The sequence below is a fragment of the Hymenobacter qilianensis genome, from assembly GCF_014489555.1.
GTDB classification, from domain to species: Bacteria; Bacteroidota; Bacteroidia; order Cytophagales; family Hymenobacteraceae; genus Hymenobacter; species Hymenobacter qilianensis.
Map to the genome: position 1 here is coordinate 1,151,149 of NZ_CP060784.1, position 57,671 is coordinate 1,208,819.

52 protein-coding genes and 1 pseudogene (1 of these 53 running past the window's edge) are annotated in these 57,671 nt (G+C 54.2%); 25 read left to right on the plus strand and 28 right to left on the minus strand.

The features are described from left to right. The 3 genes from H9L05_RS05360 to H9L05_RS25870 all read left to right on the plus strand — a co-directional run. Window positions 1-722 carry the 3' end of a penicillin-binding protein 1A gene (locus H9L05_RS05360; protein WP_187733318.1) on the plus strand. The gene continues 1,612 nt to the left of window position 1, outside the view, so 722 of the gene's 2,334 nt are visible here — the last part of the coding sequence; its start codon lies beyond the left edge, outside the window; it ends in the stop codon at window positions 720-722. 183 nt (window positions 723-905) lie between these two features. Beyond that, window positions 906-1,814, plus strand: a complete 909-nt coding sequence (locus H9L05_RS25865) for a GIY-YIG nuclease family protein (protein WP_317175115.1) — start codon at window positions 906-908, stop codon at window positions 1,812-1,814. A gap of 2 nt (window positions 1,815-1,816) precedes the next feature. Next, the gene (locus H9L05_RS25870; RefSeq protein WP_317175116.1) at window positions 1,817-2,716 is read left to right on the plus strand and encodes a helix-hairpin-helix domain-containing protein; all 900 of its coding nucleotides are present in this window, start codon (window positions 1,817-1,819) and stop codon (window positions 2,714-2,716) included. A 99-nt stretch (window positions 2,717-2,815) separates the two neighbouring features. On the opposite strand, the gene porN is transcribed toward H9L05_RS25870, so the two are convergent. The 11 genes and pseudogenes from porN to lipB form a co-directional block, all read right to left on the minus strand. Further along, window positions 2,816-3,706: a type IX secretion system ring subunit PorN/GldN gene (porN, locus tag H9L05_RS05370; RefSeq protein ID WP_187733319.1), complete on the minus strand. Its 891-nt coding sequence runs from the start codon at window positions 3,704-3,706 to the stop codon at window positions 2,816-2,818. Between the two features lie 46 nt (window positions 3,707-3,752). Then, complete coding sequence (porM, locus tag H9L05_RS05375; RefSeq protein ID WP_187733320.1) at window positions 3,753-5,336, minus strand: type IX secretion system motor protein PorM/GldM; 1,584 nt, start codon at window positions 5,334-5,336, stop codon at window positions 3,753-3,755. 61 nt (window positions 5,337-5,397) lie between these two features. Further along, window positions 5,398-6,204: a type IX secretion system motor protein PorL/GldL gene (gene porL, locus H9L05_RS05380; RefSeq protein ID WP_223284744.1), complete on the minus strand. Its 807-nt coding sequence runs from the start codon at window positions 6,202-6,204 to the stop codon at window positions 5,398-5,400. Window positions 6,205-6,283: 79 nt separating this feature from the next. After that, window positions 6,284-7,303 (minus strand): T9SS ring complex lipoprotein PorK/GldK, encoded by a 1,020-nt coding sequence (gene porK, locus H9L05_RS05385; protein ID WP_133274290.1) that lies wholly within the window; start codon window positions 7,301-7,303, stop codon window positions 6,284-6,286. Window positions 7,304-7,528: 225 nt separating this feature from the next. Beyond that, on the minus strand, window positions 7,529-8,560 hold the full coding sequence (locus H9L05_RS05390) for a PorP/SprF family type IX secretion system membrane protein (RefSeq protein WP_223284745.1): 1,032 nt from the start codon (window positions 8,558-8,560) through the stop codon (window positions 7,529-7,531). Between the two features lie 101 nt (window positions 8,561-8,661). After that, window positions 8,662-9,492: a uroporphyrinogen-III synthase gene (locus H9L05_RS05395; RefSeq protein WP_187312109.1), complete on the minus strand. Its 831-nt coding sequence runs from the start codon at window positions 9,490-9,492 to the stop codon at window positions 8,662-8,664. A gap of 77 nt (window positions 9,493-9,569) precedes the next feature. Then, window positions 9,570-10,382: a DUF4271 domain-containing protein gene (locus H9L05_RS05400; protein ID WP_187733321.1), complete on the minus strand. Its 813-nt coding sequence runs from the start codon at window positions 10,380-10,382 to the stop codon at window positions 9,570-9,572. A gap of 388 nt (window positions 10,383-10,770) precedes the next feature. Continuing rightward, window positions 10,771-11,025 (minus strand): hypothetical protein, encoded by a 255-nt coding sequence (locus tag H9L05_RS23150; RefSeq protein WP_223285009.1) that lies wholly within the window; start codon window positions 11,023-11,025, stop codon window positions 10,771-10,773. Between the two features lie 272 nt (window positions 11,026-11,297). Further along, window positions 11,298-11,837 (minus strand): annotated as a pseudogene (locus tag H9L05_RS24820) (glycosyltransferase family 4 protein); the annotation flags it as partial. Between the two features lie 64 nt (window positions 11,838-11,901). Then, a complete protein-coding gene (locus tag H9L05_RS05410; protein WP_187733322.1) occupies window positions 11,902-12,318 on the minus strand; it encodes a hypothetical protein in 417 nt (138 codons plus the stop codon). A 7-nt stretch (window positions 12,319-12,325) separates the two neighbouring features. Continuing rightward, complete coding sequence (lipB, locus tag H9L05_RS05415) at window positions 12,326-13,105, minus strand: lipoyl(octanoyl) transferase LipB (RefSeq protein WP_187733323.1); 780 nt, start codon at window positions 13,103-13,105, stop codon at window positions 12,326-12,328. Between the two features lie 70 nt (window positions 13,106-13,175). Here lipB and H9L05_RS05420 point away from each other — a divergent pair, with 70 nt between their 5' ends. Further along, on the plus strand, window positions 13,176-13,535 hold the full coding sequence (locus H9L05_RS05420; RefSeq protein ID WP_187733324.1) for a YraN family protein: 360 nt from the start codon (window positions 13,176-13,178) through the stop codon (window positions 13,533-13,535). 44 nt (window positions 13,536-13,579) lie between these two features. On the opposite strand, the gene H9L05_RS05425 is transcribed toward H9L05_RS05420, so the two are convergent. Both H9L05_RS05425 and htpG read right to left on the minus strand, forming a co-directional pair. Then, window positions 13,580-14,527 carry a toxin-antitoxin system YwqK family antitoxin gene (locus H9L05_RS05425; RefSeq protein ID WP_187733325.1) on the minus strand — a complete coding sequence of 316 codons (948 nt, stop codon included), beginning with the start codon at window positions 14,525-14,527 and terminating at the stop codon, window positions 13,580-13,582. A 183-nt stretch (window positions 14,528-14,710) separates the two neighbouring features. Beyond that, window positions 14,711-16,543 (minus strand): molecular chaperone HtpG, encoded by a 1,833-nt coding sequence (gene htpG, locus H9L05_RS05430; protein ID WP_187733326.1) that lies wholly within the window; start codon window positions 16,541-16,543, stop codon window positions 14,711-14,713. Between the two features lie 463 nt (window positions 16,544-17,006). On the opposite strand from htpG, the gene H9L05_RS05435 reads away from it, so the two are divergent. The 3 genes from H9L05_RS05435 to H9L05_RS24830 are packed head-to-tail and all read left to right on the plus strand — an operon-like array spanning window position 17,007 to window position 19,641. Then, window positions 17,007-17,729: a hypothetical protein gene (locus H9L05_RS05435; protein WP_187733327.1), complete on the plus strand. Its 723-nt coding sequence runs from the start codon at window positions 17,007-17,009 to the stop codon at window positions 17,727-17,729. Then, window positions 17,702-17,977 carry an endo-1,4-beta-xylanase gene (locus H9L05_RS24825; RefSeq protein ID WP_262892685.1) on the plus strand — a complete coding sequence of 92 codons (276 nt, stop codon included), beginning with the start codon at window positions 17,702-17,704 and terminating at the stop codon, window positions 17,975-17,977. The genes H9L05_RS05435 and H9L05_RS24825 overlap by 28 nt, the downstream gene beginning before the upstream one ends. A gap of 17 nt (window positions 17,978-17,994) precedes the next feature. Continuing rightward, window positions 17,995-19,641 carry an endo-1,4-beta-xylanase gene (locus tag H9L05_RS24830; protein ID WP_262892629.1) on the plus strand — a complete coding sequence of 549 codons (1,647 nt, stop codon included), beginning with the start codon at window positions 17,995-17,997 and terminating at the stop codon, window positions 19,639-19,641. 317 nt (window positions 19,642-19,958) lie between these two features. On the opposite strand, the gene H9L05_RS05445 is transcribed toward H9L05_RS24830, so the two are convergent. Next, entirely contained in the window at window positions 19,959-20,402 is a 444-nt protein-coding gene (locus H9L05_RS05445) for a hypothetical protein (protein ID WP_187733328.1), read from the minus strand. 410 nt (window positions 20,403-20,812) lie between these two features. Between H9L05_RS05445 and H9L05_RS05450 the strand changes: the two genes are divergently transcribed. The 11 genes from H9L05_RS05450 (at window position 20,813) to H9L05_RS05500 (ending at window position 30,712) form a co-directional block, all read left to right on the plus strand. Next, on the plus strand, window positions 20,813-21,148 hold the full coding sequence (locus H9L05_RS05450; protein WP_187733329.1) for a hypothetical protein: 336 nt from the start codon (window positions 20,813-20,815) through the stop codon (window positions 21,146-21,148). A gap of 125 nt (window positions 21,149-21,273) precedes the next feature. Next, a complete protein-coding gene (locus H9L05_RS05455; RefSeq protein ID WP_187733330.1) occupies window positions 21,274-22,872 on the plus strand; it encodes a TonB-dependent receptor in 1,599 nt (532 codons plus the stop codon). 2 nt (window positions 22,873-22,874) lie between these two features. Beyond that, window positions 22,875-23,672, plus strand: coding sequence for a TonB-dependent receptor domain-containing protein (locus tag H9L05_RS05460; RefSeq protein WP_262892686.1), 798 nt, complete (start codon window positions 22,875-22,877; stop codon window positions 23,670-23,672). A gap of 39 nt (window positions 23,673-23,711) precedes the next feature. Next, window positions 23,712-24,278 (plus strand): hypothetical protein, encoded by a 567-nt coding sequence (locus tag H9L05_RS05465; protein WP_187733331.1) that lies wholly within the window; start codon window positions 23,712-23,714, stop codon window positions 24,276-24,278. 437 nt (window positions 24,279-24,715) lie between these two features. Beyond that, on the plus strand, window positions 24,716-26,596 hold the full coding sequence (locus tag H9L05_RS05470) for a TonB-dependent receptor (RefSeq protein ID WP_262892687.1): 1,881 nt from the start codon (window positions 24,716-24,718) through the stop codon (window positions 26,594-26,596). After that, on the plus strand, window positions 26,575-27,006 hold the full coding sequence (locus H9L05_RS05475; protein ID WP_187733332.1) for a TonB-dependent receptor: 432 nt from the start codon (window positions 26,575-26,577) through the stop codon (window positions 27,004-27,006). The genes H9L05_RS05470 and H9L05_RS05475 overlap by 22 nt, the downstream gene beginning before the upstream one ends. Before the next feature lie 18 nt (window positions 27,007-27,024). Continuing rightward, window positions 27,025-27,945: a cation diffusion facilitator family transporter gene (locus H9L05_RS05480; RefSeq protein ID WP_187733333.1), complete on the plus strand. Its 921-nt coding sequence runs from the start codon at window positions 27,025-27,027 to the stop codon at window positions 27,943-27,945. A 173-nt stretch (window positions 27,946-28,118) separates the two neighbouring features. Continuing rightward, window positions 28,119-29,327: an MFS transporter gene (locus tag H9L05_RS05485; protein ID WP_223284746.1), complete on the plus strand. Its 1,209-nt coding sequence runs from the start codon at window positions 28,119-28,121 to the stop codon at window positions 29,325-29,327. A gap of 64 nt (window positions 29,328-29,391) precedes the next feature. After that, the gene (locus H9L05_RS05490) at window positions 29,392-29,793 is read left to right on the plus strand and encodes a hypothetical protein (RefSeq protein ID WP_187733334.1); all 402 of its coding nucleotides are present in this window, start codon (window positions 29,392-29,394) and stop codon (window positions 29,791-29,793) included. 108 nt (window positions 29,794-29,901) lie between these two features. Next, on the plus strand, window positions 29,902-30,351 hold the full coding sequence (locus tag H9L05_RS05495) for a DUF6526 family protein (protein WP_187733335.1): 450 nt from the start codon (window positions 29,902-29,904) through the stop codon (window positions 30,349-30,351). A 58-nt stretch (window positions 30,352-30,409) separates the two neighbouring features. Further along, window positions 30,410-30,712, plus strand: a complete 303-nt coding sequence (locus tag H9L05_RS05500; protein ID WP_187733336.1) for a DUF4286 family protein — start codon at window positions 30,410-30,412, stop codon at window positions 30,710-30,712. A 107-nt stretch (window positions 30,713-30,819) separates the two neighbouring features. Here the strand turns inward: H9L05_RS05500 and H9L05_RS05505 are convergent, their stop codons facing one another. The 3 genes from H9L05_RS05505 to H9L05_RS05515 form a co-directional block, all read right to left on the minus strand. Further along, the gene (locus H9L05_RS05505) at window positions 30,820-31,326 is read right to left on the minus strand and encodes a GNAT family N-acetyltransferase (protein ID WP_187733337.1); all 507 of its coding nucleotides are present in this window, start codon (window positions 31,324-31,326) and stop codon (window positions 30,820-30,822) included. A gap of 125 nt (window positions 31,327-31,451) precedes the next feature. Continuing rightward, window positions 31,452-31,685, minus strand: coding sequence for a hypothetical protein (locus H9L05_RS05510; protein ID WP_187733338.1), 234 nt, complete (start codon window positions 31,683-31,685; stop codon window positions 31,452-31,454). 205 nt (window positions 31,686-31,890) lie between these two features. Then, complete coding sequence (locus H9L05_RS05515) at window positions 31,891-34,089, minus strand: prolyl oligopeptidase family serine peptidase (protein ID WP_187733339.1); 2,199 nt, start codon at window positions 34,087-34,089, stop codon at window positions 31,891-31,893. 307 nt (window positions 34,090-34,396) lie between these two features. Between H9L05_RS05515 and H9L05_RS05520 the strand changes: the two genes are divergently transcribed. After that, on the plus strand, window positions 34,397-36,850 hold the full coding sequence (locus tag H9L05_RS05520; protein ID WP_187733340.1) for a TonB-dependent receptor: 2,454 nt from the start codon (window positions 34,397-34,399) through the stop codon (window positions 36,848-36,850). Between the two features lie 21 nt (window positions 36,851-36,871). Further along, window positions 36,872-38,014, plus strand: coding sequence for a PepSY-associated TM helix domain-containing protein (locus H9L05_RS05525; protein ID WP_187733341.1), 1,143 nt, complete (start codon window positions 36,872-36,874; stop codon window positions 38,012-38,014). A 94-nt stretch (window positions 38,015-38,108) separates the two neighbouring features. Here H9L05_RS05525 and H9L05_RS05530 read toward each other — a convergent pair whose 3' ends face one another. Next, entirely contained in the window at window positions 38,109-38,792 is a 684-nt protein-coding gene (locus H9L05_RS05530; protein WP_187733342.1) for a hypothetical protein, read from the minus strand. Between the two features lie 52 nt (window positions 38,793-38,844). Between H9L05_RS05530 and H9L05_RS05535 the strand changes: the two genes are divergently transcribed. Beyond that, a complete protein-coding gene (locus H9L05_RS05535; RefSeq protein ID WP_187733343.1) occupies window positions 38,845-39,147 on the plus strand; it encodes a DUF2695 domain-containing protein in 303 nt (100 codons plus the stop codon). Here the strand turns inward: H9L05_RS05535 and H9L05_RS05540 are convergent, their stop codons facing one another. The 7 genes from H9L05_RS05540 to H9L05_RS05570 all read right to left on the minus strand — a co-directional run bounded on the left by H9L05_RS05540 (window position 39,148) and on the right by H9L05_RS05570 (window position 51,091). Beyond that, entirely contained in the window at window positions 39,148-40,608 is a 1,461-nt protein-coding gene (locus tag H9L05_RS05540) for a hypothetical protein (RefSeq protein ID WP_187733344.1), read from the minus strand. A gap of 111 nt (window positions 40,609-40,719) precedes the next feature. Next, entirely contained in the window at window positions 40,720-42,255 is a 1,536-nt protein-coding gene (locus H9L05_RS05545) for a hypothetical protein (protein WP_187733345.1), read from the minus strand. Between the two features lie 58 nt (window positions 42,256-42,313). Further along, window positions 42,314-45,787: a hypothetical protein gene (locus H9L05_RS05550; protein WP_187733346.1), complete on the minus strand. Its 3,474-nt coding sequence runs from the start codon at window positions 45,785-45,787 to the stop codon at window positions 42,314-42,316. 349 nt (window positions 45,788-46,136) lie between these two features. After that, complete coding sequence (locus tag H9L05_RS05555) at window positions 46,137-47,585, minus strand: hypothetical protein (protein WP_187733347.1); 1,449 nt, start codon at window positions 47,583-47,585, stop codon at window positions 46,137-46,139. A gap of 152 nt (window positions 47,586-47,737) precedes the next feature. Further along, on the minus strand, window positions 47,738-48,130 hold the full coding sequence (locus H9L05_RS05560; RefSeq protein WP_187733348.1) for a hypothetical protein: 393 nt from the start codon (window positions 48,128-48,130) through the stop codon (window positions 47,738-47,740). A gap of 105 nt (window positions 48,131-48,235) precedes the next feature. Beyond that, on the minus strand, window positions 48,236-49,633 hold the full coding sequence (locus H9L05_RS05565) for a hypothetical protein (RefSeq protein WP_187733349.1): 1,398 nt from the start codon (window positions 49,631-49,633) through the stop codon (window positions 48,236-48,238). A 456-nt stretch (window positions 49,634-50,089) separates the two neighbouring features. Continuing rightward, entirely contained in the window at window positions 50,090-51,091 is a 1,002-nt protein-coding gene (locus tag H9L05_RS05570) for a sugar phosphate nucleotidyltransferase (protein WP_187733350.1), read from the minus strand. Between the two features lie 154 nt (window positions 51,092-51,245). Between H9L05_RS05570 and H9L05_RS05575 the strand changes: the two genes are divergently transcribed. The 3 genes from H9L05_RS05575 (at window position 51,246) to H9L05_RS05585 (ending at window position 53,191) form a co-directional block, all read left to right on the plus strand. Beyond that, entirely contained in the window at window positions 51,246-51,824 is a 579-nt protein-coding gene (locus H9L05_RS05575) for a LemA family protein (protein WP_187733351.1), read from the plus strand. A gap of 79 nt (window positions 51,825-51,903) precedes the next feature. Next, a complete protein-coding gene (locus H9L05_RS05580; RefSeq protein ID WP_317175117.1) occupies window positions 51,904-52,521 on the plus strand; it encodes a TPM domain-containing protein in 618 nt (205 codons plus the stop codon). Next, the gene (locus tag H9L05_RS05585) at window positions 52,421-53,191 is read left to right on the plus strand and encodes a TPM domain-containing protein (RefSeq protein WP_223284747.1); all 771 of its coding nucleotides are present in this window, start codon (window positions 52,421-52,423) and stop codon (window positions 53,189-53,191) included. The genes H9L05_RS05580 and H9L05_RS05585 overlap by 101 nt, the downstream gene beginning before the upstream one ends. On the opposite strand, the gene H9L05_RS05590 is transcribed toward H9L05_RS05585, so the two are convergent. From H9L05_RS05590 to H9L05_RS05600, 3 genes are all read right to left on the minus strand, one after another. Further along, window positions 53,192-53,566, minus strand: coding sequence for a 3'-5' exonuclease family protein (locus tag H9L05_RS05590; RefSeq protein WP_187733353.1), 375 nt, complete (start codon window positions 53,564-53,566; stop codon window positions 53,192-53,194). Beyond that, on the minus strand, window positions 53,536-53,811 hold the full coding sequence (locus tag H9L05_RS05595) for a hypothetical protein (protein WP_187733354.1): 276 nt from the start codon (window positions 53,809-53,811) through the stop codon (window positions 53,536-53,538). The genes H9L05_RS05590 and H9L05_RS05595 overlap by 31 nt, the downstream gene beginning before the upstream one ends. Window positions 53,812-53,890: 79 nt before the next feature. After that, on the minus strand, window positions 53,891-54,463 hold the full coding sequence (locus H9L05_RS05600; protein ID WP_262892630.1) for a DUF1684 domain-containing protein: 573 nt from the start codon (window positions 54,461-54,463) through the stop codon (window positions 53,891-53,893). 144 nt (window positions 54,464-54,607) lie between these two features. Between H9L05_RS05600 and polA the strand changes: the two genes are divergently transcribed. Next, the gene (gene polA / locus H9L05_RS05605) at window positions 54,608-57,466 is read left to right on the plus strand and encodes a DNA polymerase I (protein WP_187733355.1); all 2,859 of its coding nucleotides are present in this window, start codon (window positions 54,608-54,610) and stop codon (window positions 57,464-57,466) included. Window positions 57,467-57,671: the final 205 nt, after the last annotated feature.

Here is a 57,671-nt window from a genome sequence, read left to right on the forward strand (position 1 = left end):
ACTCAATTACGGCCTTCCTGGTGCAGAAGCTAGGCCCCGAAACCGTTGTTGCCTACGCCAAGCGGTTGGGTATCACCTCCCCTATCGAAGCCGTGCCAGCCGTCGGCTTCGGCTCCAGCGACGTAAGCATCTATGAGTTGTGTGGCGCTTACGGTACCTTCGTTAACAAAGGAGTGTGGACTTCGCCTATGATGGTGACGCGGATTGAAGATAAAAACGGCAACGTATTGCGCGAATTTGTCCCCCAGACCCGTGAGGCCCTGAGTGAAGAAACTGCTTACCTAATGACGCACATGCTGCAAGCCTCTACCACGGAGCGCGGCGGTACATCTACCATTCTCAAAACGGGTTTTAAGTTTCCGTATGAGATGGGGGGCAAAACTGGTACTACTTCTAATTACTCTGATGCCTGGTTTATGGGTATCACGCCTGATCTGGTTTGTGGCATGTGGGTAGGTGGCGAGGATCGTAGCATTCACTTCCGTAATGGCTCCAATGGCCAGGGCGCTCGGGCGGCGCTTCCTATTTACGGCTTGTTTATGCGCAAAGTATACGGCGATAAGAGCCTGGATGTAAGCAAGGCGCCCTTCCCAAAACCTGCGCAACCGTTGAGCATTGAGATAGATTGCAGCCGTTATTACGGTGGCCAGCGCGATACTATTCCAGTAGATCAGAAGCTTAACCAGACTGATCTTGATATTCTTAATGGACAGGAGATTTAAGAAAGGCTATTACTTAGCTAATAGACTTTTAATAGAATAATAAATCGTGGCTGGTATGCCTTACCAGCCACGATTTTGTTTTTATGCCTTCTTTGTGGGTTTAGGAAATTCCTCTGTACACCTTCGCGTTCTTTATTTGCGTACCTCTATCAGGACCTTCATTCTGCGCCTAATTACCATCATATGGCCGCTAAAGCCCATTTACAAGAACAAATCCGTCAGCTACCCCATCGTCCGGGTGTATACAAATACTTTGATGATGAAGGCATTATCTACGTTGGCAAGGCTGTAGACCTGCGTAAGCGCGTAAGCAGCTACTTTACCAAGCAGGACCACAATAAGAAAACCCAACAACTGGTCAAGAATATCAAGCGCATCGAATTCACGTTAGTAGACAGTGAATCCGACGCCTTTTTGCTTGAGAACAATCTTATCAAACAGCACCAGCCGAAGTATAACATCCTGCTCAAAGATGGCAAGACGTATCCTTACTTATGCCTGACCAACGAGCGGTTTCCACGCCTCATCCCGACGCGTAAGAAGATCAACGATGGCTCGCGCTATTACGGCCCATACGCCAACTTAACGGCTATGAACGTCATCCTGGAGCTTATTCGGGCCTTGTATCCGTTGCGTACCTGTACGTACAATCTCACTCCCGAAAACGTAGCGGCCGGCAAGTTTAAGGTTTGCTTGGAGTATCACCTGGGCAACTGCAAAGGCCCCTGCGAAAACTTGCAGGACGAGGAAACCTATAATCAATACATTCAGCAGATCCGCAGCATGTTGAGTGGTAATCTTACCGTTCCCAAGGCTTATTTCCGGGAGCGCATGATGGCCGCCGCCCAGGAGCAACAATACGAACTGGCGCACACTCTCAAGAAAAAGCTGGACCGCCTCGACGACTTTCAAGCAAAATCGACGGTCGTTAATGCTTCACTTTCGAATATCGACGTCTTCTCGATTGCGTCCAACGAGAAGAGTTCGTTTATCAACTATCTAAAGGTGATGAATGGCTCTATCATCCTGACGCAGTCGCTGGAAGTGCAGAAGAAGCTCGATGAGACTGACGAGGAAATTTTGCCCCCCTGATCATGCAGATGCGGGAAGAGTTTGAGAGTGAATCGAAGGAGATCCTCACCAACGTTGCCTTACCTCCTTTGCCATTGCCGGGTGTCGTTGTTTCCACCCCACAAATCGGTGACAAGCGTAAGCTTCTCGAGTTGAGTATTAAGAATGTGCTTTATCTGCGCAAGGAAAAAGAGAGTATGAATGACCGCTCCAAGGACCTAAACGAGGTTCGTATTATGGAGACGATAAAGAAGGATTTGCGCCTGACAGAGCTTCCAAAGCATATAGAGTGCTTCGACAACTCCAACTTTCAGGGAGACAACCCCGTGGCAGCCATGGTCTGCTTCCGTAATGCCAAGCCAAGCAAGAAAGACTACCGTCATTACCACATCAAAACCGTTATTGGTCCCAACGACTTCGACTCTATGTACGAAGTTGTGACTCGCCGCTACCGCCGGCTCGTGGATGAGGGCGCTTCCTTACCTCAGCTAGTTATCGTAGATGGTGGCAAAGGGCAGCTTAGCATGGCTGTGAAAGCCCTGAAAGATCTTAATCTCTGGGGCCAGATCCCAGTAATAGGTATCGCCAAGCGCCTAGAGGAAATCTATGTTCCGAATGACCCTCTTCCGCTTTACATCGACAAGAAGAGTGAGTCGTTACGCCTGTTTCAGCGCATGCGCGATGAGGTGCACCGCTTCGGTATTACTTTCCACCGTAACCGTCGGGATGCGGCAACGCTTAAAACGGAATTAACGGATGTGAAAGGTCTTGGCCCCGCGACGGCCGAGAAGCTGCTTAGCAAGTTTAAATCAGTCAAGAAAATCCGTGAGCTGAGCGAAGCTGAGTTAGTCGCTGAAATAGGCAAAGCGAAAGCGCGTGTCTTACTCGCATATTTCGAGCAGCAAGAGCAAGCAGCTGATTAGATCGCTTGATACTTTCTTAGAGCAAAGCATGCACAGAACCAGCTAACAATAAAAAGCCCCCAGCAACATAGCTGGGGGCTTTTTATTGTTAGATAAAGCTTAGAAGCTCCACAAGTTATATTCGTACTCAATCAAATCAGCGGCGGCTTGTTGCGAGGCAAGGATACCTTGCTGTTGGCTACCATAGATTTCATCTAGGCGAGAATCGCTTGGGTTAGAAACCTGAACGATATACGAGTTGAACAACCATAGCTCAAACGCATCTGCCAGGTTTTTGTGTTGAGCGTCGTTTTGCGGATTGAACCAGATAGCCTTATCAGGGTTGTTCCGGAACATCTTCACTAGATCACTATACTTGAACGTACCGATCTCCTTTTCAATGCCCGAGGTGTTTGAGCTAAGAGTAGATGGTACTAGTAGAGTGATGGTTTTGATGTCATGATACATCCGCGACCGCTTCTTGTCGAAGATCATATCTTCCTTCAACTCCATTTGATACAAATCCTTGTAACGATACTCGTAGCTAGCAGGCGCACCAGCTGTAGCGGGAGCACTTGATCCAGCAGCTGGTTTAGCAGCAGGAGCACCCCAACCGTCGTCATTTGCACCAGCATCTGCTTCAGTGAAACCGGCTGCCTTTTCTTCGTCGCTTAGCTCATTAGCTGACTCAGCAAACGACATATTTGCCGTTACTTCAGCTGGAGTATATGTGCTGGTCAGCGAATCGTTACGGTAAGCCTGAATTTCACCGCGCTTTACTGCTTCAAGGATAACCTTACTGATTTCCTTGCCTTCAGAAAACATCGGCTTGTTTTGCTTTTCACGCAAATCAACAGCCCGGGTTATCGTCTTACTGAACATGATGTCCGAGTTCGGGATAGGCCGGTGCGAGCCATTGCTGCTCGCAGTAGTGGATTGCTCCTGGGCCGAAGCTGTCAATGACAGTGTAAGGCCGGCGGTCAGAGCAGCGAATGAAAGGAATTTATTCATACCGTGATAAGCAATTAAAAGCGACGGTTAGTTCAGGAAAGAGTAACTAGACGAGCGGGATGTTGAATTGCTTCGACACCTTCACTTCTTCCTGCTGATTTTGAAAGTTCAAACGGCGAACTTCCTTTACTTCGATGTAAAGACGGTCGCCTTCACGAGCCGAGTTTACAACATCATTCAGATTAGCATCCGGACCATTGATGGTACGAGCAGGCATCGCTGGACGCTTACCGCGGACCAAGGTGATCTCGTACTGCGTTACCCGATAGCGAGCATCCTCGGGCAGGAAAGTCTGGAAACCAGCATCCGGAATGGCCTTCAGGCTCATGTTGCGCACTGCAGTGATAGGCGTACCTTGCTTCTCATTGGCCTCACGACCACCTACAATACACTTGATGTCAGGCTTTGGAATCGGGCGTACCTCAAAGGTCTGTGAACCGATAGCGTTACCGTTGCTGCTTACATTCAGAGTTACCTGCTTAGCATTTGGCACCAGTGTGATATCACCGGTTTTAGAGCCAGGAATTGCCTGTGCACCTGAAGCTGAGAAGCTAGGCTTATACTGAGCACCCAAAGCAGGCACCTGTACATTAAGCTTGTTACCGCATTTGAAGTACAAAGCTTGTACTGAAGCAGATTGAATCTGCATTACAGGCTTGGTTACGGTATAAGAAACAGGAACTTTGAAAGTGGTGTCGCGGCCATTCTGCTTGAAACGCACCGTGCCAATCCACTGCTTCTTTGCGTTACCAGCAGCATCAAATCCGCCAGGAGTAGCAGTGAATTCAACTTTACCCTTTCCGTCTGAACCTACTGGAATGGGAGTGCCATTCATGGTCATGGTGGGGCGCAACGTGCTAGCAGAAGCAGTCAGAAACAACTCAGCTCTGTACTTGGTACCAGCAGCTACTGTATTCGACTCCGCACTAGCAAATGCACCAACTTTATCAAAAACGATAGTCTGGGCACCAACTTTTGCTCCTAAAGCGCTCAATGCATCGGCTTCCAGCTTCAACACTTCCGTTTCTTTTTGGGATAGCACTGCCAAAGCAGCTACCAACGGCGTATTTTCGAAGTTTAGCTCAGCGAAGTTCTTATTCTTTTGCTCTGGATCGATAACCATTGGATCCTCTTTCGCATCAAGGGCCAGCGGTGCAGCGTTAGGAACATACTGCTTGATATAAGCTGAGTACTTATTCAACTCATCCTTCATTGGATAAGCAGCGCCGTTACGGTTGCCACCTAGCATGGTGATGGCTACCTTGTCTTCGGCACTCATGTTCTTATACTCGTTCTTGCCTTTTGTATTGTCCGTAGACGTTACAAGCTTATCGCGAACGTCGCGCAGGTACGCCACCATTTTGGCCGTCTGCTGGCGTACTTCTTCGCTTTGCTTGAGCACAGCTAGGTCACGCGCTTGGTTCTGGTTTTTTTGAACAGTTGCAGCAATGCCTTTTACTGTATTGGCATTAGCGGTGGACGTCTTTTCATTGACACCCAGCAAGCTATCATCCAGAAATTTAAACTTCAGCAAAATTGCTGAGTTGACTTGTAGGGCCAGAAGAGCAGTCAGTACCAAGTACATCATGCCTATCATCTTCTGCCGTGGAGTCTCTTTTGCTCCCGCCATTTTATTTTGCTAATCTATAACTATGTGGACAGAACCCTTATTGGCTATCGTAGTATTAATACTAGCTGGTAGCACGCATCGCGTTCAGCATGTTGCCATAGACGCGGTTGAGGGAATGGAGATTAGTGGTTAGGCTGGTCACCTCTTGCTTGAACTGCTCGGTTTCCTTACCAGCTTCGGTGAGGTTCTCCATGGCCTGGCTCAATGTGCCATAGAACTTGTTCATAGACTTGAGGTGCGTATTAGCATCCTGAAGCTCCATTTCATAGACTGCATTCAGAGCGCCCAAGTTCTTGGTTACGTTCTGCACTTGCAGGTGGTACTCTTTTGCATCAGAAGTAGCATCCGACATAGCAGCCATAGCTTCGGCTGTATTTGCATAAGAAGCAGTGATGCGCTCAAGCGACTGAGTAGCAGTACGGACTTTCGTGGTGTACTCCTCTGTCACATTTGTAGCCTCGCCTAATGAAGACAATTGCTGTGTAGTGTTGCTCAAACGGTTCAAGCCTTCGCCTAATGAAGATATAGCCGCAGGAGTTACGTTAGCATCCTTCAACATATCGTCCAACTTGCGAGTCAGACCTGTGCTGTTGTTATTGGTAGAGAAGCTAGGATCACCAGTAGAAGGGTCGTAGCCTTCAGCCAACTGGGGATATACGAGGCCCCAATCAGGCTCTTTAGAGGTAGGTTGGAAAGCACTAAGAAAGAAAATCAAGGCTTCTGTACCCAGACCAACCATCAGCATTACATCAGCACCTTTCCAGTGCAGAATTTTAAACAATGCTCCAATGATTACGACCGCTGCCCCGATGCCATAAATCTTGGGCATGACCACATCAAAGAAGAAATTACCGCCTTTTGCTGCCATTTTAAATAAGAATTGAAAAAAGTTGGTTGGAAAGGATGAAGAATGTATGAAAATGTAAAATGAGATAGCGCTTACTGCTCTAGTTCAACTGGCGGTTAGTTCCCATACCAATCTGAATCATGGCAGTGCGGAATCCGATGTAGGAACGAGCTGAATCCTGGTACTCAAAGTTGCGCGTTCCTGTCTCAAGGAAGTAAGCAATGTCTTTCCATGAACCGCCACGTACTACTTTGCGAGGTTCGTTATCATCAGGGTTAGTTGGGTTCATATCCCAAACTACCGGCACAGAAGCTTCCATGTAGGCGTCGTCACACCATTCAGCTACGTTGCCCGACATATCATACAAACCGAAGTCGTTGGGGAAGAAGCTTCCAACAGCTGAAGTGTAAGCGTAACCATCACTGGCATAGTCGCCACGTCCTGGTTTAAAGTTGGCAAGCATACAGCCCTTTGAGTTACGCAGATAAGGGCCACCCCAAGGATACGTAGCTAAATCGCGGCCGCCACGTGCAGCGTATTCCCATTCAGCTTCTGAAGGCAAGCGGAAGTTAGGAGTTGGAGCCGAGCCTGCTTCCTCATTAGCTGCATTCTTATGCTTAGTGCGCCAGTTGCAGAAGTACTTCGCTGCGAACCAGTCTACACCCACTACTGGATAATCATCGAAAGCCGGATGGGTATAATAATACTCCATAAGCGGATCACCCATATGATAAGTGAAGTCACGTACCCACACAGTTGTATCTGGGTAAAGCTCCGTCATCACATACTCCTCACCCAGCACGTCGATCGAATCCTGCCGAATGGCATTCATGAATTGGCGATACTCGTTATTAGTGATTTCGGTCTCATCCATGTAAAAGCCGGCTATTGTCACCTGCTTATTCATGTTGACCATAGAAGCTGATATATCCTGATCCGTCTGACCCATATGGAAAGTACCACCGGGGCAAGGAACCATACCGAAGGGAACTTCCTGCGGATTAAAATCTGGACGGTCCTCCGCTCCAACCAGGTCGCCCTGCGGTCCTTTGCCAAAACCACAGCCTCCCATTAAAAGCGCCGAAAAAGCGACAAGAGGCAATTTGAGAAACTTATTCATGTGAAGTTTAAAAAGACTATTGGGCGGCGATACCAAAAGATTACAATTTTACAATTGGCAAACTTAACAACTGCTGTGACTATTAGCAAGGTTCGTGCCCGAGCTGAAGGCAACATTTAAATAGCTAATAAAGCTCCTATTCATATCATAAAAATAGCGCCAGAATGGCCAACTATTATAAAAAGCTGCTTTGTCACCTTAAATACAAATAAAATTTATAAGCAGTTAGAAACTATAACGCGGGGTACGGATTGCAGGGCGGGTGGCAGGGCCCATTTTAGGTAAGCGATATGAAAGCATTATTTCGTGTGAACTAAATGCCCTTGCATCTTGATTAAATGCAACTAGGTCAAACGCATAACCAACGCGAAATGAGTTGCTTTCTGCAAAACTCATGCCTAGTTGACCAGTGAAAGATTCTCCATAACGATACCCTACACCCGCCCAGTATTTTTCCTGCAAAGTTGCCCGTGCACCTACTTCAAAAGAGTTATTATCGAAAGTAAATTTATCATCATCACCAAACTCCCCTGGCAAAACCAACTTGCCAATGACCATGGGCGTTACAACAACGGAAGAACTAACCTCAATATTGTAACCCGCTGTTAAGTAAGCGTGATTCTCTCCAATATAAGATGCAGTTCGTTGGCTGCTTTCTGTCTGGAATTGGTAGCGAGACCTCAACAAGTTGTTTACGCTTAGGCCTACATAAAATTTTGGAGCCTCATACCATACCCCTGCACCCGCGTCAATCTTACTGTCCGAGCTTTCAAAAGGCACACTCGGATCGTCAGCATCATTTGCCCGGTATGTGCCCTTGCCTAAGTTATTAAATATCCCCTGAGCTCCGATACCCAATAGACCGTCTCCAATCTTAAAGTGCTTCGAGTAAGACAGGGCTGCGGTCGTAACGCTGGCTTCTCCTATGGTGTTGCGATAAATATTTACTCCTACACCACCGCCTAAAACACGAACAGGCGTAGAAGCAGATAACAAAAACGTCCGGTCGTTTCCGCCCGGATCGAAGGTTCCGCCATAATTAAAGTACTGCTCCCGTACTATAGTTAATACTTCCCCCTGGCCTTTAATGCCTGCGTAGGCAGGGTTCAGAAACATGCCATTAAACCCGTAATGACTGAATTGTGGCTGCTGTTGGGCAACGATGGTGCCAGTGGCTGCTAAAAGCATAACCATAGCACCTAGTATAGATCTCTTCATATAGGCACCCAATTTTAGCACAGATTTTAAGTAGGACATAATACCCTACGTAACTGATTCCAAATCTATGGAAAAAAGTCTGCGCATCAAATGAGCTAACTATAGGGTTTAGCTCGTGAAAATGCCTCTGCTATATGAGTTTAAGCGTTTTGCTTATCGGCCTTATTCTTCTCTTTACCTGCGTCAGGTCCATAATGATAACGGATATATTGCTCGATAGCACCTGTCATAGAAGGAGCATTGGGGTGTGGAGCCTCAATATCCAACTCTAAGCCAGCATCGATTACGGCCTTGGCTGTAGTGGGGCCAAAGGCAGCGATGCGGGTGCCATTTTGCTCAAAGTCAGGGAAGTTGACAAATAGCGAGCTGATGCCGGAAGGACTAAAGAAGGCAATACAATCGTATTTTACGTCCGTCAGATCCGAAAGGTCGCTGGCCACAGTGCGATAAATCACAGCCTCTGTAAACTTGAAGTTGTTAGCCCTCATAAATTCCGGCAGATCATCCTTTCGGATATCAGAGCAGGGGTATAAGAACTTCTCGCTTTTATGCTTTTTGATAACATCAAACAGATCAGCCGCAGTACGTTGACCCACAAAAAGCTTACGCTTGCGCAGTACAATATACTTCTGCAGGTAATTAGCAGTTTGCTCCGAAATGCAGAAATACTTCATTTCAGCAGGCATTTCCAGCTTTGCTTCTTGGCAGATACGAAAGAAATGATCTACTGCGTTACGGCTCGTAAAGATGACTGCCGTATACTCTGCAATGTTGATCTTATCCTTGCGAAAATCCTTATAAGAGACTGGCTCTACCTGAATAAATTCCCGGAAATCGACCTTGATGCCATACTTATCAGCGATTGCGAAGTAGGGCGATACGTCGCCTGTTGGTTTCGGCTGGGTGACAAGTATGCTGGAGATACGCTTGGCGTGTCGGCCCGTCCCCGGTTTGTCTTTGCTCTCGGCCATAGAGGGTGGGTGAGTGGGTAGTTTTGGAGCGATAAGAAGAGTGCAAAACGTGGCACTGTGGCCCACGTTTAATTATATCAGTACGTAAAAACGATCAACTTAAGTAATATGGTAAGGGGTATTACTTCGGTGGCGCAAAGGTACGAAAACAAATGCAAATTCAGGAGGGATGTTCGACTATGCAGGGTGCGCGTAACCCGTAGCATTGTCCCGACCAACATCAAGGAAACCACCCCGTTGGATATCCACAGTACTGTTTCGGGCAGGGTTTGATTAAGGGCCAGATAAAAGAGCATTACAACGGGTAGAAACAAGCCCATAAACAGAATGGTGCGCACAAACTCCCGATACTGCACTATCACTAGTGGGGTGACATCGAAGATGTAGCCCATCAACTCTAAGAACAAGTATTTCCCCAGCACAAACGAAGCTATCAGACCTGCATAGAGCAGGACCCGAGCGACAATAGCCGACTCAGGTACATCGAACAGGCGCCGAAGAATTACGATGCTCTGAATATTGGTGTGGATGGCAACCAGCAACAAGGCAAAGGAAAGAGAGAACACAAATACCAGCAGCAGATTCAGCCACGTGATAGTAGGCTTAGTCAGAAATGCCTCATCGCTATTCGATTTGCCAAGCAGCCTGTCAAACTGGTAGATGCGGGCGAATCCGGGCTGATACGCAGCCTTGATACCGCCGTACAATAACCCAATCAGCAATAAGAAGCATAGAAATACATTTTGGCCTTGGTGGCCTCGTACTCGAAGCTGAGCCTGATAAGGTGCTGCATCTACCTTGCCCTTCGCGATTACCGGCAGAACAGGGGCGTTGGTGAAGGAAGAAAAGTCGGGAGAAACGGTAGGATGCCAGATACACAGCAGATGCATGCCAGCGGGGGTGCCGGGGGGCAAAAGTTTCTCTAAGTCAAGGGAATAGGAGGCTGGCGTAGCGGCAGTGAATACCAACCTGTTATCTAAAAAAATACTTAAGTCTTTACGTGCAGTGAAGGTGATGGGCAGTTTTTGACCTGGCCGGATACTTACCCATTGATGGTATGCCTTCGCTGGCGCATGATAATCCGGGAGATAAAGAATCAGCTGATTGCGGGGGGCGTCATAGATAAGCCAATCGGAAGAGAGGCCAGTGCGGGGTGCGGGTGGCAACGGCTTATACTCGGCTGCAGCAGCACTCAGAGATAATAGTAGTAGCACCAGCTGCAGAAATGCCCCCCAGCTGCCACTTCTACCTCCGTATGTACTTCTGTCTATCACTGGTTTAGGAAGCTACTCGCTGTTGCGCCGTGCGGCTACGATATACGCCCAGAAACACGCTTAATAGCACTGAGAAGGCTATCAATGCGACAATAAGAATTGTATTGCCCAGCTCAGCGAAGTTGATCACGAATAAGATAACCACCAGATTCAATAAACCCAACAACATCACCGTACTGATTTGCTGGAAACCCATAGCCAGAATGCGATGGTGCACATGGTTCTTATCAGGCGAGAATGGCGACCGACCAGCCATCATTCGGATCAGGAAAACCCGAAGCGTATCAAAGAGGGGCACGAACAGGATTCCGACGGCCACTGATGGGGCTGAGGCCCCGAATGGCTGACCCAGTTGGGCACCCATCTCAATAAACTGGATTGTGAGAATAGAGACGATGAAGCCGCATACCAGCGAACCAGTATCGCCCATAAAAATGGTAGCCCGGTGAAAGTTGTAGCGGAGGAAGCCCAAAATGCCCCCAGCACGCACACCGACACATACACATAATTGCCAAATTCAGAGCCGCCGTACCGGTAGAAAAAGTAACCAAACGTTGTGACGATGATGCTGACAATGGTACCGGCCAAGCCATCCAGTCCGTCTATAAGATTAATGGCATTGGTAATACCCACTATAACTAAAAAAGTGAATGCATAGCTGATACCGATCGGCAACTCATGAATGCCCAAAATTCCCTGAAAGCTAGTAATGCGCACATCGGCCATTACCATCACGATGCCGGTAGCGAGAAGTTGGCCCACAAACTTTTTGGTGACCGAGATACTCACTAAGTCGTCTTTTAGCCCCACGAAAAACAAGACGATACAGCCGGCCAGCAACTGTTGGACGCCATTGTTGAGGTCGGCAAAGATGGTGAGAGCCGACATAAACCCCGCAAATACCGCTACACCTCCCAAGCGTGGCGTGAGCGACTCATGCACGGTACGCACGTTGGGCGTATCAAGCATATTCTTGAGGTGGGCAATGTAGATGATAGAAGGCACCGCAAACAGCGCCACTAAGAAGGACCACAAAAACGACAACCCTAGCGTAATACCAATGGCATTCATCACGTATCGGCTCAAAGATGAAGCAAACAACAGGATACGCTCCTGTTCGTCTGCGCGTAAACTTTTACCCGTGCAACACGCCTTCGCGGCCGAGCAGAGCAATAGGAATCAGGTTGGCTGGCACAATAGAATCGGGCACAAAGATGAACTTCTTATCGAAGATCTGCGGGCCACGGTAGTAGCTAACCCAGTACTGATTATTAAGGTGAAATAAGTCAGGATCAATAGGTTCGACAGGTACAGAGCTACGAGGCTCTATTTCCGCGAATACATGCCGCAGGGTTGAAGTCCGCACCTTTTCACCGTCCTCCAGCGTGCCGTAACCATTGGAGCTAATGATGACGTTGCTCAATGGATAGTCATTATGATTGAGCAGATACACTTGCCAACCAGGCTTGCCTTCCTCCGTAGAGGCTTCGTCGTCGGGAACAATAGCTATGGAAACGCCTTCAACAGGATCAAAAATAATATCTTCTTTCATGCGCTAATCAAACAAGTAGCTCAGCCTCCAGTAAAGCGGCCAGGTGAGGAAGCAAACGGTTTTCTACCTCGCTGATCGGCACTGCGTAGCCGAGTTCCTGCTGTAAAGAGGTAACAGCTTTGTCAGTGATGCCGCAGGGCACAATATGGCCGAAATACGTGAGGTCGGTATTTACGTTAAGCGCGAAGCCGTGCATAGTTACCCAACGGCTGCACTTCACCCCCATTGCGCAGATTTTGCGCGGCTGGGGGGCATTTTCTTCGTAGTCGAGCCACACTCCCGTTAGGCCTGCAATGCGGCCGGCGGTTAGCCCATAGTCAGCCAGCGTACGGATAATGGCCTCTTCCAATACGCGTAGGTAACGGTGAATATCGGTAAAGAAATTATCGAGGTCGAGAATCGGATAGCCTACCAGTTGGCCGGGGCCATGATAGGTGATATCGCCGCCCCGATTAATGAGATGGAAGGTTGCCCCATGCATGGCCAGCTCCGACTCGCTCAACAACAGGTTTTCTACTTTACCGCTTTTACCCAGCGTGTACACGTGAGGGTGCTGGCAGAGCAGCAGGTAGTTGGGAGTAGGCGCGGGGGGCAAATTTGCTTCCGCGGCCTGCCGGTTCTGCGTTTTGATGGCTACCGTAGCCGCCAGCAATTGTTCCTGATAATCCCAGGCAGAGGCATACTCAGTCAGCCCAAGCCGTTCTACGATAACGCGCCGATTTTGCCCCCCAGCAGGTGCCGCAGGGAAAAGTTCAGCCGTCGTTGCCGCAATAGGATTCGTATTCATCAGTAAACGCTCAAATAAAGGCACAAAGGTACTATATTAAGCGCCAAACCCAACCCGCAATCCTCCTGCTATGCCTGGCTCCGGCCACCTGCTCGGCCACGCCGGCGAAGCGGCCGCCGCCGATTTTTTCCTAACTAAAGGCTACACTGTTGCCTGCCGCAACTACCGCCACCGGCGCGCCGAGGTAGATCTTATCGTGCAGCGGGGCGATGCGCTCCTGGTTTTTGTGGAAGTGAAGGCGCGCTCATCCAGTCGCTACGGCCACCCCGAGGAATTCGTGACGGAGCGCAAGCGCCAGCTTTTTCGCCTGGCTGCTGATCAGTATCAGGAGGAAGTAGATTGGCGCGGCGATATCCGTTTCGATATTCTGGCGCTCACTCAGCTTGCCGATGGCTTTCGCATTGAGCATTTCGAGGATGCTTTTTATTGATCTACACTATATAGATAGTGTAGTGCGTCCGTAAACCGAGCCGCTTAATTACGCCTCGAACCCGGCCGATCCGTAACGGCATCACGCTTGTCGAGCTTATCTTTCTCGTACACCAGCACCCCGTTGCGATTATACTCCTTATAAAGCACCGGCTCCTTTACCTCCGGGTCGTAGCCCGTTTCGCCGTACTGATACTCGTAGTGCCGCCGGTTGCGGAAGCCCCAATACTTGGCCCACTCCCCTACTTTCTTCCCGTTCTCAAACTGGCCATCCCAGTCCTTCTGACCATTCTCCAGAAAACGGGCGTATTCGCCCTCTAGCTTTCCGTTGTTATAAGGAATTATCTCCTTGATTTTTGTGCGCTCAGCATCGTAATACGTAATTTCAGCGTCGCGCGGGAATCCTTTCTCGTAGTGAATCTTGCTGAGCAGAATACCTTCCCGATTGAAACGCTCCCAGCGCAGGTGCTTGGCTCCTATGGCAAAGTAGCCCGTCTCCACTATCTTGCCACCCTGCATTTTCTTGTATGGCCCGTGTAGCACTTTATTGTCGCCGGGATCTACGCCAGCTCTGTCCTGCACAATCCGGCCTTTACGCGCATCGAAATAATAGCGCGTGGGAACATACGGATCAGTGGGTTTGGGAGTGCGCATGTAATAAAACTGCTCCGTAATCTGGTTGCGCCCCTTTGCTCCCGACTTCACGTAGGCTTTCTTAATCGGCTCCCCGAGAAAGATATTCTTCTTCTTTTTTGGCTTGCGCTCGGCGGCTTTTTCCTTTGCCCGGGCTGCACGTGCCTCTTCTTTGCTAAGTATTACCTTCCGCGTGATCTTGCCACCAGTCGTGTCGCTATTCTGAACGAGCGAATCAGAGAGGGCACTTAGAGCCGGGTCATCGGCTTTGCTGTTAAATGAAACCGTTTTGCGAGTGCAGGCACCGGTAGCCAACCCAAGCAAAACCAGCAGAACAAGTGTAAAGCGAAAGAAGCGCATCGATTAAACAGGCAATATTCAAAGCCTCGAACGTAAATATAACCTGATTTGGTGCCCGGCTTAAATTTGCCCCCAAAGCTGCCTGAAAGAAGATTAGAATATTGAGCCTCACTAAAAACAAAACCCGCTGACTAGAGAGTCAACGGGTTTTGTACTACTTAAAACTACGTGTACTATTTAGTACTACTCGGCAGATAATAAATGGGTGCTGAGCTTTATAAAGGCAGTTAGCGCTTCGCCCTTCAACATATTCTGTGATAGCAAAGCCAAATCGAATGACTGACGCGCCAGTTTGAGAGCAGACTCTTCGTCGGCCTGCAATACCCGCTGCGTAATGGCGTGGTTGGCGTTTACGCTCACGGTATAGCTATCCGGCAACGAGCCGAACATGGCCATTCCGCCTCCACCGCCCGTGCGCTGCATATCCTTCATGCGGCGCATAAACTCAGGCATTGTAATGATTACGGGCGCTTCCTGCGGCGACAAAGCGTCTACCTGCACATGCATCTGCTCGTTGCTGATGGCTTTGGCGAACAGCTCCTGCAAGCGGGTTTTGTCGTCGTCGCTGAGCACGCTTGCAGTCGTTTCATCCTTCTCGATGAGCTTACCGATGGTATCAGCATCCACGCGCTTAAACGTGGTTTTTTCGAGTTTCTGCTCTAGCTGACCAATGAAATGAGAGTCGAGCACAGCTTCCAGTTGCAACACATCGTAGCCCCGATCCTGAGCGGCCACCACGTAGCCGTGTTGGGCTTCCGCATCGGTAGTGTACAGAATCACGAGCTGCTCGTTCTTGTCCTTCTGATTGGCCTGCACCGACTCTTGATACTCATTGAGGGTGAAGAATTTGCCCCCCACGTTCTGCACCAGCACAAAATCCTTAGCCTTCTCATAGAACTTCTCGTCCGACAGCATGCCGTACTTCACAAACAGGCCGATATCCGACCACTTTTGCTCGTAGCCAGTGCGGTCTTTCCGGAATAGCTCACCCAGCTTATCGGCTACTTTTTTGGTGATATAGGTGTTGATTTTGCGCACCGCCGCGTCGGCTTGCAGGAAGCTGCGCGACACGTTCAGGGGAATATCCGGCGAGTCGATTACGCCGTGCAGCAGCATCAGGAACTCGGGCACCACGTCTTTTACCTCGTCGGTAATAAATACCTGACGCGAGTACAGCTGAATTTTGTTGCGCTGAAATTGCAGCTCGTCCTTCACCTTTGGGAAGTAAAGAATACCCGTCAGGTTGAAGGGATAGTCTACATTAAGGTGAATCCAGAACAGCGGCGCCTCTGAGAAGGGGTACAATTCCTGATAGAACTTGGTATAATCTTCATCAGTCAGCTCAGCCGGCTGCTTGGTCCAGATAGGCTGGGTCTGGTTAATTACGGTGCCCTCGAACTCAATCTCGATGGGCAGGAACTTGCAATACTTCGTCAGGATGGTACGCAGGCGGGCTTCCTCCAAAAACTCGTCGGAATCGGCGGCTACGTGCAGCACTACGTCGGTGCCGCGCTCAGCTTTTTCGGTGGTTTCGAGGGTAAACTCTGTGCTGCCGTCGCAGGTCCAATGCGCGCCTTCCGTACCCTCTTTATACGACTGAGAGAAGATCTCAACCTGGTCGGCTACCATGAAAGCCGAGTAGAAACCCAGACCAAACTGACCGATAATCTGGTCTTTGGTGGCGGCATCTTTCTCTTTGTATTTTTCTACAAACTCGGTGGCACCGGAAAAAGCAATCTGGTTGATGTACTTCTTGATTTCCTCGCCCGTCATGCCGAGGCCACGGTCTGAGATGGTGATTTTGCGCGCCTCTTTGTCTAGGGTTACGCGCACTTTCAACTCGCCCAGTTCGCCTTTGAACTCGCCTAGTTGTGCCAGGCTTTTCAGTTTCTGAGTGGCGTCCACGGCGTTGGATACCAATTCGCGCAAAAAGATCTCGTGGTCGGAGTAGAGAAACTTCTTAATAATGGGGAAGATGTTCTCCGTGTGAATCGAGATACTACCTGTCTCTTGCATAGCGCCTTAAAAATGGATTCGTGAAATGAAAAGTGGACAGAATTGCAGGCTACAGCGAACCAGCTTTCCTGATGCAGCGGTTTTCAAAACCTGTTCCACGCTGCTCGTAGCTGCCAGTTTGACACTCATTCATTCACCAGGCCTTGAGTATTTTACAGCATGTGACGATGTAGTTTGACTTTGCAAGCAGCTTGTTTCGGCAGCAAGCGGTGTGCGTATTTGCTATCTATAGCCGCGCTTCATCTGGCTGGTCGGCAACAAAATTTTGTTGTTTTAGCAGACTTCACCTATCACAACCGATTGCACTTTCCTATCACAAACGCTTGCATAGTCTATAGTCAAATGCAGGTTACTTAATCGTTTGCGGAGTTGTACTTGAAGGATAACTTAGGAGAAATATTAGTTAAAACCAGACTTAACTAATAGCACAATTCTATTTATCCATCTACAATACCACAAACGCATGATGACACCCAGACCCTTACTTTTTCTCATCGGGCTACTCTTTAGCAGTTTAGCCCTGCACGGCCAGAACGCTCCCGTTGTGCTCCAGGCCGAGACGGGCGTAGTGCGGCAACCTGCTACGCCGCCTGCTATTACTTTTCTAACAGAAGCAAGTACAGGCACGGGCTTCGTTCGGGTAGCAGGCGACCTTGTTCGGGACTCAAACAACGGAGCCTCCAGCCCCAACGCCGACAGCCGGGTGGTTTCTTACACGGTTACGTTTCCCGGCCCCGGCGTTTATGACCTGTATGCCCGAGCACGCGTAGGTTCGGGGGGCTTTGATGATGACAGCTACTACCTGCCAAATTCCTTTGGCACACGCCCCGCCGCAGATGCTAGCCGCTGGGTAGTTGCCAACGGCCTGGCTGGCGGCGGCTACACCACCATCTCAGATATTGTATCTGCCGGCGGTCCTGGAGGAGCCAACAACACGTGGAGATGGTTCCGAATGTCGGCCTTCGGGGGCGGCACGTTCACGGTGCCAGCGGGAAACTTAACTCAAACGTTTGAAATTGGTAGCCGGGAAAACGGGCTCGACATCGACAAGTTTGTATTTGGCGCCTCGGGCGTGTTTTTCACGGTTGGCAACCTGGATAATGGGCAGCAGGGCTCTACTACGCCCCCACCGCCGCCTTTTGTGCCGCCCGGCCCCCGATTGCTACCGGCAAACCGAAGTTTGTAGGTGGAGCGCTCAGCAATTCTCAGGGAGTTAATTTCGACAAATACTGGAACCAAGTGGTGTCGGAGAACGACGGCAAATGGGGCAGCGTGGAAGCCACGCGGGACGTGATGAACTGGACGGGCCTCGACTTGGCCTACAACCAAGCCAAGAGCCAGAATGTACCGTTTCGGATGCACGTGCTGGTGTGGGGCAACCAACAGCCTGCCTGGATTGAAAATTTGCCCCCGCCGAGCAGCTGGAGGAAATAAAGGAGTGGTTTGCGGCCGTGGCACAGCGCTACCCCGATATTGCCTTCCTAGAAGTAGTAAACGAGCCCACCAACGACCCGCCCCTGAAGCGCAGCCCCACCGATCAGGGCAGCGGCAACTACATTGAGGCTTTGGGCGGCAATGGCGCTACCGGCTGGGATTGGGTAATTAACTCCTTTAAGCTGGCCCGCGAATATTTCCCCAATACACCGCTGATGATCAATGATTACAGCGTAGTGAATGTGACCAGCAATACTCAGCGCTACCTGGGCATTATTAATCTGCTCAAGCAGCAAAGCCTTATTGATGCGATTGGTATTCAGGGCCACGCTTTCTCCACTCGCGGAATTCCGGTGGCCACGCAAGTAAGCAACCTTAACTTACTGGCTACCACGGGGCTGCCGCTGTATGTTACGGAGTTTGATGTGGATGGCCTTCAGGATGACGTGCAGCTGGCTGAATACCAGCGCGTGTTTCCATTATTCTATGAGCATCCCGCCGTGAAGGGCATCACGCTTTGGGGCTACCGGCCGGGGCATTGGCGCACAGCTCAGGGCGCGTACATTGCCTTTGAGAATGGCGCCGAGCGGCCAGCCCTGAAGTGGCTGCGGCAGTATGTGCAAAGCACCAGCTTATCCACTATTACCACGGCTACAACCCTGTCTGCCACTACTTTCTGCGGGGGCAGCACGCTGTCGGTGCCGTTCAGCGTTGCGGGCGTAGTCGCGGCTAACCAGGCGTTTACAGCGGAGCTTTCTGATGCTACCGGCAGCTTTGCTAACCCCACGGCTATTGGTTCGGTTACAGCCTCAGCGGCGGGCAGCTACGCTGTGGCGGCTACTATTCCGGCTAACACGCCCGAAGGCACGCGCTACCGCATCAGGGTGACGAGCAGCAACCCCAGCGTACTGGGCAACGCTAACCGCACGAATCTGACCATCAATCCGGTGTTTACGGCCCCGGAACTGGTCGTGACGCCAGCCAATAATACCTACACGGGCGGCGTGCCCACCAATATTTACCTGGGCTACGGCCCGCAGAGCGTGACACTCACGGCTGCTGGTGGTGTGAGCTACAGTTGGAGCGGACCGGCTGGCCTGAGCAGCACCACCATCGCCAACCCCGTATTCACGGCTTCAACGGCCGGCGTTTACACGTTCGTTGTAACTATCACCAACGAATCGGGATGCACGGCGACGCAGCAGGTGACGATAACGGTGCTGGATGTACGATGCAGCAATAATCCAAACGCTGCAAAAGTGCTGGTATGCCTCAATGGCAAGGTAGTTTGCGTGGCTAAAAATGCTGTTCCTGCCCTGTTAACGTACTCCAAAGGTCTGGTGAGGCTTGGTGATTGTAGTGTTGGTACGAATACCGATCTGACGTCAGTAGCAGAAAAGCTCATTCGCTTGTTTGAAGCTTACCCCAATCCATTCAGTGGGCGTACCACCCTGCGCTTCCGCTCCACCGAATCGGGGCAGGCGCAGCTGCAAGTGTACAATCCGTTTGGGCAGCTTGTGGCCACTCCTTTCAACGGCCCAGCCGAGGCTGGCAGAGAATACGAGATTTCATTGGACGGCAGCTCTTTGCCCGAAGGCGTCTATACCGGCCGCCTGCTCACCAATGGTAAAGTGGAAACCATACGGTTGATGATTGTAAAATAATTGCTGACTTCTGACATCGTAGCACAGTAAAAAGGGCGGCTGAATTCAGCCGCCCTTTTTTATATTCTCCAGATTTGCAACATGCCAATGACGAATCAGCTATACAAATAGTGCATCCGCGCTACCTGGGGCTGGTTTTTTGGAAGCGGGACGTAAGGCAGCCACAACGCGGCGCAGTAGTCGTGCGGACAGTGTTTTCATAGTGTGGGTGGTAAGTGGGTGGTTTATATGTCTTTATACTACAAAGGTCGGCAGTTGTTGTGCCCTGAATGTTGCCGCCAGATTATGCTTTTGTTGTGTAGGTAGCTGGGGGCTTTTTAGGAGGCCGATTGCCATTCAGCCATCAACGCCAGCATATGGATGGGCGAGTTGGTTAACCAATCTAGGGCCGAGCTTGGGTCGGCAAAAAACTGCACATCGAAGCGGGTAATATGATGGCCAAGCCCCAGCAAACTCTCCACTACCATCTGGTTGTAAGTGGCTGCCGCAGGCACTACTACAGCTACCTGTTGCACTGAATGAGCCGCTATTCTCGGAAACCAACTAACGCCCACCCAAATCTGCTCTTTCATACTCAAGTCGGGCAATCCGTTCATGTCCACGAGCACCCGCTTGATCTGGTGAGTTTGCACCAACTCAGCTAAGTAGTTCATGGCCTGAGCAAAGCTGTGCAACGGGCTGCCACCGCACCATTGGTAGCGCAGCAGGCATAATGATTCATCGTACTGCACCCGCAGACAATCGATTTGAGCAAGTATCATCTTGAAAGTAAAAGCCAGAGGCTTTTTAAAATGCTAAAAGCAAAGCAACGACTATAAGTAGCGAATTGCTTGCCAGTAATTTGCGCTTAGCAGCGTAATGGCTTATTAATTTATGTATTAAGGTCAGAATATATAATTCATGAATTCAAACAAGATAATAGTTTCTTCTATATCCAGACAAATATTATATAGTCGGTATCTTTAATTCGTCTAAAAAACAGAGGAGAATATAAATTCAGATCGGTTCATCATATAGCCTCATAATTTTTGTGGTAAGCGCTATGCTTATCATTCATTTCAGACATCTTTTAACTGTCTGCAAATAGTTAATCGAGTGGTTTATCAACTACTTACCATTTTCCACGTACTTTTGCCTACCTGTTTCTGACACATTGTTGCAAATGCGGACTTTGCGTTCCCGTCTGGCTCTCCTGCTCCTGCTCTGCTTTACGCGGGTGCTACTGCCCGACGCGTGGATACTGGCGCTGCACCAACACGAGCACACGCTGGAGGAATCGGCGCAGGCCACCCGCCTTGATAAGTCGCAGGCCAAAGCCCTGCTGACGGTTCAGCACCAGCACTGCCAGGTCGATCATTTCTACCACATCCCCTTCCAGGCACCAGCGCCGCTGGAATTGCCATTCGTGGTATTCTATGCCCATACGGAGGCTGTGGGGGGCATTTTGGCTGAGGCGCACCGTAGTGTAGAGGTGGCCCGGCTGCGCGGGCCGCCCAGCCGAGCTTAACCCCTTTTTCCAGCCGCATTTCCGATGAATTTGCCCCCCAGGGGCAAATCTGCCCCTGCATTTTCCCGCCACGCGATCTGGTAGGGGCGCGGCTGCCGGTTCAGTTCATCCCGGTTTCCCTTTTTATGTTTTTTCTACTGCCAAGCCGCTTCCGGCTGCTGGCGCTGCTGTGGCTACTCAGTGGCCCGCAGACTGTGTGGGCGCAATCCGGCTGCATGCTTTCCTTGAGCGGCCGCCTGACCGACCATGAGTCGCGCCAACCTCTACCCGGTGCCACCGTCCGCCTGCTCGATACCGAAGACGTGGTGGCTTCCGATGCCAGCGGCAACTACCATCTGCACGTTTGTCCCGGCGTTTATCGTCTGCAAGTCAGCTTTTTGGGCTACGAGCCCGAAACGCTGGAAGTGCGGGTGAACGGGGCTGTAATTCGAGATTTTAAGCTGCATCCGTCGGCTGTGGCTTTACGCGGGGCACTGGTACAGGGTACTCGCGTGGCCGAGCAGCTGCCCCAGGCTACGGGCACCATCACGGGCCGCGAACTACAGCAAACGCGCGGGCAAAGTCTGGGCGAAGCGTTGCAAAAAGTAAGCGGCGTGACGGCCATTCAAACCGGACCCAGCATTTTCAAGCCCCTGATTCATGGCCTGCACTCCAACCGCGTGACGATTCTCAACAACGGCGTACGGCAGGAAGGGCAGCAGTGGGGCCAGGAGCACGGCCCTGAAATTGACCCGTTTATTGCTTCCCAGCTCACGGTAGTGAAGGGCGCGGCCAGCGTGCGCTACGGCTCCGATGCCATTGGGGGCGTGGTGCTGGTGCAGCCCAAGCCCCTGCGCGACTCCGCGGGCACGGGCGCTGAACTGCACCTGTTGGGTATGAGCAACAACGGCATGGGAGCCATTTCAGGGATGGTGGAAGGCAACGCGCACCGGCTGCCGGCCCTAAGCTGGCGGGTGCAGGGCACAGCCAAACGGGCCGGCACGGCGCGTGCCCCCGAGTATGTTATCCCGAATTCGGCTTTCGCGGAATACGACTTTTCGGGGGCCGTGGGCTGGCGCAAAGCCACTTACGGTGCCGAGGTGTTCGTCAGCCAGTTCAATACCAAGCTGGGTATTTTGCCGGATTCTCACCTGGGTAATCAAGGCGACTTTGACACGGCCGTGGGGCGAGGGCGCCCGTTGGTACCGCAGGATTTCTCCTACGACATCGAGCGACCTTACCAGCAGGTGCGCCACGATTTGCTCAAGCTCTCGGGCTTTGTACGCACGGGCACGGCGGGCCGCCTCACCACTACGCTGGCCCACCAGACCGACGTGCGCGACGAGTATGACCGCTACCGCCCGCGCAACGACAACCGCGCCCGCCTCGACCGTCCCGAGCTGAGCTATACCAACCGGACCACCACCGCCGACCTAGTCTGGGAGCATAAACCGCTCGGCAATCTTACGGGCAGCGTGGGCCTGAGCGGCACGTATCAAAGCAACCGCTACGATGGGCGGCCCTTCATTCCCTTCTATACCAATAAGGTGGGGGGCATTTTTCTGATTGAGCGCTGGCGCCACAAGCAATGGCAGCTCGAAGCAGGCCTGCGCCTCGACCGCCGCGATCTGGAAACCCAACGGGCCATTGGCAACTCCGGCAATTTCTACGTGGCCACCGACCAATTTCAGTACACGACGCCGGCGGCCTCGCTGGGGGCATTTTTGAGGCCGATCCGCACCTGACGCTGAGCGCCACCGGCAGCCTCACGCGCCGGGCCCCGGCTGCTAATGAGCGCTTCAGCAACGGCGTGCACAACGGCCGCTTTGATATCGGCTACGACGTAGATCGACCCAGCGGAGTACCGCCCCTGGGCCCCGAAACGGCCTGGCACACCGGCCTAACAGCTACCTGGCACAATAACCCCCGCTTCAACGGCGAGGTGAGCGTGTACCAGACCTACATTCAGAACTACATCTACCAGGTGCCGGTGCTGCCGCCTCCGCTCAATATTCGGGGCGTGGTGGCTACGTTCTTGTTTCAGCAGACTGATGCGCTGTATCGGGGCGCGGATCTGTCGGGTACTTATGCCCTTACGCCGCAGTGGCAGTTGGCTGGCAAAGCCGCCGTAGTGCGGGCCCGCGACCAGCGCCTCGATGACTACCTCATCTTCACCCCCGCCGACCGGGCCGAGTTAAGTCTACGCCACGACTGGCGCCCGCAGACGGGCAGCCGCTTCAGCCAACGCTACGTCCAGGTTGGTGCTTACGGCGTGGCCCGCCAGACTCGCGTGCCCACCGAAGTGCTTGACTACGCACTGCCGCCCGCCGGCTACGTGCTGCTGGGGGCCGAAATCGGGACGACGGTGCAACTCGGCGACTTACCGCTGGATGTGAGCCTGGCCGGTTCCAACCTCCTCAACCAAACCTACCGCGACTACCTTAACCGCTTCCGCTATTTCACCGCCGAGATGGGTCGCAACGTGACGCTGCGCCTGCGGGTGCCACTGGATTTCAACAAAAAGCCCCCTGAGGCCCAATTCTAAAATTTTAAACTCACTTCAACCCTTTTAAAATCTTGGTTCATGAAAAACAATTTGTTTAATAAATCGCTGATCGGCCTACTTGTGGCGGCACCTTTCTTTGTTTCCTGCGACGACGACAGCGACGGCCCAACGCCGGACGAAAGCAACGAGCAAATCACGACCGTGCGCTACGTGCTGACTCCTACTACCGGCACCAGCGCGCCCGTGACGGTGGAATACCGCGACCCAGACGGCGACGGTGGCACTGCCCCCACCATCGGCAACCTGACATTAGCGCCCAATACTACCTACACTGGCCGCCTGACCTTATTGGACGAAACAAAAAGCCCTGCTGAGGACATCACTTCCGAGATTCAGGACGAGAGCGACGAGCACCTCTTCGTGTTCACGCCCACTGGCACCAACGTGACGGTTACCATCACCGACCGCGACGCCAAAAACTTACCGATCGGGCTCCAAACGCAAGTAGTGACAGGCGCTGCCAACGCCACCGGCACCACCGGCAGTCTGCGCGTGGTATTGCGTCATCAGCCCGAAGGCAAGGATGGCACCCCCACGCCCGGCGATACCGATGTGGAAGTAAGTTTCCCTACCGCCGTGCGCTAAAGGAGTTTCAGGCGTAGGGAAGGGAAGCCGGCTGCAAACGGCCTCCCACTATTTTCTCCTGGTTTGGTTTTGGAGAATCTGGGGAAGACACCGGTCATTGATCGGTGTTTTCTTTTGTAGTCCCAGGCTCCAATCTAGCAATCATTTGCGGCGCGATGTAGCGTAAAAAACGACCGGAACGAGACACAAAATAAAAGTTCGCGTACGGTTCCCTACTCCCCACGGCTCGCCAAGCGGAAGCTTCGTGTTATTTTGCTTTCTGAATCCATTTTTATGACGCGTATCATTCTGACCGCTGGGCTATTGCTGCTGTCGGGGGCATTTTTGCTCAAAAACCATCTTCTCCTGCGGCCTCATCTGCCAGCCGAGCGCTTGCCGCGCCTATCGTAGGGCGCGTAGTCGATCAGGCCACCGGCGAGCCGCTGCCATCGGCCACCATCCTCTTTCCCGACCTGCGAAGAGTTACGGCAACAAGTACCGATGGCGCTTTTCGCTTCACGAACCTACCCAAAGGGCGTTTTTTGATGCAGGTGCGCAGCTTAGGCTATACCACCGTGGTGCGCACCGTGGATACCGGCGCTGGTCAGCCGCTTGACATTGCGCTTGTTCCGGCGGCTACTGAAATTGGGCAGGTGGTAGTTACGGGCGTATCAGCGAGCACAGAAATGCGCCGCTCGCCCATTCCAACTACCGTCGTGAACCGCAGCCAGCTAAATCAGGCGGCAGCCACCAACGTGATTGATGCCATAGCCCACACGCCTGGCCTCTCCCAAATCACGACTGGCGTAGGCATCAGCAAACCCATTATTCGGGGTCTGGGGGCCAATCGGGTGATAACATTGAACAATGGCGCCCGCCAGGAAGGCCAGCAGTGGGGCGACGAGCACGGCATTGAGATAGACGAAGCCGGCATCGACCGGGCCGAGGTTATCAAGGGTCCCGGCAGCCTGCTCTACGGCTCCGATGGCCTGGCCGGCGTCGTCAATTTTGTGGCCCCCGACCCCGTGGAAGAGGGCAAAATCATCGGCTCAGTGGCCACTAACTATCAGACCAATAACAACTTATTGGGCTACTCCGTGATGAACGCCGGCAACCTGAACGGCCTGAACTGGATGGCCCGCAATAGCGGCAAAGTAGCCAGCAACTACCGCAACCCGTATGATGGGCGCGTGTTCAACTCGGGCTTCCGGGAGCTGAATGGCAACGGCTACATCGGTCTGAATAAAAGCTGGGGCTATTCGCACCTCACGCTCAGCACCTTCAATCAGATTGTAGGCCTGGTAGAAGGCGACCGGGATACCATAACGGGTCGGTTCCTAAAACCAGTTGTGGGGGGCAATTTTGGGGAAATAATTGGTGAACCCCAGAGTGAGGACGCCCTGCGTACCTACACCCTGCACGTGCCGCGCCAGCAGATCAACCACTTGCGCATCGGTACTGAAAACAATTTTATTCTCGACCGCAGCCGCCTTACCTTAAATGTGGGCTGGCAGCAAAACCTGCGCCGCGAGTTTGGCAATCCCGCCGACTACTACGAGGAGTCGCTGTTTTTTCAGCTCCGCACCGTGGACTACAGTTTGCGCTACTTTTTGCCCGAAATAAACGGCTGGAACACCACCATTGGCACCAGCGGAATGCGGCAGGAAAACGTGAACAAGGGCGTCGAATTCCTGATTCCGGCTTATCAGCTCTATGACGCCGGCGCATTTGCCGTCAGCAAGAAAACCTTCGGCAAGCTCGACCTGAGCGGCGGCCTGCGCTACGATTGGCGCCGCATTGAGGCCGATAATCTTTTCCTTGATGAGGACGAACAGCCCGTGCCTGCACCAAGGGGAGAAATGAAGTTTCCGGGCTTCGTGAGCACTTTCCGGAACGTATCGGGCAGCGTGGGGGGCTCTTTTGAGGCTTCCGAAAAGCTCGTGCTGAAAGCGAACGTCGCCCGCGGCTTCCGGGCGCCCAATATTGCGGAGCTAGGCTCCAACGGCATTCATGAGGGCACTATTCGCTACGAAATTGGAAACCCGGCACTGAAGGCCGAAACCAGCTTTCAGCTCGACGCGGGCGCCAGTTACGAAACCGAGCACGTGGGCCTGCGAATCGACGCCTTCCGCAACCAGATCCAGAACTACATCTTCCCCCGCCGCCTGCCCAGCACAGCTGGCACCGATTCGCTTTCTGCTGACGGCGACCCTGTTTTCGTGTACGGTCAGGGCGACGCCCGCCTGTTGGGGGCGAAATCACCATCGATATTCACCCTCACCCGCTCGACTGGCTGCACTTCGAGAACAGCTTCTCGATGGTGCGCGCCCAAGAGCTAAACCAGCCCGACAGCCTGCGCTACCTGCCCTTCATCCCTGCCGATCGGCTCCAATCGGAGTTGCGCGTCAACTTCAACAAAGCGGGCACTCACTTGGCGAACTTGTATGCCCGCGCCGGTATTGAGCACACGTTCGCCCAAAATCGCTTTTTCTCCGCTTTCGGCACCGAAACCCGCACGCCGGGCTACACGCTGGTTAACGCTGGCATTGGAGCCGATGTGGTGAACTCGCAGGCCAAAACGCTGTTTTCTATCTACTTAACGGGCACCAACCTCTTCGACGTTGGCTATCAAAGCCATTTGAGCCGGCTGAAGTATGCGGCCTTCAATCCTACGAATGGCCGCAGCGGCGTATTTAATATGGGCCAAAATGTGAGCCTGAAGCTGCTGGTGCCGCTGGTGTTTAAGTAGAAACAGCTATACGAAACCATGGCGCACGCTCACCACCACGGTCACGACCACCATCATCACGGCCCCGCAGAGGGCGACTATGGGCAGGCATTTGCCGTGGGCATCGGGCTGAATATGGTTTTTGTGGTGGCGGAGGCGGCGGGCGGGCTATGGGCTAATTCATCGGCCTTGCTTTCCGACGCAGGCCATAATCTGAGCGATGTACTGAGTTTGGCGCTGGCTTGGGGCGCTACTCGTTTGGCTCGTCAGCCAGCTTCCGAAAGGTATACTTATGGGCTAAAAAGTGCCACTATTCAGGCTGCGTTGCTGAATGCTGCCCTGCTGTACGCGGCGCTTGGCATTATTCTCTGGGATGCCATCGACCACCTGCTTCACCCTGCCCCTGTTAATGGCCGCATCGTGATGCTGCTGGCGGGAATCGGTATTCTGGTCAATGGCTTCACGGCTTGGCTGTTTCGGCGGGGGCAGCAGGGCGATGTAAACGTGCGCGGCGCCTACCTGCACATGCTCACCGACGCACTGGTATCGGCGGGCGTGGTAGTTGGGGGCGGGCTCGTACTCTGGACGGGGTGGCTGCGACTCGATGCGCTGATAAGCTTCGGTATTCTGGGCCTGATTGCGTACAGCTCGTGGGGGCTGCTGCGCGAAACCGTGCAGCTCAGCCTGCACGCCGTACCGCCGGGTATTGATATAGCCGCTGTGCGTCAGTTTTTGCTGGCGCGCCCCGGCGTTACGCAAGTCCATGATCTGCACGTGTGGCCCCTGAGCACCCGCGATACCGCGCTTAGTGCTCACGTCGTACGCTCCGGCGGCACCAACAACGCCTTCTTGCAGGAGCTGCAAGCCACGCTACAGGCTCAGTTTGGTATCAGCCATTGCACGGTGCAGGTAGAGGATACCGTACCGGTAGCAGGAAGCCACGGCGGCTGCGAGGAATAGCTTCAGGCACGGCAACCAGCACAAAGCAGCGCTTTAGAACTTCTGGGGGCTTCTTTGCCAAAAAATCTCCACCTTCACCCTCCCTGTACTCCCCAAAACCACCCACCCCCTCCGTATATGAGCAATCCCGCTGCCCCAGCCCCCATTTTGCCCCCGAAACGAAACACGCTTCCGTGTTCAGCGCCGTGGTAATTGTGGCGGCTCTGGGCTACTTCGTGGATATTTATGACCTGATCCTGTTCAGCATCGTGCGCGTGCAAAGCCTGAATGCGCTGGGCGTAACCGATCAGGCGGCCGTCACCAGCCAGGGGCTTTACCTGATCAATATGCAGATGGGCGGCATGCTGCTGGGGGGCATTTTGTGGGGCGTGCTGGGTGATAAGCGCGGCCGGATTTCGGTGCTGTTCGGGTCTATACTCTTGTACTCGCTAGCCAACATTGCCAACGGCTTCGTGCAGACCATCGATCAGTATGCCTGGCTGCGACTTATTGCAGGCATCGGTTTGGCCGGAGAACTAGGCGCGGGCATCACGCTGGTAGCCGAGAGTCTGCCCAAAGAAAAGCGCGGCTACGGCACCATGATCGTGGCTACGGTGGGCGTATCGGGGGCAATGCTGGCTTACTGGGTGGGCGAGCGGTTTGGCTGGCGCAACGCCTACTTTATCGGTGGCGGCCTCGGACTGGCCTTGCTGTTATTGCGCGTAAGCGTTTATGAATCAGGCATGTTTGAGCAGGCCAAGCGCAGTGAGGCCGTGCGCGGCCGGTTTCTAGACTTATTCACCAACGGCCCGCGCCTGGTCAAGTATATCAAGTGTCTGCTTATTGGGGTGCCTCTGTGGTTTGTAGTCGGCATTCTGATAACCTTGGCCCCGGAGTTTGGGCGGGAGTTGGGCGTGCAGGGCGAAGTAACGGCCGGTCTGGCGGTGTTCTGGTGTTATTTCGGACTCGTATTCGGTGATTTTGCCAGCGGCGGCCTCAGTCAGATTTGGCGTAGCCGCAACCGTGCGCTTCAGGTGTTTCTGGTTTTCTGCGGGCTTATGGTAGCGGCCTATTTGTTTGGCTTGCGCGGGGCCAGCACCACTACTTTCTATGCCGTGTGTTTTGTGCTGGGCTTATCCGTGGGCTTCTGGGCGTTGTTTGTGACCGTGGCGGCTGAACAGTTCGGCACTAATCTGCGGGCGACGGTAGCTACTACGGCTCCCAACTTCGCCCGCGGCTCTGTGATAATCCTCGCCCCCACGTTTCAGTTACTCACTGGCCCACTGGGACTTATCGGGAGTGCGGCAGTGCTGGGAGTGGTATCGTTGCTGATTGCTTTCTGGAGTGTGAGCACGCTGCCCGAGAGCTACGGCAAAGACCTTGATTATCTGGAAGTTTCCTGAGCATTCGGTAACATTCGGCTGCTCCGTAGCGTTTCAGGCTAAACAGCGGCAAGCCCGACCTATCATGAAAAAGTTACTGAGTATTCTTACCCTGGTTGGCATCGCTTTAGTGAGCCATACAGCCCAGGCTCAAACCACCGTTGATTCTGCTCAAGTGCGGCTTCAGCAACAGCAGGATGCGCTAAAAACCAATCAACAGGCTTTGAAGGAAGAGCGCAAGGAACGCGAGAAGACTGCCGACGGAATTGACAATCAGCGCGACGACATGCGCAAGCAGAAGAGAGAAATGGAGCGTCAGGAAGACGAGATGGATGCTAATCGTCGGGCCCAAAAAAGGCAGATAGACGGCCAAGAGTTGGATCTGAAAGCCACGAAGCAGCGCGATAAAGCGCGGCAGGCAGAATTGAAAGCTGAAAAACTTCGCATCAAAGCTGAAAAACAGCGCATGAAAGCAGCGAAACAATAACTTTCGCTTACCATTTTGTTGCGTAGGTAACTGCCTACATCTTTTTAAAACTCCAGCCAACCGGCTGGAGTTTTTTATGCTTCCACACTCACGCTTTACTCTTTTTCAATGGCCAATCTACCGACCAAAAACACGGCTCGCTATTATCCGCTCCACCATTTCGTTTTGCTTCCGGCTGCCCTTATTATGGCCTTTTACACTGGCCGGCGCTACGCTGAGGTTGCTGGCGACGACTCAGATCTTTCGCGCCTCTGGTTTTCCCTCATGGCCCTCGCCGTTATTGGGGCAGGAGTTCTGCTCATGCTGCGGCAGCATTATGCCCTTACTTTGCAAGACCGCTTGATTCGGCTGGAGGTGCGGCAGCGGTATTTTGAGGTCACGGGCCAAAGCCTGCGCCCGCTGGAAGACCGGCTTTCGCTGAAGCAAATTCTGTCGTTGCGCTTTGCCGGCGACGCGGAGCTGGCTAGCTTGGTGCAGGCTACAATCAGCGAAAATTTGCCCCCCAAAACCATTCAGGCTCGTATTCAGGACTTTCACTTCGACCCTATGCGGGTGTGAGGAAAGCTTACACCAATCAAATGGCTGCCTGACCATTTAACAATCAACCGTTTACATCATGATTCTTTACAACGTAACAAGCAGCATTGAGCCAGAAATAGCGGACGAATGGCTGACTTTTATGCAGGAAACCCATATGCCGGAGGTGATGGCCACTGGTTTTTTCATCCGCAGTCAGCTTTGCCGCCTCCTTGATGAGGAAGAGGGCGGCATCACCTACGCCGCGCAGTACTACTGCCATAGTCTGGAGCAGCTCGAAGAATATCAGCGCGTAGCCGCCCCCGGCCTGCGCACCGACCTCGAAATCCGCTTTCCGGGTCAGTACGTTTCCTTCCGCACGGTGCTGGAGGTGATGGAATAAGCGGCGAAATAGTGATTGGTGGGTTAGTCTCACAACCCTTTTCTGCATTACAAAAAAAGCCCCCAGAAACTTCTGGGGGGCTTTTTTTAGCCAATTTATTAGACTACTTACCCATTCAACGCAGCAGCTTCGGCAGCGGGAGCGCAAACGTAGGCTTGCAGCTGCTCGGCGCTGAGGTTGCCGTTGAACCACTCCGGGTCGAGGTTGGCCCCGATCTTTTTGTAGAAGCCAATGGCGGGCTCGTTCCACTCCAGCACCTGCCACTTCATGCGGTTGGCACCGGTCGCGCGCGCTTCGGCCACCACCGCGTCGAAAAGCAGCTTACCGAGGCCCGTACCACGCACTTGTTCCGTTACAACCAGGTCTTCCAGAAAGAGCATCCGGCCCTTCCAGGTAGAGTACGCGGTATAGTACAAAGCTATGCCTACGATGTGCTGGGGGGCTTTTTCAGCTACAAAAAACTTGAAGATGGGGTCGGGGCCAAAGCCGTCGCGCTCCATATCGGCCAGGGTGTTGGTCACCTCGTGGGGCGCGCGCTCATACACGGCCAACTCCTGAATAAGCGCCAGCACTTGGGGCAAATCGGCGCGTGTGCCACGGCGGATTGTTGTCATCAGTAGGAGATGAAGGGTTTGGAAAACTATTTAGGCACTACACAAATAAGAGCCGAAAAGCACAATGAGCAATAGCACTAAACCGGCTATTGCTCATTGTATACTATACCTTCTAAAGCGCTCAATTACATTTGAGGCTGCATATTCTTGATGCTTTCCGTAGCGTTGGCGGCGTTTATTTCGCGCGGCACGTTAGGGTCGGGCTTGCCGCCAGTGGTGTCGGCAGCGGCAGGAATGGGCGGCAAGGGCTTCACGGCCACATTCTCGTCCATGTTCTTATAATCCGGATTCTTGCACGAGGTCACGGATAGGGTCAGGGAAGCGCCGGCCAACAGACCGAGCACAAGCGTTTTCTTCATAAACAGCCGAATAAGGCGGGCAATTGGGTTTCGGGCCGCAAGATACAAAGCGACCCGCGAAAGGTTAGTACGGAAAAAAGCCCGTCAGTGGCTAATTATTTTCTTGCAGCCATATAGAGACACGTACTTGTGACTTCCTGTCAAACGATGCTGGTTGCGCCGTTCATACTATTGTCGTTCAACGATGAGACACAAATAGGTGTCTCTACTTGCCATACGGGTTTAGGCCCATGCTGTAATAGGTGAAGGCCCACACATCGGCCCACTCCTGAATCTGAAGCTTGGTGCTTTTGCCCGCGCCATGGCCCGCATTTACGTCTACGCGGATAAGCTGGGGGTTGGCCCCGCCTGCTTTTTCCTGCAAAGCCGCGGCAAACTTAAACGAGTGCGCGGGCACTACGCGGTCGTCGTGGTCGGCGGTGGTAATCATCGTGGCCGGATAGTCGGCGCCTGGCTTCAACGTGTGCAGGGGCGAGAAGCTATAAAGGTTCTGAAACTGCGCGTAGTTGTCGGAGGTGCCGTATTCAGGCGCCCAGTTCCAGCCGATGGTAAACTTCTGGTAGCGCAGCATGTCCATTACGCCCACAGCCGGCAACGCCACGCGCGCCACATCGGGCCGCTGAATCATGGTAGCGCCCACCAGCAAGCCGCCATTGGAGCCGCCCGCAATAGCTAAGTGCTTAGGCGACGTATAGTTCTGCACCGACAAGTACTCGGCGGCGGCAATGAAGTCGTCGAACACGTTTTGCTTGTTGGGCGTCATGCCGGCTTTGTGCCAGGCCTCGCCGTACTCGCCGCCCCCGCGCAGATTGGCTACGGCCAGCACGCCGCCGTTTTCCAGCCATAGCATGCGCGCCACGCTAAAGGAAGGCGTCAGGGAAACATCAAATCCTCCGTAGCCATAGAGGTAAGTCGGATTCTTGCCGTCGAGCTTCAAACCCTTCTTGTGCACGATAAACATCGGAATCTTCGTGCCGTCTTTGCTGCTGTAGAACACCTGCGTGGTCAGGTAATCATCGGGCTTTACCTCCACCTTTGGCGCCTGAAACACAGTGCTTTGCTTGGTGGCGAGGTCGTATTTGTAAATAGTGGTCGGGTAAGTAAACGAGGTAAAGGCGTAGTACACTTCCTTGGCATCGCGGCGCCCACTGAAGCCGGCGGCGGTACCAATGGCCGGCAGTTCCACGTCGTTCTGAAACTCGCCCGCCTCGCTGTACACCTTTACCTGGCTGCTGGCATCCTTTAAGTAGGTTGCAATGAGGCGGCCGCCCACGTGCTCCACATTGTCAATCTTGTAAGTGGTTTCGGGCAGCACCGTTTTCCAGTTGGCTTGCTGGGGCTTTTTGGGGTCGATGAGTACCAAGCGGTAGAGTGGCGCCTGGTAGTTGGTAAGCACCAATAATTTGCCCCCCACGCTGCCCACTACCGAGTTGTTGTGCTCAAAGCTGCTGATGAGCGTGGTGAACTTGTCGGCTTGCTTCGCGTCGGTGAGGTCGCGCACGGCGAGGCGGTTGCCGTCGGCCACGCCGTCGGTGAGGCTTAGTACCAGAAACCGCTCATCCTCCGTAGTGCCCGCAAAGCGGAAACCCAGGGGCATTTTCTTGTTCTCATACACCAGCTTGTCGGCCTTTTGCGGGGTGCCAAGCTGGTGGTAATACACCTGGTGAAACTCGTTTTTGCCCGCCAGCTGGTTTTCGCCCTGCTTGGGTGCGGCGTAGCGGCTGTAGTAAAAGCCATCCTTGGTCCACGCCACCCCCGACACCTTCACCCATTCCAGCTCATCCTTCAGCGGTTGCCGCGTTTTCAGGTCCAGCACCTTCACCTTCAGCCAGTCGGAGCCGCCGCCGGAGGTAGCGTACGCCATGTAGCGGTGGTCGTTGGAGAAGTAGGTGCCGGTAAGGGCCGTGGTACCGTCGGCCGAGAACTTGTTGGGGTCGAGCAGGACTTCCGGCTGGCTCTGGGGGGCATTTTTCTGCACGTACAGCACCGCCTGGTTTTGTAGGCCGTCGTTTTTGGAGAAATACAGCTGCCCGTCTTCCACCTGTGGCACGCCGTAGCGCTCGTAGTTCCAGATGGTAGTCAGCCGCTCCCGGATCTTATCCCGAAATGGTATTTTCTCCAAATAGCCGAAGGTCAGCTTGTTCTGCGCTTCCACCCAGGCTTTGGTTTCGGGCGAGTCCAGGTCTTCAAGCCAGCGGTAGGGGTCGGTTACGGGCGTGCCGTGGTAGTCATCGACGTGGTCGGACTTGCGGGTTTCGGGGTACTTCACGGAGGAAACAGATGGGGTAACGGCCGCCATATGAGGGTTGGCTGAATAAGTAGTAGCCGATTTGGCAGTTGGCCCCGCAGAGCGGCAAGCCCCCAGCGCGAGCAAAGCCAGCAGCGGATATTTAGTGATGTGCATGAGGTGTAGGGCAGCGGAGTGTATGTCGAAGATAGAAGTCCATCTTCGCTTTATCTCATAATGAGGCTGGCTTCCTTGTAATATATAAAGTCACGCCGTTCCAGTGGCAGTGTTTATCAGGTTGAGCGCAGCCATAAAATATTCACAGCTTATCATTTGTAATGCTGCTCCTCTTATGGCTTACATGCTAACCTATATAAGAAGAGAAAAGGCTTGCTACTGTTCAAATAACTATTCAGAATTTTTCTAAATAAGAGGATATGTTGTTCCTTTGCATCTCTTTAGAAAGTTTCTGAATAAGCAATTTATGTTTTTTATCCGCTCTTTTGGCTTAGCCATTACCTTCACTGGCAGCGTTCTAACTGTTCAGGCTCAACAAACAGCCGCCATTCGGGGCCGCGTTACTACCTCCGACGGCAGCCCGGCCGAGGCAATTACCGTGGGTCTGGAAGACCGCAGCCAGGGCACCATCACCAACAGCCGGGGCGAATATGTGCTGAGTAGAATGCGGGCCGGCACCTACACGCTGGTGGTTTCGGGCATCGGCTTGAAGTCGGCAGAGAAAACCGTAACAGTAACTGGCGGCCAAAGCGCGACCCTCGACTTTGTGCTCACTGAGAATGCCCAGCAGCTGCGCGAAGTGGTAGTAAGCGGGGCCCGCGTCAACAAATTCGCCCGCAAGCAGTCGGACTACGCGGCTAAGATGCCGCTGCAAAACCTGGAAAATCCGCAGGTGTACAACACCGTGGGCAAGGAGCTTCTCACGGAGCAGCTGGTATTTACCGTGGATGATGCTCTGCGCAACGCGCCCGGCGTGCAGCGCATGTGGGAAGCCACCGGCCGGGCTGGCGACGGCGGCAGCTACTACAACACCCGCGGCTTTATCGTGCAGAGCCAGCTGCGCAACGGTCTGGCCGGCAACGTAACCAGCGACGTGGACGCGGCCAATCTGGAGAAGGTCGAGATTATCAAAGGGCCGTCGGCCACGCTCTACGGCAGCGCCCTCACCTCCTACGGTGGCCTCATCAACCGCGTAACCAAGAAGCCTTACGACACGTTTGGGGGCGAAGTAGCGGCTTCGGGCGGCAGCTTCGGCTTCCACCGCCTCAGCGCCGACGTGAATACGCCGCTCAACGCAGCTAAAACGCTGGCTTTCCGCCTGAACACGGCTTATCAGAAGGAAGATAACTTTCAGAGCGAGGGCTTCAACCGCAACATCGCCATTGCGCCCAGCCTGTCGTTTCAGCCCACTGAGCGCCTTAGCATCAACCTCGACGCGGAGCTGTTTCGGGGCCGTAGCGTGGGCAAGCAGCTCATTTTCTTCTACTTCCCTTCTTCTCAGCTTGGAGTTTCGCGGGCGGATGATGTGAACATCGACTACCGCAACTCCTACATGGGCAACGGGCTGGAGCTGGATTCGCGCAGCACCAACTTTTTTGGGCAGGTGAACTACCGGATTTCGTCGGCTTTTACATCGTCCACTAACTTCTCGGCCAGCCGCAGTTTTTCCGAAGGCTTCGGACCCTACTTCTATCTGGTGCCCGATGCCGTGGCCACCAATAACCCCAATGCCGCGCCGGGGGGCAATTTTCTGGCCCGCGCCGACCAGTCGACCCGCAATAGCACTGAGCAGGTGTACGAGGTGCAGCAGCTTTTCAATGGCGACTTTCAGGTGGGTGGCCGCCGCAACCGCGTGGTGCTGGGCCTGGACTTTCTGCGCATCGACTCGGACCAAAACTTCTTCGGCAGCGTGTTCGATATCGTGCCGCTCAACCAACCCGACTTCGACTATTCGCAATTTAACGGCGCAAGCCTGAGTGCCCGCTACGCCGCCGGCGCCCCCGATTTCACGTATCCCGTCACCACTAAAATCAACACCTACAGCGCCTTTGCCTCCGACGTACTGAACCTGACCGACCGGCTGAGTGTGCTGGCGGCCCTGCGCGTAGACCACTTCGATAACCGCGGTGGACTGGTCGGCGGGGCGGTACCGGCTTTCCAGCAAACGGCGCTTTCGCCGAAGTTTGGCGTCGTATTTCAGCCGCTGAAGGATAGAATCTCGCTGTTTGCCAACTACCAGAACAGCTTCAACAACCGCGGCTCTTACCTGGCCTACGATGTGGCTTTCCCCGACAGCACCGGCCAGCGCATCGCCAATCTGGAGCAAGCCAACCAGTGGGAAACGGGCGTGAAAGTAGACGCGCTGGGGGGCAAATTGACGGCTACCCTTAGCTACTACGACATTCAGGTGAAGGATTTGCTGCGCACCGATCCGCGCCCGGAAGCCGCTGCCCGCTTTGCCCAAACCCAGGACGGTACCCAGCGCAGCCGCGGCGTTGAGTTTGATGTGGTGGGCAACCCGTTTGAGGGCTTTAATGCCGTGGCCGGCTTCTCCTACAATGATTCCCGCCTGGAGCGCGCCACTGCCCTTGACACAGGCCGCCGTCCCAGCACGGCTTCTTCGCCGTATCTGGCCAACCTGTGGCTAAGCTACCGCCTGCCCACTTCGGCCTTGAAAGGCTTGGGTCTGGGTTTCGGCGGCAACTACGCCAGCGACAACAAGATTCAGAACACCACGGCCAGCGTATTTACCCTGCCCGCCTACACAGTGTTGAACGCGTCCGTTTTCTACGACCAGCCCAAGTTCCGAATTTCGGCCAAAGTCGATAACCTGACCAATGAGCGGTACTGGATTGGCTACACCACCATGAACGCGCAGAAGCTGCGCAGCTTCGTGGGCAGCGTGGCGTATAAGTTTTAAGTGGCCTAAATTATCCTGCTGATGACGCCCCTCAAACAAGCTATTCGCAAACTTCACCTCTGGCTGGGCCTCGCGTCGGGGCTGGTGGTGTTTATCGTGAGCATTACGGGGGCCATTTTTACTTTTCAGGAGGAGATTCGGGAAGCGACTGAGCCGTGGCTGAAAGTGCCGGTGGCCGCCACGCCCGCCCTGCCGCCTTCCCGGCTGCAAGCTGCCATGCTGCGCAACCACCCCGGCCTGACCTCGCCCTGGGTGATGTATATGGCTCCCGACCGCTCCGCCCTCGTGTACGGCACAGACAAAGCCGGCGGCTCGTACGCGGCCTTTGTTGACCCTTACACTGGCCAGGAGCTGCACTACAAGGACCTGAAGCGCGATTTTTTCACCATCGTCCAGGAAATTCACATGTACTTACTGCTGCCCGTGGCGGTGGGCGAATGGGTGGTGGGCATCGGGGTTCTGATTTTCGTGGTCATGCTCATCACGGGCATGGTGCTGTGGTGGCCCAAGCGCAAAAAAGACCGGCACCGCAGCTTCACCATCAAATGGAACGGCCGCTGGCGACGCGTCAACTACGACTTGCACAACGTGTTGGGCTTTTACACCGCCAGCATCGCGCTGATCATTGCCCTTACCGGCTTAGTCATGAGCTTTGAATGGGTAAACAACTCCGTGTACCTGACGGCCAATATGGGCAGCAGCTTTCCCGAGGAAAAAATGCCCCCCAAGGTGACGGCCCAGCCTGTAAGTACGCCCAGCCTGCCCCTCATCGACCAGTTTTACGCGCAGATACGGCGCGGCTCGCCCACGGCTCAAATGCTCTACGTTGCAGCGCCCGTCGCTCCCGACCAGCCCGCGTACTCCATTGCCTACCGCACGTCCTTGCTCTACAGCCACCGCGACGAGTACTACTTCCACCCCACCACCGGCGAGGTACTCAAAGCCATTCCAGACGCCGGCAAGAGTCGCGGCCAGAAGCTCATCGACGCCAATTACGACATCCACACCGGTCAGATTCTGGGTCTGGGGGGCAAAATTATCGCCTTTCTGGTCAGCCTGATTTCGGCTAGCCTGCCCGTCACTGGTACGCTGGTATGGTGGGGAAAGCGCAATAAGCCCAAGAAAGAAAAGCCGCGCCGCCCCCAACCTGTGCAAGCTGTCTAGGGCAGCTGAGTAAACAACGAAGCTTGGCTCAAAAAGCGCGTCATGCTTCGCTCTGCATGACAGTTAATAATATTAGTACTGCACAAGTTCGGATCTAGCTTTTTTGCCCCCCAATCCGTCCGATCTTCGGAATCACCTGAATCAGGAAGCGCTTGTTGTCGCCTTCGCGGGCGCCGCGGTAACGGCCGGTACCATAGAAGCCGCTGCCCCCAATAATTAGCTCGATGTTGCTATCCTGACTGAAGTTCAGGCCGTTCTGTTTCCAGAAATTCAACAGGTTCAGCGCCCTGCGGTAGCTAAGCTGATACGTCAGCTGCTCCTGGGTGCGGTTGCGGGCATCATTGCCGGCGTAGCGCGCTGCCATGCCTTCCACGATAACCAGATAACGCACCGGCTGCTCCGTTTTTATGGTTTTGAGCACGGAGCGCAGCGTCTTGCCCGCTTGCAGCAAAGCCGGCTTATAAGCGTCCTGAATCTCATCCTGCCCCGCCTTAAACTGCACCGGCACCAGCAGCTCGTGCCGCTCCAGATTTGGGTCGTAGCGGAAATATTTGCCCTCCAGCCGCTGCAAGGAGCGCCGAATCTTGGTGATTTGCTCTAATTCCTCAGCTTTAGCTTTTAGCTCGCCGTTGGCTTGTTGCAGTTCCTTTTCCCGGTCTTTAAACAGCTTAAAGCTATACACAAACAGCACCAGCATCACCACAAACAACGAGGTCATCAGGTCCACGTAGCTGGGCCAGAAGAAGTCGTTGGAAGAGCGGTTTTGAGAATCCTGCATGAATAAGCTTAAAGGGAGTATTAATTTGCTAACTACTTTTCAATCATACACTATGCCTTCTAAAGACGAAAAGCAAAAGCATAAAGCAATCTTAAATTCACTCGCGGCAAAACACCGAGCTGATAAGCTTGTCAATTTACCCTTGCCCTTATCTGATTTAAAGGCTTTGTTTGACTATCTAGACGAGCAACTTGTAGAACACGGTTGCGATGATACAGTCCTATTAACTCGTGAGTTTCTTGAGTCGCACCAGCTACCAATATTTGCTACTACTAGTTGGCTAGCGACCTATGGAGGCAACTGTGATTGTGAAGTGCTAGCAAATGTGGAAGAGAAATTTGAGGATGTATTATAGTTACTGCGGCTTCACGCCCCCAAACAAGCTGTCCATAGCCCGCTGCATGCGGTTTTTGGCGGTGGCTTTCACCAATACTTCGTTCAGAGCGGATAGCTCGGTTAAGATTTTAGCTTGAATCTGCGAGTCCATCTCGATCTTGCGCATCAGCTCGCGCTGCGTGGCCGTTACGTCGCGGGAGAGATTTTTCTGCTCGGCATCCAGGTTCTTGAAGGGCTCCAGGTAGTGCGTGATGCGGTCAAACACGTTTTCCTCATTGAGACGCTGGAAGTACTGGCCCCACTTTTCATATGCCTGCTGAGCGTCGCGCTCGTGGAAGCTGAGGCGCTGCTGCATCAGATCGGTGAGGCGGCCGGTGGCGAGGTCGAAGTATTGCTCGGTACGGGCAGCCACGTTGGTCATTTCCTTCTCGTGACGCTGGAAAAAGTCGAGCTGATGCTGAATGAGGTTATCGTGCTGACCAATGTATTGGCCTACGTTGTTAATACCACGCTCGAAGCCCGTCAGGCGGTCCAGAATACTACGCACGGCGTTAGCCGTGGCCGTGCCTTCCTCCAGCATCTGATTAAGCCGCTGCTGATAGCCTACAAAAGAACCAAACAGCTCCGCCGACTCCCGCACCTTGTCGAACACCGCCAGGTTGGCATTCGCCATCTTATCAAAGCCAATCTCATTGAGCTTCACCAGGAAGTCACGCTGCACTTTCACGTTCTCGGTTAGCGTGCCAATGATGGGCTCAAATAGGGTGACCTTGCCTACGAAATCCTGATTGAACGCATCCAGCACCCCTTTCAGCGTAGACAGGCTGTTGGCCATGTCGTTGTGCAGCACGGGTAGCAGGCGTGCCTGCAGGAAGGTGTAGTACCTATTCTGGCCCTGGTCAAGCTGCTGGTGGGCCTTCCGCACCAAGCCATTGCCCAGCAATGTCAGCAACAGGCCTACGAAACTGCCCGTCATAGCGATGAGTACGCCCGTCAGAAAGGGCGTCAGCGCATCTTCATCCGAGACACCATTGCGCGCAATACCTACCAAGCCCAGAATTACGCCCAAAAAGGTCCCCAGCAAACCCAGATACAAGGGCGTGGCTACATTGGCCTGCACTGCATTTTCCAGCACCTGCGACTGCCGCTCCGAAATGTCTTTTAGGATACCGAAGTCGGCGGCGGCGCCTTTATTATGGCGCAGGTAGTCGTTTGTGTCAGTCAAAATCTCCTGAAAGTCGGCGGGCACGGCATCGGCCCGAATCAAATCAATCAGGTAAGCATCGGCGGGGGCGTTGGCGGCATAGGGGGGCAAATCTTCGCCCGCAGGCGTTATCAGGCGGCGCTCAACTCGTAGCGTGTTTTTGGTTGGGTAAAGCTGCGCCAATCGTTGAGCCTGGGCGCGGGTTTGCAGAAACGTGCGAATCTGCAAGCCCACCACCACGAGCACAACGATTATTTCAAGAACGATTTCGAGCATCAAACAAGAGTTTGTAGAAACACACACCGCCGCGTTTGGCATACGCGGCGGTGGAATGTAATCAGTAATACGACCACAAAGAAACAACGCCCAAAGCGTTGGGGTACGTTCCTACTCAAAATGAATAGCGGCCTTTTGCTCAATCTGCCAGGCTCCGTTGCTCTTGAACAGCGTTCCTTCCTCATCCGTCACGATGCGCGAAACGGGCGTGCTGGGCTGCTGGTAGCGGCACGCCTCGCGCAGGGAATATTGCGCGCTCTGAATAGCGTAAGCGTGTACCGCCGTGTTGGAAGTAACCCGGAACGTTGCCCGCTCGGGACGCTGGGCATCCACTTTTATCTCGTAGATGCTGTCGTGCTGGGGTTGTTCCTGCAAGTCATACTCGCTGAATCCGCCATTCACGGGCACTTTCACATAGTAGCGGGTCGGCTGCGTTGGCTGATTTTCCGGCTTGTTTAGGAGAGGCGCCACTGACCAATTATCCGGAGTGGGTAATTGCACAGGCGGCACCAAGCTATCAAAATCATCACGCGGAGCCGCCGCGGGCGGACCAGCCGGTATTACCGGCGCCGGAGGAGCAACTTGAGCTTCAGCCATTGGCGCCGGGGCGGTATAAGTGGGCGCCGGAGCCGGTGGAACTGGAACAGCCTGTTGTGGGGCAGGTGGCGGTGCGGGGGCAGCGGCCACGGGCGCAACGGGCCGCGCCGGCGCCGGAGGAGGTGTAGGGGCGCTTGGCGCTGTGGCCACTGGGGGGCGATTTTGCGCCTGCGGAGCAGGTGCGGCAGGTCTGGGGGGCAAATTTTGGGCGGCTGGCTTCGTTTGAGCCAGTGCCGTGGCTACGCGTTGCTCCACCACTTTCTCAATCTCGCGCTGTAGCTCAGGCGTCAGTTTTTTAAGCGAAGGACTATCACTTGGCATAGCCAGCTTTACGGCTTCCAGCGCCGCTCTATGACGCTCAGCACGAGCATTCAAGGCCTTGATATGACTACGCTGCAAGGCAAAAAGCACCAAGCTTAGCAGGGAAAACACCAAAGCAATAGGAGCAAAAAGCTTACTCATGGTGCTTTCCGCCGCGTAAGTGCGCGGGCTGCTTACGCTGGTGCCGGTTGGCAGTGCTACACCTACATCGGAGTCCACTGTGGTATCGGCAAGGGATGCCGTGTCAGCTGCTTCTTGCGCTACCAGATCAGCGCCAGTGTCACCTAGCGGTGTACCATTCTGAACGAAGCTTTTCAGGCCGGTTTCTAAAGCCGTCAGTCGCTGCATGCGCACCGGGTCGTTGGTGCGCGCTGGGTTTTTAAGCCGATTGATGATTTCAGTGGTCAGCTTGGTAAGCCGCGCCGGATCGGTTGTCAACCCGTTATAAATTGCCCCCCGGCCTTCCAGCGGCTTATACAAGCGGCTGTATACACTCTGCTTGTCGGCTTTGATGCTGTTCTCAAATGCCTGCAAGCTACCGTCGCAACGCAGGGTGCTTTTGAGTTCGGGCACACCCGTATCCTCATACACGAACCGAGCCGTGGCGCACCAGATCTGAGTTTTCGCTTCGTCGAGCGTGGGCTGGCCGAGTTGGGTTTGAGCATTAGCGTTGGAAGCAAAAAGCGCTATACCTAGCAACAGAGTAGCGAAACGGGGTAATATTTTCATAGAAGAAATATGACGGTAAAATGCCGTGCAGAAGAGGCTCCTGCACGGCGTTATTTCATTATGAATTCGGGTTAATCAGCTCGCGGCTCAAGTTATACAGCGCCTGCTTCATCGGGTAGAAAAACAGCGTTTCCGGCAGCGTTTCGCCCTGACCGAGGTTGCGGCCAATCTGGTGCAGACCCAAGTTCAGGCTGTCCTCAATTTCGCGGAGCAGGAAGTCTTTCACCTTCTGTCGGTCCACGTCTACGCCTACTTCGCGCATCAGCGGGGCCACGTCGTCGTTGTCGAGCACGATTTCGAGGAAACGGCGCGTATTTTCGATTACCGACTGCTTCAACTCGGCGTCGACTTGCGGAATCTTTAGGCGCGCCGTGTCGATGTCGGCACCTTCCAAGGCACCATTAAGCTTCACCGTCCGAATCTTGTCGAAGTCGGCGGCGCTGGTGGCACTTTCTTCGAAGAGAACACCACCATTGGTAGTTGCCTCTTTCGGGTTGTCAGCCAGGATAACGCGGAAGTTTTGCGGTGGCTCTTGACCAGTAGCGGCCAGGAATACAGCCTTGGTGATCTTCTCAATAGCCGCCAAGCTACTGCCGCCGCTGAGCAACCGCAGGTACAAGCTGCCTTTGCCGGAGAAGCACAAGTAACGAGGCGTTTTCAAGCCCAAATGCTGCACCAATTGCGCTACATGGTAAATTATGGCCGTGTAGTGCAGGTAGAAAAGCACTCGCAACTGCCGTCCTTTGCCCAAGCCAAGGCTCTGCGTAAAGCGCAACGCTTCATTATAGGTAAAGAGCAAGCTCGTTACGTCGGCCGAACCGAAATCGGGGTTCTGTAGAGCTGCGCGTAAGTAACCCTTGTACTCCTGATTCTGCTCCGAATCGGGCAGGCTTTCTACGTACTGCACGCCGAGGCGAAGCAGGCCATTTTGCTTGGGCGCACCCTGAACGCGGGCGTAACCATCGCCCCACAGGTCGTCGCCGGCAAAGCGGAACGATGAGCTGAACGAAGGCTTCTGCTCGGCGAAAATCAGCAAGTCAGTCGTACCGCCACCGATGTCGATGTTGATGACATTCTCATCACGGTTGGGCACCACCTGGTTCGTAGCCGTGAGGTAGTAGTACGGCGCCACCGACTCTGAAATACACTGCGTGGGCCGGCGAGCACGGAACACCTCCTGGAATGCCTCGTCCCACACCTGCTGAAACTGATTGCGCAGGAACATATCAAAGCTCAGGGGGGCAAACCACACTACGCGGGTGTCTTCCAGAATACCACCGTACTGAGCTGCCTTGTGCTTCATTAGCAGCAGAATCTCTTTGAAGAAAGCTGCAATCCGATTCACGCCCTGGGGGTCCAGTTCCGCCGACCACTTCAGATTAGTCACGAAGCGGTTCTGGGGCGGCTGGTTGGTTTCGGTGTTAATGCTGAAACCGATGTTGATGTTGCTCAGCACTTTGCTGGGCTCATTGGCATAGGAGTTTGTCTCGCACACCGCCGTCCGAATCGGAAACTCATACACCGACTGCTGCTCGCCCACGATGCTAGGCACAAACTCCCGGTTCTGAATCAGCGGAATATCAAACAACTGGCCGGGGCCGCGCATGTAGCGCTGGAAAGCCGAATAGCCAGTGTCAGGCAATGGTGCGTTCAACAGTTCCACCTGCAAGTCACCCTCCCCAATAGTAAACGGCTTAGGATGAGCAGAAGGACCGTCGGCGTAGGCTACGTGCGTGTTGCTGGTACCAAAGTCAACGGCGAAGGTGAAGCGGCGGGTGCCGCGGTCCAGTTCACGCCAGCGCGGCACAATAAGACCGCGGGCCGGCTCGGCGCCCAACGTAGCTGGCGGACAAGTCAGCTCAGCAAGATCGAAGTGCGTACCGCTGATTTCGTAATATGTACTGCCAGCCGTGGCTACACTTTTTTGAGTGCGCTCAAACTTGGTAGCGCGGCGGGCTGCGCCCTGGTCAGTCAGTCGCTCGCCACCTACGAAGAAGGTAAGTTCGTAGCGACGCTGCAGCATTGTGGGGCTGTTGTCGGCATCCACGAGCATGACTTTGTAGAAGTCGTTGTACTCGGGCTGGGCGCGCATCTTGTAGAACGGGAACACGCCCAGGCCAATGTTGGCCCGCACGATGCGACCCTTCTCCGGAATTTCGCGGCCTTGCGCATCCTTAGGGTTCTGCGGATTCTGGTAGTAGCTGCGCTCAAAAGTGATAAAACGCCCCCCCTGCACTGGCACCCGCACGTTTACCCGCACATGGTTCAGGTCGATAGTAAACGTGACCAGCTCAGCCAGATCGTGCTCCGTGAAGTACTCAAAGAAGGATTGCTTCAGCGGCAGCAAATACGGAAACCGCGCACGACCTTGGGTGTCAGCACCGTACTGGAACGTGACCTTACCCGTGTGGAAGCGCTGGGTATTTAGCTCGTATGGCAGCTCAACCAGCGCATCTTCCAAGAAGTCGCCCACCGTGAGGTAAGGATACTTGAAGCCTTTGCCGGGCAACACCCGATTCTCCAGCGTCAGCTCATCGGCGTAGGGCACAGGCGTGCGGTCGTCCCAGGGCTGGCCGTTGAGGTAATTTGCTCCCTGCATGGTCAGGTTGGGGCGCAATACCAATGGGCGTAGGCGGCCGCTGCTGGTTTCGCGGGTAGGCTGAATAAACAAGTCGCTGCTCATCACCGCCGACTGATCGGCGCGACCGGGTAGCGGCACATACTTTACGCTTACCAAGTTGCCCTGGAAGTCAGTGATGGCGGGGTACTTGGCGGCAAAGCGCTGGGCCGTGTGCTCGCCCTGCATCTGCATCTGATTGATGCGGCTGCGGTCGAGGCTGGCGAATACGCTGCCGGCAAACTCGCGGCGCTGCAACTGCGGATACGCCAGAAACAGCTCGTACACGAACTCGCGGAAAGCCGGCGAGCGGTCTTCGAGCAGCACAATCTGATTATCGAAATAATGCCCCCTAGCCTGGGCGCGCTCCAAGTCTAGCGGTGCTACTGTAGGGGCTGTGAAGAGCAGGGTAAGTGGTGAAGTGCCCCCCAGCAAGCGCGGTCCGCCCGGCAGGTCCGGCGACTCGTAGAACACGAGATACATATCCGAGAAGTCACGGAATCGGTCATCCTGCAAGAACAGCCGCAAGGTTTCGCCCAGCAGACGCGTGCCCTCATCGGCCTGCATCTTGCGCAGCTCCGTCTCCGCGTTCCAGCGACGCAGCGTGATTTTGCGGCCAGCTTGGGTGTAGAGGTTGAAGTTGTACAGCACCTCAAACAGGTCCCAGTAGTGCGACACCAGTTCATGGTACACCGAGCCCGCATTGCGCTGTCCCTCACGGGCCAGGAAATCAAAGGCCGTTTCAAACAAGTGCATCCGCGCAAATGGCGTCGGAATGGACACGGCCACATTCTTGGCCCGCCCGCCTGTGGGGTCGGTTACGGTATCAATTTCGGTGCTGGTAATGGGAGCGGTTTTCTGCCAGCCTTGCACCTGCTGGGAGCCGTTGTTATGTAAGCGAAGGACTTTGGGCATTCCTATAGTCGATTATGTCGATTGAGTAGTAATTCAATTCCCCTCCTCAGATACTGTTGCGCATCAAGCAAGGAGGGGTGCCCTAAGGGCGGGGTGGTTGACCGGCGTTGCTGATGTTGTGTGGAAGCGGGCCTGCAAACGGTAGGCGGTCATGCAGAGCGGAGCGAAGCGTCTCGCGTGTTTAGCGGGATTAGTAATCAGACATCAGCACGCGAGATCCTTCGCGCTGCGCTGCATGACGTTCTATATACCCGTTCCCGTTAAACAACATCAGCAACGACCTCAACCACCCCAGCGGCGGCTGCGCCGCCGCATCCCCTCCTCAACTTAGGAGGGGAGCTTGATGTTCTTATACAACCTTTACCTTTTCTTCAAACGCTTTATCCGTCACGCGGTCGAACAGAGCCAGCAGCTTCTTGAAGTTGTCGGGCTCCTGGATAGACTTTGCAGCGTCGTTGAGCTGATTGAGGAAGTAGTTCTGACTGAGGCCTTTGTTGAAAAAGTCATTCCACTTTTTCTCTACAGGCTTGCCGGCAATCATGGCGTTGAAATCGTCGGTGGTGAGGTCGAAGGGGCGGAAGGCGCGACGGTTTTGGGACAGCTCTCTTAGCCACTCATCCACACCGAATTCAGGGCTGTGGAGGAAGTTGTTCAGCTCCTTGAATATGGGTTCATTGCGCATGGCATAGTCCAGGTTCAAGTTGTCGTGGTAGGGGGCTTTATCAGTGGGCAGGTGCTGCTTATGATAGCGCGTGAAGTACAGGAATTGCGTGAGTTGCTTAGCAATCAGTTCCCGCGATTCGTCGGGCAAGTGGCTGAAGTTCAACTCTTGCGTGTCTACGCCCAAGCCATACTCGTGGAAGTGCGGACCGCCATTGCGCAGTTCAGCATCGGGGTACTGCATAAAGTCCACGATGCTGAGCGCGGCCAGCAGCTCAATGAGGTGAGCCTTGTTGCGCTGGGCCGTGCCGCCAGGTTGGTTTTCGTAGGGCGTATCAGGCGTATCAGCCAGGTAATACAGAGCGTCGAGGCCCTGTAGGTTGTGCTCGTAGTAGCTGAGTGCCGCCTTTGTCTTGGTGAGGAAGCTGTTGGAGTCGATGATGGAGTTATCCTCTGATTGCAACGCAAAGTAGGGCATCACCGTCACGGCGCCGGTCAAAGCATCGCGCAGGTAGCGGGCATTGCTTAGGCGCGTGTTGGGGTCTTTGAGGTTTTTGAGCAACAATGGGAACCCCGCCGCGCCTGTGCCGCCGAAGATGCTGGAAACGAAAAACACCCGGTCGCCGGCTTGGAAGTTGTCAGCGAAAAAGCGGATTTCCGGCGAGTCGACCACCTTATTCAGCACGACGCTGCCCACGTTAGGCGAGCCGCGGAAACCAATAGTCAGGGGGCTTTCTAGATTGTCTTGGGTGAACAGCAACTCTACCAATCCTTTGGAATCGATAGAAAGCTGGTCGTAGCTTAAATATTGGCGGAAGCTTTGGTTGATGCCGCCAAAGTCGAAGACGAACGTGTCCTTTACACCCCCGTTGGTGTCAGCCGAAATGCTGCTGAGCGTGCTGATGTTGGTGTGAAAGAAGCCGTCTTCGCGCTGCCCTAGGCGGCTATAAATCTGCTGATAGCTCTTCAGCATATTCACCGTCCGATTCATGTCGCCGTTGTGAGCGTCGGGGTCGATGATGATGGGCACTACCCGGTCGCAATTGGGTAGCTGTACGCCGGCGGCCAGCAGCATGGTGAGGGAGCGAATAACGCGGGAGCCCGTGCCGCCAATACCGAATAAAAAGAGTTTAGCCATTGAATCGCAGAGTTTGCAGATTGATCAGATTTCGCGGATGCGTACAGAAACGCATTATTTGGTGGCTTACTGCTGAGCCTATAGGCTTCACCGCCAGTTATGAGTTTAGCTATAGAAACGATAAAGACGCGAGTTATCGCGTCTTTATGCCCTTAAAAAGGTGTAGTGCTGGCGTTGGTCGAGCCTTTGCGCAGAATAACAGAGAAAAGAAAAAACCAGAGTAGGCCGTACACGGCGTTCAGCGTTGCCAGCCAATAGATATAAGAGTGCTCCGCTACCTGCTGACTGTTGCACTGCACAATGGCGATAATAAAGGCAATAATGGCGTTAGCAATAAGGAAAATTGCCCAATGGCGTCCCTTATTGAAGGTTGCTACTCCCATCGCCCGGTTAATCAGATAATAGAAAATCAGCACCAGGGCCAACGAAACACCTAGCGTCAGCAGGCCGACGTTGGGGAAAATTACCTCGCGGTAAACAGGGGTTTCGGATGGCGGCTGCGGAGAGCCGATGAGTTCGTAGAGAAAACGGAAAAATGACTTCATAGCGGAAATGTACAAATAACTTTGAGTGGAGATTCGCTGAACGCAGAAGATTCAACAGAATTGTGTGCATGATGCAAATCAGCGCAACAATATTAACTTCTTACGCTATTTGGCGGGCTCAAGCGTGAGTGGAATTTGAAATACGGGGGCATCTTGGCCAGCGACAATAGCTGTAGACACGCCATCGAGGAGACTGGCGAAGGCGAAGGTTTTGGGGCCCGCCTGATTGATGTTGCTGTCGTTTTGGGTTGTCCACTGGCTTACCCAAGCCGGGCGGGCATCATTGAGCACTACTTGCAAAGGGCGGGCAGCACGGGCCATTTTAGTTAAGCGCACTTTCACAAAGTGCGTGTACTGATTTTCGGGGCCGCTGCTGGCGCGGGTCTGGTCGGTGGCCGCGGCTACGTTAACGATCTTCGCGTCCGTATCCTGACCAACAAGCTTTAAATTTTGCTTTAGATAAGCGGGGTCGCGGTACAAGGCAGGCATGGTGCTCAAATTTAGACCCAGCACAAACTCCACGGGGTTCTGCGCGGAAGCTTCCTGCACGGCTACCGTGTGGTAGGTGGCACCGGCCTCACGCTTGCTGGCGGTTTTCTCGCCGTAATACCAATCACCTTTGTTCTGATATTTATTTAGCAGGGAAGAAGCCGGGCGCGGATACTTTATGCCGTAATGCACCTGTTGAGCTGGCTGTTTGGCCAGCAAAGCGGCCTCAAAGCGACGCACGGCGTCCTGGGGGCCAATTACCCAGAAATAATACGGAATATCGGTGTCGCAGCAGTTGGGTACTTTGCGGGCGCCGGTCATGATGGCCGGGTAAAACGTGCCCTGAAAATCGGAGGTGAAACCGTATACCGACACAGCCAGATCAGTGCGCTGGGTGCGGCTGATGGCGTCGGTGATATCCGTTTTGATGTAAGGAATGGCGCCCGTGTTCTTGGGCGAGTAGATAAAGTCCGAAATCAGGACGTTGACCGTGTTGGCCGCGTAGTAGTTGCTGACCAGCGTATCGAGCACTGTCGGGATGTCGGTGCTGCTGGCGGGCTCTTTGATGCCGCCGCGCACGGTGCCGGAGAGTTCCTGGTACGAGTCGCGATAAGGCTTTTCTTTAATACGATAATACACTTTGCGGCTTGCTGCTGGGCTGTTATTCAGCTCCGACAAAAACTGTGCGACCTGCTGCTGGAAGCGGGTATTGCTGGCATCAGCGCCGGGCTTAGGCATAAAGCCTTCCATCGAGCCCGATACTTCCAGAAACACATTTACTTGAGCTAGCGGCGCGGCAGCGGCAGCATCCGTTTCGACTGCCACGTTGGGCGCTCCTTTGTCGGGGGCGACTTTGGCGTTGTCGCGCGGCATCTTGGTTTGGTCGTTCTCGACCTGTTGCTCGGTTACCGCGCCGCCTTCGGTTTTTACATCATTGCGGGAGTAACAACCGGCCAATACTAACAGCACAGCGGCCAGCGCAGGTTGAAAACGGAAGCAGGGGGGCAAATTCATAGAAGCAAAATAGAAGCAAACGGCCCGTGCCGCAACCTGCGTACTGCTGGCCGGGCGGGTGGGTTGTGGGGGAACGCTGAGAAACTCGTAAAATTTTGTGCCACTTCTCGGCTGGCAGCCTTATCGATATTATCGAATGTTTTTGAATTAGACAGTTAGGCAGTGCAGCAGATGGCTAGTAAAGATGTCATATAGCCCGTCATGCAGAGCGAAGCGAAGCATCTCGCGCGCTGATGTCGGAGTAGTAATTGTCATGCTGAGCTTGCCGAAGCATCTCTACCGCTTCGTTGTGCACCGATTGGGATTAGTAACCAACTGAGATGCTTCGGCAAGCTCAGCATGACGTTCTTCTTAGCTGAGCTACTACTCCCGCTAAACACGCGAGATGCTTCGCTCCGCTCTGCATGACGGTCAACAGTTGGTAATGAACTAGGCTAAAAAAAAGCCCCCAGACTATTAGCTGTAATTGATTTCGGTGTTGTCGCCGATGTTGAGGCTGTGGTTCAGGCCACTGAAAGAAGCGTCGCTGCCCACAATGCAGTCTTGCATGACGGCGGAGCGCAACTCGCTATACGAGCCAATGATAGAGTCGCTTATGATGGTGTTGCGCACGATGGTGCGGTCGCCTATGGCCACATTGGGCCCAATGATGGAGTGGCGAATCTGGCAGTCGCGGCCGATGCTGACGGGCGGGATGATAATGGTATCCGGAAATTCGGGGTACTCGCGGGCTACCAGAAATTCGGGGCGGTTGAGCAGACGGGCGTTGGCTTCGAGCAGGCTTTCCTTGCGGCCGCAGTCAAACCAGTTATCAACCGGCGTGGTGGTCATTTCCTCACCTTCGTTGATGAGCAGCATGAGCGCATCGGTTAGCTGATACTCATTGTGGGTGCGCTGCTCATCGGCGATAATACGCTCCAGGGCCACGGCCAGCCGCTCAGGATTGGCAATTTTATAAAGCCCGACCAGCGCATGATTCGACTTCGGGATGCGCGGCTTCTCGACTACCTTGGTTACCTGTCCGGTAGCATCCGTCTCGACCAGGCCAAACATGGAGGGCGTTTTCACCTCCTTCACGGCCAGCACCGTGCCGGGCGTATCCAGTAGCTGGCTCAGGTCTACGTCTACGATGGTGTCGCCGAGCAGAATCAGCATGCCGTCGGTTTCGTAGCGAAAATGCTCGCGCGCGACCCACAATGCGTGACCAATGCCTTCGCGGGGCTCCTGCACCACAAACTCGGAGCGAAGATTTGGGTACTGCCGACGCACGTAACTCTCAATTTTCTCGCCCAGGTAGCCAATCACGAACACAAAATCTTCGATGCCGGCGGCCACCAGCCGGTCGATAATGTGCCCCAGAATAGTGTTGCCCGCCACTGGCACCAGTGATTTGGGCTGGGTGTGGGTGTGGGGCCGTAAGCGCGAACCAATACCAGCAACAGGAATAACAGCTTTCATAAACGACAAACGTGGCGTAAGACCGCAAAATAGTAATTCGTGCGGCAGTAACTCTAAAGACAACCGCTAAGACGCGTTTCCGTACTTTGCACTGCGCATATTTAATATTTGGTGCGTAACTACAACCATCTTTCCCTTCCTCTCCCTTTCTCCTATGAAACGTCTTCTTCTCTATCTGTTTGGTTTGATGGTGCTGCTCACGCAGTCGTCGTGCGGTTACAACGGCATGGTGCAGCGTGATGAGGCCGTAAAAGCTCAATGGGGTAACGTGCAGAACGCCTACCAGCGCCGCGCCGACTTGATTCCAAACCTGGTAAATACCGTGAAAGGTGCTGCTAACTTCGAGCAAAGCACGCTTACCGGCGTTATCGAAGCCCGCGCTAAGGCAACCAGTGTACAGCTTAACGCTGACCAGCTGACGCCCGAAAACATTCAGAAATTCCAGGAGGCTCAGAGTCAGTTAAGCGCTGGTTTGGGTCGTTTGTTAGCCGTGTCAGAAAATTATCCGGAATTAAAGGCCAACGCCAACTTTCAGGAGCTGCAGGCCCAGATTGAGGGCACCGAGAATCGTATCAACGTGGAGCGCAACAAGTTCAACAACATGACTAACGACTACAACGGCTTCATCCGACAGTTTCCCAACAACTTATTTGCGGGTGTATTTGGCTTCTCGGCCAAAGGATATTTTGAGGCCGATGCGGCTTCTCAGAAAGCGCCTACAGTACAGTTTTAAGTTTTAGCGGCTGGTTGCCGGCTTTCCGTAAAAGCCTAAAGCCGGCAACCAGCCGCTACAAACCCATGATCAGAAACAAATGAAGAACCCTTTGACCCCGGAGCAGGAAGCCAAGCTGGTTGCCGCCATTCGACAGGCCGAAATCAAGACCTCAGGCGAAATTCGGGTACACTTGGAAGATAACTGCCCTACGCCCGAACCCCTAGACCGGGCCGCGCAGGTATTCGCTGAGTTGAATATGCACCGCACGGCGCAACGCAACGGGGTTCTTTTTTATCTGGCCTGGGAAGCGCGCCGCTTCGCGGTCATTGGCGACGCCGGTATTAATGCCGCCGTGCCCGACGACTTCTGGGAAACCACTAAGGAAACCGTTCTCAAGCACTTTCGGGCTAATGACTATGTGACTGGCCTGGAAAAAGGCGTGCGCATGGTGGGCGAACAATTGCAGCATTTTTTCCCGTACGATGCGGGCACCGACAGCAACGAGCTCGACGATTCTATCTCATTTGGCAAACCGACGCCCCGCGCGCATGAGGCACCCCTCCCCTTCTGCCTTCTGGCGAATCTTAGTTCCTTGTTTGTTGCTGTGGCTGGCCGTGGCCGGAATTTGCCCCCCAGCCCTCGCCCAGGATTTGCCCCCCAGACCCAGTCCGCCGCGGCTGGTGAACGACCTGGCCGGTATGCTGCGCCCCGATGAGGTGGCCGCGCTGGAAAATAAGCTGGTGGCTTACGACGACTCTACGTCTTCTCAAATTGCCGTTGTAACCATTCCAACATTAGGCGATTATGAGCTGGCCGACTACGCCCAACAGCTTTACGAAGCGTGGGGCATTGGGCAAAAAGGCAGCAACAACGGCATCCTTATTCTGGTAGCCGAAAAAGAACGCAAAGCCCGCATCCAGACCGGTTATGGCCTAGAAGGTGCCGTGCCGGATGCGTTGGCGAAGCGTATTATCTCCAATACCGTCGTGCCGGCGTTCCAGCAGCAGCGCTACTACGACGGCCTAGATCGGGCTACGGATCAGCTTATTGCGCTGGCCAAAGGCGAGTACAAAGCCGACCCAGCCACAAACCAACGGGAGCGCAGCAGCGACGACAGCGGCTCCGGCTGGACCTTTTGGCTGGTAATCGGCGTGCTGGTGCTGTTTCTATTTATGCGCAACCGTGGCGGCGGCTCCGGCGGCCGACGTAGCCGGGGCTTTGGTGGCATGGGTATTCCACCCGTCATCTTCGGCGACTTTAGCGGCGGCCGCGGTGTGTTTGGCGGCGGAGGCGGCTTGGGAGGTGGCTTCGGCGGCGGTGGCGGAGGCTTTGGCGGCTTCGGAGGCGGCAGCTCCGGCGGCGGCGGGGCCAGCGGCGACTGGTAATTACTGCGCTTCTTCGGTGCCGTGTGGCACAACCTGCTGATACATTGGCAGCTCATAAAACGGCCGCAATAGCTGAATGACATCCAACGCATCAGCCACAGCTTCGTGGGCTACGGTGTTGTCCTCAAACTTTGCGCGGGCCTTGCAGATGCTCATCGTGGGCAGGCGCGAATCTTTCTTCCAGTTTAGGTAGAACGCGGCGGGGTCCAGCATGGCAGGCTCGGCCCGAACCAAAGTGCCGTAGCCGGGCAGCTCGCGCAGAAAGCCCAGGTCGAAAGAAGCGATATTCTTGCCGGCCATCGTCACGGTTACGCAGTTGTGCTTGTCGGCTTTGAAGCCTTGCGCTAGTAAAAACTCCCGCAGCTGAGGCAACAACTCTTCTGGGGGCAAATTTCCGGGTTCGGCTCATTGCGCGCCAGCTCTTCCAGCAACCGCGCATTCAAGGCCAGCGCGCCGGCCGTGCCCACGTACTCGTGGTGCCGCACTGCCCGCCGAAAAACGGGTAAATCAGTCAGTGGGCGCGGGCGCTTGGTATCTTCCACCACGGCCGCTAATTCCAGAATCTGATGGCGCTGAGGCTTGCCGCCGGAGGTTTCAAGGTCGAGGGAAATGTAGCGCATCTCAGCCTGTACGGTTGGCAGTACACAGACGTTGGAGCCGTTGCTTCTTAATGATCACTCATTACGCCTGCTTTGATGGCTACGGGCAAGCGGTTTTCGGCGGGCGGCACGGGGCAGGAATATTGCCCCCATATGCGCAAAATGGGTTATAAGCCCGGTTGAAATCCAGCACCACTTGCCCGTTTTGAATCTGGCCGAGGCGTAAGTCGAGGTAGCGGCCGCCGCCGTAGCTGCTGTGGCCATTGGTGCGGTCGGTGAAGGGCACAAACAGATAATCCTGGTAGCCTTCCTTTTGTATCAGATCAAGGCTTTGGTAGATGGTGAGCTTCAACGCCTGCCCATCGAGCGTGAAATACGCGTCGCCATATTTGCGGTACATCGGCCGGCGGGCGGTGCTGGTTTCCATCTCAAAAGGAGCGGCCAGCGAATCGCGCACAAAGCGGGCCTGCACGCGAGCGGTACTGTTCAAGGGAAAAAAGGGCAGTCCCTTGAAATTCTTGAGCTCTTTGGCGGGCAGCGGCGACTCGGCCGGGTTGCGGTACTCGGCGTTCAGCTCCTGCTGAAAAAGCGCTACTTCTTTGGCATGCTCTGCTACTGGCAGCGTGGTGATAGGAGCAGTGGTTTGCGCGGCGGCACTCAGGGAAGCCAACATTAGCAGTAGCGGAAGGAAGCAAGTGTATTTCATGCTCCAAAATACACCAGCTTTCGCATACGAACTGGCGTATTGGCTGAACATGGCGCGCGCTGGTGCGTTTACACAGAGCGCTTGCTTCCTCCTGCTTGTATATTCGCCTCCATGACCGAGACTACCGCCCCCGAAACACCCAAAAAACTCTTTCTCCTCGACGCTTTCGCCCTCATCTATCGGGCGCACTTTGCTTTTAGCAAGAACCCGCGCATCAACTCCAAGGGAATGAACACGGGCGCTGTGCTGGGCTTTACCAACACGCTCGTGGAGGTATTGCAGAAGGAAAAGCCCACTCACCTCGGCGTGGCTTTCGACGCGCAGAAGAAAACGTTTCGCCACGACAGCTTTGCCGAGTACAAGGCCCAGCGCCAGGCCATGCCCGAAGATATCGGCACGGCCATTCCGTACATCAAGCGGGTGATTGACGCCTTCAACATCCCGATTCTGATGGTAGATGGCTTTGAGGCCGATGACGTGATTGGCACCCTGGCTCAGCGTGCTGAAGCACAAGGCTTTGAGGTGTTCATGATGACCCCCGATAAGGACTACTGCCAGCTCGTGACGGAGAAAATTAAGATTTACCGGCCTGCTTTTATGGGCAACGCCGCCGAAGTGCTTGATCTGCCCCACGTGCTCCAGCGCTTCGAGATTGAGCGCGTGGAGCAGGTAACGGATATTCTAGGTTTGCAGGGCGACGCCTCCGACAACATTCCCGGCATTCCGGGCATCGGCGAAAAAACGGCCAAGACGCTGATTCAGAAGTATGGATCGGTGGAGCAGCTCATTGCCCACGTAGATGAGCTGAAAGGCAAGCAGCAGGAAAACGTGCGCAACTTCGCCGAGCAGGGCCTGATGAGTAAAGAGCTGGCCACGATTCACGTGAACGTGCCCATCCCATTCGAGCCCGAGGCACTGAAAATGGGTCCGCCCAACGAGGAGCAGCTACGCGCTTTATTCGAGGATCTGGAATTCCGGCAACTCGCGGCGCGGGTGCTGAGCGGTGGCGCACCGGCTAGCTCTACGCCGTCGCCGCGGGCACGGCGGGCAGCGGCTGGGGGGCAAATTGCGCTGTTTGGTGCGCCGGCTTCCGCAGCTACGGCAGAGGATGAGGACGAAGACGAAGACGAAAATTTGCCCCCCGCCACCAAGCGTACCCTCGCCGATGTGCCCCACCAGTATCACCTGATTGATACGCCGGCCCTGCGCAAGTCTTTGCTGGGCTTCCTGATGCAGCAAAAAGAGGTGAGCTTCGACACCGAAACGACGGGCCTAGACACGATGACCTCGCGGCTGGTGGGACTGTCGTTCTGCTATTTGCCCGGCGAGGCGTATTACGTGCCCGTGCCACACGATGATATGGCTGCCGCTCAGGCGCTTGTAGATGAGTTTCGGCCTTTCTTGGAAAGCGAAACCATTGGTAAGATTGGCCAGAATATCAAGTATGATCTCACCATTTTGAAGCACTACAACGTGCGGGTACGCGGTCCGTTGTTCGACACCATGCTGGCCCACTACCTGCTGGAGCCCGACATGCGCCACAACATGGATATTCTGGCCGAAACCTACCTGCACTACACGCCGGTTTCTATTCTGGAGCTCATCGGGCCGAAGGGCAAAAACCAGAAAACCATGGCCGATTTGCCCCCCAGCCAGGTCAGCGACTACGCCTGCGAGGATGCCGACGTGACTTTGCAGCTCAAGCATGTATTTGAGCCCAAGCTGGCCAAAATCGGTTTGTTGAAGCTGCTGAACGAAGTAGAAAACCCGCTGGTACCTGTGCTGGCCGATATAGAGTACGAGGGCGTGCGCATCGACAGCTCGGCCATGGGTGAGTACTCCGCTGAGTTGCAAGGCTACGTTACGGAGCTGGAAAAGCAGATTTTTCAGGCGGCCGGGCAGGAGTTCAACATTGGCTCGCCCAAGCAGCTTGGCGAAGTGTTGTTTGATAAAATGCAGCTCGGGGGCGGCAAGATCAAGAAAACCAAAACTGGCCAATACGCTACTGGTGAGGAGATTCTGAGCGTTCTGGCCATTGATAACCCCGTGGCCGCGCTCATTCTGGAATACCGCCAGCTCACCAAGCTGCGCTCTACCTACGTGGAGGCGTTGCCGCAACTGGTGTGCGAGCTGGATGGTCGGGTGCACACGTCCTTCAACCAGGCTGTAACCGCCACCGGCCGCCTGAGCAGCACCAACCCCAACCTCCAGAACATCCCGATTCGGACGGAAAAAGGCCGTGAGATCCGCAAAGCCTTCGTGCCCCGCGATGCCGACCACCTGCTCCTCGCCGCCGACTACTCCCAGATCGAGCTGCGCATCATGGCCGACTTCAGCAAGGACGCGACCATGATTGAGGCGTTTCGCCAAGGCATTGATATTCACAGCAGTACGGCTAGCAAAGTATTCGATGTGCCGCTTTCGGCCGTGGATGCTGAGATGCGTCGCAAAGCCAAAACCGTGAACTTCGGTATCATCTACGGCATTTCGGCCTTCGGTTTGGCTCAGCGCCTGAGCATTTCGCGCAAGGAAGCTCAGGATATTATCGAGGCTTATTTTGAAGAGTTTGGAGCTGTGAAGCGCTTCATGGACGAAAGCATAAACAAAGCCCGCGAGCTGGAATACGCCGAAACCCTGCTCGGTCGCCGCCGCTACCTGCGCGATATCAACTCGCGCAACGCCACGCTGCGCGGCTTTACTGAGCGCAACGCCATAAACGCGCCCATCCAAGGAACCGCCGCCGACATCATCAAAATTGCCATGATCCACATCCACGACTGGCTGGGAAAGGAAAAGCTAGGCACCAAGATGATTCTGCAGGTGCACGACGAACTGGTGTTCGACGCGCCCAAAGAGGAAATCGAGTACATCACGCCCCGCATCCGGGAGTTGATGATCAACGCCTTACCGCTAAGCGTACCGATGGAAGTAGAAGTAGGAACGGGCAGCAACTGGCTGCAAGCGCACTAAATAATAAAGGGAAAGCCACTTGCTTTCCCTTTATTATTCGCTCGTAACTATTCCCGGAATAGCGGCAATGCTGTAGCGCGGCATTTCGGTTCGCTTAACGTTGCTATAGCTGCACTAGTCAAAGAAAAAAGCCCCCCAGACATCATCGTTCGTTTCGCTGTCCCACGATTCGACGATACGCGAACGGAAAGGTCGCGCCACAGGC

Excerpts from the sequence above, each read along its gene's own strand:
- H9L05_RS25865 (WP_317175115.1), top strand. The coding sequence starts at position 906 with ATGGCCGCTAAAGCCCATTTACAAGAACAAATCCGTCAGCTACCCCAT.
- H9L05_RS25870 (WP_317175116.1), top strand. The coding sequence starts at position 1,817 with ATGCAGATGCGGGAAGAGTTTGAGAGTGAATCGAAGGAGATCCTCACC.
- porN (WP_187733319.1), bottom strand. The coding sequence starts at position 3,706 with ATGAATAAATTCCTTTCATTCGCTGCTCTGACCGCCGGCCTTACACTG.
- porM (WP_187733320.1), bottom strand. The coding sequence starts at position 5,336 with ATGGCGGGAGCAAAAGAGACTCCACGGCAGAAGATGATAGGCATGATG.
- porL (WP_223284744.1), bottom strand. The coding sequence starts at position 6,204 with ATGGCAGCAAAAGGCGGTAATTTCTTCTTTGATGTGGTCATGCCCAAG.
- porK (WP_133274290.1), bottom strand. The coding sequence starts at position 7,303 with ATGAATAAGTTTCTCAAATTGCCTCTTGTCGCTTTTTCGGCGCTTTTA.
- H9L05_RS05390 (WP_223284745.1), bottom strand. The coding sequence starts at position 8,560 with ATGTCCTACTTAAAATCTGTGCTAAAATTGGGTGCCTATATGAAGAGA.
- H9L05_RS05395 (WP_187312109.1), bottom strand. The coding sequence starts at position 9,492 with ATGGCCGAGAGCAAAGACAAACCGGGGACGGGCCGACACGCCAAGCGT.
- H9L05_RS05400 (WP_187733321.1), bottom strand. The coding sequence starts at position 10,382 with ATGCATCTGCTGTGTATCTGGCATCCTACCGTTTCTCCCGACTTTTCT.
- H9L05_RS23150 (WP_223285009.1), bottom strand. The coding sequence starts at position 11,025 with ATGATGGCTGGTCGGTCGCCATTCTCGCCTGATAAGAACCATGTGCAC.
- H9L05_RS05410 (WP_187733322.1), bottom strand. The coding sequence starts at position 12,318 with ATGAAAGAAGATATTATTTTTGATCCTGTTGAAGGCGTTTCCATAGCT.
- lipB (WP_187733323.1), bottom strand. The coding sequence starts at position 13,105 with ATGAATACGAATCCTATTGCGGCAACGACGGCTGAACTTTTCCCTGCG.
- H9L05_RS05420 (WP_187733324.1), top strand. The coding sequence starts at position 13,176 with ATGCCTGGCTCCGGCCACCTGCTCGGCCACGCCGGCGAAGCGGCCGCC.
- H9L05_RS05425 (WP_187733325.1), bottom strand. The coding sequence starts at position 14,527 with ATGCGCTTCTTTCGCTTTACACTTGTTCTGCTGGTTTTGCTTGGGTTG.
- htpG (WP_187733326.1), bottom strand. The coding sequence starts at position 16,543 with ATGCAAGAGACAGGTAGTATCTCGATTCACACGGAGAACATCTTCCCC.
- H9L05_RS05435 (WP_187733327.1), top strand. The coding sequence starts at position 17,007 with ATGATGACACCCAGACCCTTACTTTTTCTCATCGGGCTACTCTTTAGC.
- H9L05_RS05445 (WP_187733328.1), bottom strand. The coding sequence starts at position 20,402 with ATGATACTTGCTCAAATCGATTGTCTGCGGGTGCAGTACGATGAATCA.
- H9L05_RS05455 (WP_187733330.1), top strand. The coding sequence starts at position 21,274 with ATGTTTTTTCTACTGCCAAGCCGCTTCCGGCTGCTGGCGCTGCTGTGG.
- H9L05_RS05465 (WP_187733331.1), top strand. The coding sequence starts at position 23,712 with ATGAAAAACAATTTGTTTAATAAATCGCTGATCGGCCTACTTGTGGCG.
- H9L05_RS05475 (WP_187733332.1), top strand. The coding sequence starts at position 26,575 with ATGGTGCGCGCCCAAGAGCTAAACCAGCCCGACAGCCTGCGCTACCTG.
- H9L05_RS05480 (WP_187733333.1), top strand. The coding sequence starts at position 27,025 with ATGGCGCACGCTCACCACCACGGTCACGACCACCATCATCACGGCCCC.
- H9L05_RS05490 (WP_187733334.1), top strand. The coding sequence starts at position 29,392 with ATGAAAAAGTTACTGAGTATTCTTACCCTGGTTGGCATCGCTTTAGTG.
- H9L05_RS05495 (WP_187733335.1), top strand. The coding sequence starts at position 29,902 with ATGGCCAATCTACCGACCAAAAACACGGCTCGCTATTATCCGCTCCAC.
- H9L05_RS05500 (WP_187733336.1), top strand. The coding sequence starts at position 30,410 with ATGATTCTTTACAACGTAACAAGCAGCATTGAGCCAGAAATAGCGGAC.
- H9L05_RS05505 (WP_187733337.1), bottom strand. The coding sequence starts at position 31,326 with ATGACAACAATCCGCCGTGGCACACGCGCCGATTTGCCCCAAGTGCTG.
- H9L05_RS05510 (WP_187733338.1), bottom strand. The coding sequence starts at position 31,685 with ATGAAGAAAACGCTTGTGCTCGGTCTGTTGGCCGGCGCTTCCCTGACC.
- H9L05_RS05515 (WP_187733339.1), bottom strand. The coding sequence starts at position 34,089 with ATGCACATCACTAAATATCCGCTGCTGGCTTTGCTCGCGCTGGGGGCT.
- H9L05_RS05520 (WP_187733340.1), top strand. The coding sequence starts at position 34,397 with ATGTTTTTTATCCGCTCTTTTGGCTTAGCCATTACCTTCACTGGCAGC.
- H9L05_RS05525 (WP_187733341.1), top strand. The coding sequence starts at position 36,872 with ATGACGCCCCTCAAACAAGCTATTCGCAAACTTCACCTCTGGCTGGGC.
- H9L05_RS05530 (WP_187733342.1), bottom strand. The coding sequence starts at position 38,792 with ATGCAGGATTCTCAAAACCGCTCTTCCAACGACTTCTTCTGGCCCAGC.
- H9L05_RS05535 (WP_187733343.1), top strand. The coding sequence starts at position 38,845 with ATGCCTTCTAAAGACGAAAAGCAAAAGCATAAAGCAATCTTAAATTCA.
- H9L05_RS05540 (WP_187733344.1), bottom strand. The coding sequence starts at position 40,608 with ATGCTCGAAATCGTTCTTGAAATAATCGTTGTGCTCGTGGTGGTGGGC.
- H9L05_RS05545 (WP_187733345.1), bottom strand. The coding sequence starts at position 42,255 with ATGAAAATATTACCCCGTTTCGCTACTCTGTTGCTAGGTATAGCGCTT.
- H9L05_RS05550 (WP_187733346.1), bottom strand. The coding sequence starts at position 45,787 with ATGCCCAAAGTCCTTCGCTTACATAACAACGGCTCCCAGCAGGTGCAA.
- H9L05_RS05555 (WP_187733347.1), bottom strand. The coding sequence starts at position 47,585 with ATGGCTAAACTCTTTTTATTCGGTATTGGCGGCACGGGCTCCCGCGTT.
- H9L05_RS05560 (WP_187733348.1), bottom strand. The coding sequence starts at position 48,130 with ATGAAGTCATTTTTCCGTTTTCTCTACGAACTCATCGGCTCTCCGCAG.
- H9L05_RS05565 (WP_187733349.1), bottom strand. The coding sequence starts at position 49,633 with ATGAATTTGCCCCCCTGCTTCCGTTTTCAACCTGCGCTGGCCGCTGTG.
- H9L05_RS05570 (WP_187733350.1), bottom strand. The coding sequence starts at position 51,091 with ATGAAAGCTGTTATTCCTGTTGCTGGTATTGGTTCGCGCTTACGGCCC.
- H9L05_RS05575 (WP_187733351.1), top strand. The coding sequence starts at position 51,246 with ATGAAACGTCTTCTTCTCTATCTGTTTGGTTTGATGGTGCTGCTCACG.
- H9L05_RS05580 (WP_317175117.1), top strand. The coding sequence starts at position 51,904 with ATGAAGAACCCTTTGACCCCGGAGCAGGAAGCCAAGCTGGTTGCCGCC.
- H9L05_RS05595 (WP_187733354.1), bottom strand. The coding sequence starts at position 53,811 with ATGCGCTACATTTCCCTCGACCTTGAAACCTCCGGCGGCAAGCCTCAG.
- H9L05_RS05600 (WP_262892630.1), bottom strand. The coding sequence starts at position 54,463 with ATGTTGGCTTCCCTGAGTGCCGCCGCGCAAACCACTGCTCCTATCACC.
- polA (WP_187733355.1), top strand. The coding sequence starts at position 54,608 with ATGACCGAGACTACCGCCCCCGAAACACCCAAAAAACTCTTTCTCCTC.